The sequence below is a fragment of the Bdellovibrio sp. HCB117 genome (genome assembly GCF_047305915.1).
Lineage (GTDB): Bacteria > Bdellovibrionota > Bdellovibrionia > Bdellovibrionales > Bdellovibrionaceae > Bdellovibrio > Bdellovibrio bacteriovorus_B.
On record NZ_CP178622.1, the window covers coordinates 2,407,806 to 2,462,978 of the forward strand.

Here is a 55,173-nt window from a genome sequence, read left to right on the forward strand (position 1 = left end):
AAGATTCCATGTCGAGCCGCTGCCAAGATGGGTCTTGTCGAACAGACCACCATAATCGCAAAAATAAAGAAAGGTTCTACAAAATTCAAAGAAGTCTGATACTTGATCGCCTCGCCCCACCCTTCAAGAGAAATGTAAACAGCCATGAAGAGACTCGCCCAAATAGCAAAAACGGCTTCGATTTCACCTAAAAGATGCAAAATACTATTCCAAGCAGAATGCTTGGGAAAGTGGTGAGACCACTGAAGTATTTTCCCCACCATGAAAGTGTGAATGACGGCTAAAGCAAAGAATATCGTTCCAAGAAGTTCAATCGTTGTGTACTGCATGAGTACAATGCTAAACAAGAATGTCCCAAGCTCCAAACAGAACCGGTTTTAAACCTATCGATTTTGCATTGAGCTACTTATTTTTTGACGCAGGCCCCGCTCTGACAGACGTGATCGCCAGCACAGTTGATTTCTTTTTCAAGAGGCTGACCGTTTTGACACGAAAACTCTAAGACTTTTTGAGCGTCTAAGCAGCGGTCATGTTCTTTGATCATCTGCGTATAACAAGAATCACCTAAGCAATTTTCATCCCCCAAAGAGTAAACCACTTTTCCCGCCGTCGAAGGTTGAACACCGCCGTCTGAATCCTTACAAACACCCGCTTGCACCGCACCTGCCAAACAAAGAAGAGAAATAAGAATTAGGTATTTCATTACTGCACCTCACAGCGGTAGTTTTTCGTCAACGAGGCTTGTGTCGTCCAATCGCGCTCTTTCTTCGGTGGTCCGCACATCACGATCAATTCTAAATCCACTTGTTTTGATTCTTGGCTCTTCAAACGAATTGTTGAAGAGTACGAGCATGGGGACTGGCAGTATTTTTGTTCCATATATTCTCCCAAGCTGTTATCGCTCATCAAAGTCTCTTGCGCAAAAGTCGTCGCCTCTGCGGTGTTTGCGAAAGCTTTTTTAATGCCCTTCCCACTTGGAGCGACACCAAATTTTTTCCCTTCAGCCGCCGACAGTTGAATCGCGGTATACTGCTGCGGGCAGGACTCGTGGGGAACTACCTCCGTCGGCTTCGTAGAAACCTCCACGACGGGAGCACTAATGCGAGAACACCCCCCGGGGCATCCTCCAGACTGCTTCAAGAACTCTTTTTGCAAACCTTCGAGCTGTGAAAACAAGCCCTTCATTTTAGAACTTGCCGACATGATTCCATAGCTGATCGCAGGTAAAGCCTGCTTTTCTGCTTTCACTTTTACGTCGCAATGAGATTTGTTATTTTTGTTGAGCGCATCGCAAAGCTCTTTTAAGTCTTGCGTTGACGAGGTTTTCGTTGAACACGCCTGTTGGGCTTGAGCCACAGACCCCAATAAAAATACCAAAGATAAGAGAATGTGTTTCATGGATGCTTTATCGGCAGAAGGAGCTGCTTTTTAAAGCGATTTTTCCTTGAAAAGCGCGGGTCTCCTCATTGTTTCCACATTGTCAGATTTGAGGGCGAAAGTCTGGCTCTATTGGCACAGAGTCATATTATTTGCGATAAAGCGGCGCTGAGCAGCCAGATCCGTCTCGGAATAACTTAGCTCCGCAGCCGTGCAATGATGGGTTTGCGCTAACTCCTCCACTGCTTCTTTTTCAGAGACAGAAAGTCCCAGCGACCAAATCAATTTAACTTTCAACCATTGAGCCAGGTATTGGCACTGATAACTGCGATTCGGAGGCATGTACCCTTCCGGAGTTTTATCGCTCTTTGACGAATTTTCCGGCCCATACACAGGCAGCAAATGAAATTCATTCCCCATATAATTCGCATAAAGACAGCGTCGTTGCCAATTCCACTTATAGGCCCCGCTGATATACGCATTCTTCAATGGAACAAAGTGATCAATTTGAATATCCGATGCCCGCGTGTAATCACGATTGCTGTACGGATCTGCCCAATGCCCCTCCGTCACGGTGCAACCATTGGAAGCGAAAGAAACTTCCACGGCAGAGTCGCGAATTAAAACTTTTGCGCGCGTGTTGTAGCAAGTGCCGTCGTTATGGTCGCGCAACCAACTGCCAAAATGTTTCGCGCGGTTGTAGCGCTCGTTGTAGTTGGCATATTTGTCTTTGAAAAAGGAAAATCTAAGAAGAGATAAAACAGAATTCGTGAGTGTATTGGTTTCGGAGTTGTTTTCTAGAAATTCTTCGGCGACATCGAGAGGAGTCATTAAGGCTTTTTTCGGCGGAGACTTTGCGGACTCTTGAACCATATAATACTGAGCCCGGGCATTCCCACCGGCCAGCAACAACATCATCAAAAACAATGTCTTCATGGAGTCTCCAATCCCTAGAGATTCGCTGTCTTTTTTATTAGAAAAGCCCTTGCCACGCTTGGCAACGAGTAATTTGTTAGACTTCCGTTAAGGCTGGGCTTACAAAAGTCATTATGTTACGTGCCGGTCGCTTTCGCCATCGTCTTCTTGACGACACATTTCTAAAAACTCAAGGCCCGGTGGCCTATGAGTGCTTGCAGCCGTTTCTTTCTTTGTGGCGGCAAAAACGCCTGAGCGATGTCGAAATCGCCTCGATTTATATTTTTATTTTTGCGTTCTTGCGCCGACCCAAGGATTTCCTGGGAGGTGTTCACAATGAATTCCCGATTCCGTCGTCGAACGACACCGCTTTGCGGAGCGAAACTTTTTTAGGCATTCTTCGCGAATCACTTCCGGCAGAACTTAAACAGGCGAAGTCCTTGCGACGCTTTGAAAGCCCCCGCCCTTTTGTGGATTTCTTCTGTTCTTTGAGCTGGCGGTCGATCCCGCTCGCCGTACCTAAGTCTATCATTCGCTGGAAAGAGCAGATCTACCCGCTGGACCTTTTAATCACGTTGCCCACCCCGGAAGATGTTTTAAACATGCAGGCGCAAGGGCGACGTTGCATCAGCATGCTGGTTGAAAAAGATCAGATCTTGAATTTTGTCGAGGAAGGTCGAGATGTTTTGGGCTTCATCGTGCACGACCTCATTCATGCTGATCACTTTTTTGCGGACCCCGAAAAGGCGTTAGCCCAGATTGAGTTTTGCAGACGTTTGCGTATTGTTGTGACCTTTCCAGATATCCAACAAATGTTAGAAGAAGACGATTCTTTCCGACGAGAATTTCATTATTTAATGTCGGATATGAACTCGGTGCCTTTGCATTTGTTAAAAACTTTCAAGGCCATTTTGCTAGGCTTTTACAAACGCCAGCTTCATCTTGAGATGACAGCCGAGCTTCCTGCCGCAGCAGAAGCCAAATTTACTCATTTTTTCCAAGGCGTGCTTGCCCCTTGGAAACTCTCTGCGGAGCAACTGATTGCGGCGCAACGACTTAATACGGCTCAGTACAAAGGTCGCGAAGATGGAGAACTGCTGCACCAAGCTTTATCAACAAACTTTCATGACGAAACAGCAAATCTTTGTTAGTATACTTAACTAAGATGTCGCTAAAAAAAGATTGTCCTCCGCAACCCACAACCGAAACCTGCAGAAACTGCGAAAATAAAGCAGATTCTTTGATGTGTGCATCTCCGGATGTACAGCAGATGGTTGAAAAAGCTCGTGTCACCTGCCGCTTCAAAGCGGGGCAAGTGATTTTCTATTCAGGAAACGACTCGTTGGGAATTTTCACCATCCAACATGGCTTAGTGAAGCTGGAGGTCACCTCCCCTACAGGCGCGGCGCACACGCTTCGCTTGGTGGGGCCGGGCGGAACCTTAGGGTATAGATCTTTATTTGCGGGAGAGCCTTATCACGCTTCGGCCGTTGCGGTTGAAGACTGTGAACTCTGCTTTATTCCTAAAGCCGATGTGATGAATATTTTTAAGTCTTATCCCGACTTAGCGATGAAACTTCTTTCGCATATTTCTAAAGATTTGCGTATGGCTGAAGAAAAGTGGATGGGACAAATGGATAAAGATGCTTCCGAGCGTATCGCTGAAGCGCTTTTGTTCCTGCAAGAACACTTCTCACACCAAAATTGGACAAGAAGAGAAATCGCCCAGTGGGCTGGTACGACTCCCGAGACAGTGATTCGTACGTTAGCTTCTTTCGAAAAAGAAGGTTTGATTGATCAATCCGCGGGTCGCGGAATTCGTATTCTTTCCCGCGATAAGTTGCGTGAAAAAGCGGAACTGAACTAGTTCCGCTTCCCTATTTAAATTTTATAAAGCCAGTTGAACGTGTCTTTAACCGTGCCGTTTTGAATGCCTGTCAGTTCTTCGTACAGACTGGCTGCCACAGGTCCCATTTCGCCGTTGTTCACTGTGATCTTCCAATCCTTGGCGGCAAGTTCGCCCACAGGACTGATCACGGCCGCCGTGCCCGTTCCGAAAATTTCTTTTAACTTTCCGTTAGCGGCCCCCTCGCGCACTTCCTGAAGTTTCACGCGACGCTCAACAACGGGTTTGTTTTTAGATTTTAAAAGCGTGATGATGGAATTTCTTGTACCACCACCTAAGATGGTTCCTTCCAAAGAAGGAGTGACGATTTCGTTTTCAAATACAAAGAAGACATTCATCGTGCCTACTTCTTCAATGTACTGACGATTCACATCCAACCACAAAACTTGTGAATAGGAATTTTTCTTTGCCTGCAAAGCGGCCTTTAAACTTCCTGCGTAGTTTGCCGCCGCCTTCGTCGCCCCTAAGCCTCCCGGAGCAGCACGAAGATATTCTTCTTCCACCCAGATCTTTACCGCTTTCGTGCCCTCGCCATAATAAGAAGCCACAGGAGAAAGGATCGTGAAAAACAAATACTCTTCTGCCGGACGAACCCCTAGGAAAGACTCACTGCCGATCAATGTCGGACGAATGTAGAGGGAACAGCCTTTTTCTGAAGGAATCCAATCACGATCGAGCTTAATAAGTTCTTTGATACCTTCGATGAAGATTTCTTTAGGCGGAGCAATCATGCAAAGACGTTCTGCACCTTCGGCCATGCGGGCCCAGTTGAACTCCGGTCGGAACAGAACACAGCTTCCATCTTGATGAGAAAAGGCCTTCATCCCTTCAAACAGTGCCTGACCATAGTGCAAAACGCTCGCACCCGGATCGAGCGGAATGGGCTCATACGGTGTGATTCGTAAATTGTGCCAGCCTTTTTGCGTCGAGTAAGAAGCCAGAAACATGTGATCAGTAAAGTAACGACCAAAGCCCAAAGAATCAGCGGAAGGACGTGTTTTGGGGTTCTTCGTCTTTTGGATAGAGATGGAATTTGCTGTCATGACCCCAATAAATCACGAGCGCGTTTATGGCGCAACCAATTGATGCACTTTTATCCACCTAGCTCCCAAATTGAAACAATTGTCATGATTTAATCACAATTCACCATAGTTCCTCTTCTCTAATTTTTGTCGTTTATGATGGGAATCATGTTTTTATACTGTGATTTTCCGCAAAGTAAGGCCAGAGGAGATGACTGAAATGTCTCTGGCAACACTGATTCAATGCAAATACTGCGCGACACCCACTGAAGTGGGGCCTTATTGCTGTCGAGCGTGCGAGGTCTTAGACACGCAAGTCGGTGCATTTCCATTAGTAAAAAATTCATCCAATCCTTACTCTTATCTTGATCAAAAAGACTTTAAAGACATCTATCGCCATGGTGAGCAGAGCGAATTTGATTATCTGTTTTATGCAGAAGGTTTGCATTGCTCTTCATGTGTTCACTTGCTTGAAAAACTTCCAGAGTTCTATCCCGATGTCGTCAATGCTCGCGTGAACTTTGCTCAATCCACCGTGGCCGTAAAACTGAAAGACCAAGGCTCTTTAGCTCAAGTCGCTTATGTTATTAAGGAGCTTGGCTATTCGCCTTCTCTTCTTTCAGCTCAAGATCATGTGGCCGAAAAATTCAAAGCTGAAAATCGGGCCTTCTTAAAACGCATTGCAGTTGCGGGTTTCTGTGCCGGCAACACAATGCTTTTTGTCATCCCGGTCTATGCGGGACTGGCGGGACGCTGGGCGCAGGTTTTCAACTGGCTGAGTTTTCTATTGTTTCTTCCCATCTTATTTTACAGCGCCATCCCCTTTTATCGCGGTGCCTGGAACACCTTAAAGTACAAAGTTATTAACGTGGACCTTCCCATTGTCATCGCGATGCTATCGGGTTTTATCTTGTCGACTTACAGTCTGATCCGGGGCGAAGGCCACATCTATTACGACAGCACGGCGAGCTTTCTTTTCTTTATTCTATCAGCTCGTTATCTGTTAAAACGCGTTCAACAAAATCATCTTTCGTCTTCGCACTTAAAAACGTTCTTTAAGAACGAACGCTATATCTGTGTGGATAATGAACAGGAACGAAGCGTTCCTTGGGACCATATTCAGAAAGAGCAGATTCTTTTAATTCAAAAAGGACAGAACATTCCTGCGGATTGTGAACTGCTTTCAGACCAAGCAACGGTCGATATGTCTCTTCTTAACGGAGAATCCCTGCCGAAGGTCTTTTCTCGACACATGACTTTGCTTGCGGGAACTCGTCCCTTAGAGCATGAAATTCGTGTCAAAGTTTTGGACTCTTTCGCCAATAGCAAACTGGGTAAACTCTTCGCCCAACTTGAACATGGATCCTCGGTCAAAAGCCCCTTTGTAGCTCTGACAGATCGATTGGCGCAAAAGTTAATCATTTCGGTCTTTGGAATCGCGATTTTATTCTTCGCTCTTTATTACTCGATAAACCCGACAGAAGCTTTTAACCGGGCCTTAGCATTGATCGTGCTTGCATGTCCTTGTGCTTTAGCCTTTGGCTCCCCTCTTGCCTTTGGCTTGGCTTTAAAAAAGGGACAACGTCAGGGGCTTCTTATTAAAGATGCTAAGAGCTTAGAAAAAATTCTGACTGTTAAAAATATCTTCTTCGATAAAACCGGCACATTGACTGAAGGACAATTGCGTCTTTCTTACAGTGAGCCTAGCGTGATTGATTCCGATCTCAAAAAAATCATTCTAAGCCTGGAGGCGGCTTCTTACCATCCAGTCGCGTTCGCCCTTCGAGAAGCTTGGTCCGAGACAAAAATTTTATGCTCTGGCGTGCAGGCCGAAGAAATCTTAGGTCGCGGTGTGCGCGGTTATGTCGATGGTGATTTTTATGAAGTTCGTCACTTGGCTGAAAGTATGCACGAATCTGAAATAGGCATCGAAGTCACTAAAAATGGGAACAGCATTTCGCGCCTTTATTTCAGTGATACTTTAAGAGAGGACGCAAAATCATCCGTCGCTCAATTGAAAAGAGAAGGCAAAGAGTGTTTCTTAGTTTCGGGAGACCGTAAAAACCGCACTCTGAAAGTCGCCGAAATTTGCGGTATCGCGAAAGAGAACGCTTATGGTGAGCTTTTCCCCGAAGATAAAAAACAAATTCTCGATAAGTACTCTCACACTTGCATGATTGGCGATGGCGCCAACGATTCGTTATGCCTTAAAGAAGCCGACGTCGGTATCGCGGTGAAAGGCAGTGTCGATCTAAGCTTGCACAGCGCCGATATTTATTTAACTCGCGGCGGGCTGACTCCGGTTTTAGACCTTTTCAATCTGGCTCAGCAAACTCGTCGAGTTTTGGTGCGCAATTTGAGCATCTCTATCGTCTATAATATCGCCGGTGGGGTTTTAGCTCTTTGTGGTTTTATTAATCCTATGATGGCTGCGATCTTGATGCCGGTCAGTTCGGCAGCACTCATTTTATCTTCGCTCTGGGGGTTCCGATGAACATCATCACGATCATGATTCCCATGGCTCTTTTATTAGGAATTGGTTTCGTCGTCGCTTTTATTTGGGCTACGTCCAAGGGACAGTTTGACGATTTAGAAACTCCGGCACACCGAATTTTGAATGATGACAACGAAAGGAAACAGTTGTGAAAACGAACAGTAGTATTGTCGAAAAAATTTACTACGATGACGACATAGTAAAGAAGTTCGTCCTTGCCACGATGATCTGGGCAGGAGCGGCTTTCTTATTTGGACTTATCGCAGCCTTGCAGTTGGCTTATTGGCCGATGAATGCGAATCTAGAATGGATCACATTCGGACGACTTCGTCCCCTGCACACGAATGCGGCGATCTTTGCCTTTGCGGGTAACGCGATCTTTGCCGGGATTTACCATTCTTCGCAAAGACTTCTGAAAACACGTATGTTCTCGGATGTGCTTTCAAAAATGCATTTCTGGGGCTGGCAGCTGATCATTCTTGCTGCAGCAATCACACTGCCGCTGGGATACACGCAGTCTAAAGAATACGCCGAGCTTGAGTGGCCGATCGACATTGCGATCACAGTGGTCTGGGTTATCTTTGCTGTGAACTTCTTCGGAACAATCCGCCAACGTCGTGAAAAACACATGTATGTGGCGATCTGGTTCTATATCGCAACGATTATCACCGTGGCGGTTTTACACATCGTAAACTCGATTGAAATTCCGGTGGGAATGCTTCAGTCCTACCCGGTGTATGCAGGTATTCAAGATGCCTTGGTGCAATGGTGGTATGGTCATAACGCGGTGGCCTTCTTCCTAACAACACCTTTCCTGGGTTTGATGTATTACTATGTACCGAAAGCCGCAAATCGCCCGGTGTACTCGTACCGCTTGTCGATTGTGCATTTCTGGTCGCTCGTATTTATTTATATCTGGGCCGGTCCTCACCATCTTCTTTACACATCCCTTCCTGAATGGGCGCAAACTCTGGGAATGATTTTCTCTGTGATGCTGTGGGCTCCGTCTTGGGGTGGTATGATCAACGGTCTTTTGACCTTGAAGGGATCTTGGCATCTTCTTCGTACCGAGCCGCTGATTAAATTCTTCGTAGCAGCTTTAACATTCTACGGAATGTCCACTTTTGAAGGTCCCCTTCTTTCTATCAAATCTGTTTCTGCTTTAGGTCACTATACAGATTGGATTGTGGGTCACGTTCATGCGGGGGCTTTGGGTTGGAATGGTTTCTTGTCATTCGGGATGATTTACTATCTGGTTCCTCGCCTTTGGAAGACAGAACTTTACTCTAAAAAACTTTTGGAAAATCACTTCTGGATCAGTTTGACAGGGGTTCTACTTTACTACATCTCGATGGTGGTCGCGGGTATCACTCAAGGTTTGATGTGGCGAGCGGTCACTCCGGAAGGTCAATTGGTGTATCCAGATTTTATCGAGACCGTGGTTCGCATCGTACCTCTTTACTGGGTGCGCGCACTAGGTGGTGCTTTGTTCATCATTGGTTTCTTCATGATGGCTTACAACATCTATAAAACTATTAAAAAAGCTCCGAAAGCTGTTGAGCAAACTTCTTACGAAGTACAAAGAACAGGCTTTGACGAGCAAACTCAAGACACTCACAGAAAATTAGAAGGAATGGGCTTCACTTTCTCCGTTCTTGCTTTCTTGGCTATCATTGTGGGTTCGATTATTGAAATTTATCCGACACTTTCTTTGCACCGCTATGTGAACCCAGCGAATATCGTTGAGCCCCATACGCCGCTGGAGATTGCGGGCCGTGATATCTATATCCGTGAAGGATGTTACGTATGTCACTCTCAACAAATCCGTCCCATTGCATCCGAGGTGCTACGCTACGGAAATGCATCGACTGTTGAAGAGTCCATGTACGACCGTCCCTTCCAATGGGGCTCAAAACGTACAGGTCCAGACTTGGCGCGCTTAGGAAAGAAATATCCAAATCTTTGGCACTATAGCCATATGATCGACCCACGTGCCGTAACTCCAAAGAGCATCATGCCAAGCTATCCTTGGTTGGTTGAAAAGAACACGGACTTCCTGGTTCTTCGCAAAAAACTTTCAGTGATGAGCAAACTGGGAGTCCCTTATGATTCTGAAGTCGTTGCGAACGCGGACATCCACGCGCAAAAACAAGCGCAAGAGATTGCGGCAGATTTAGAATCCAATGGAGCCCCTAAAGGTTTAGCTAAAAAAGAAATCGTGGCTTTGATCGCTTATCTTCAGTCTTTAGGACAGAAAGGGAAAGCTCAATGAAACAAGAAGGATTGAAATTCTTTACAGACACTTATTTGACATCCCTGGGGCTTTTGATTTTCTTCCTGTTCTTTGTCGGCGTGCTTATCTGGGTTTACCGCAAAAACAGCAGCAAAATCTATCACCGCATGGAACAACTACCGTTAACTGACGGAGACTCTTTATGAGCGACAAAGATCAAAAATTTCACGAATATGATGGCATCATTGAACATGACAACCCACTTCCTACTTGGTGGCTGTGGACGTTTTTTTTGACGATCATCTTTGCTTTTATCTACTACATTCATTACGAACTTGCGGGGGGCCCAACCCTGCAAGATGAATTGAAAGTCGCCATGGCCGAGATCGAACAAGGAAAATCTTTAGCGCAAAGCTCAGCTCCGCTCGAGACAGAAGAAAGCCTTGCTGAAGATTTCAAAAAAGACGGACTTATCGATGTGGGTGCCGCGCAATTCACAGCAAAGTGTGCGGCTTGCCACGGCCAACAGTTGGAAGGCATGATTGGTCCGAACCTAACCGATAAGTTCTGGATCCACGGAAAAGGGACTCGTCTGGATATCGTTAAAGTTATTCGCGATGGTATTCCTGAAAAAGGAATGCCACCATGGGGACCTGTGCTTAAAAAAGAAGAACTCTATGCCGTCAGCGCTTACATCCTTTCTAAAAAGGGCTCAAGCCTTAAAGGAAAAGAACCGCAAGGCGAAGCGATAGAGGATTATTTGAAATAGGTAGTTTTATGAACAGACTGGATCCAGGAAAATTAACGAGTGTTGATGAAAATGGCGATCGCCTCTATTTAATCCCCGCAGAAGTGCGTGGATTTTTCAGAAAGCATCGCACCTGGAGCCAGTGTGTTTTATTAGTGATTTTTTTGCTTCTTCCTTGGACCAGTATCAACGGTCATCAGACCATTCTGATTGATATACCAAAAAGAGAGTTTGCGCTTTTTGGAATCCTTTTTCGCTCTCACGACGCTCCCCTTCTTTTCTTTGTCTTAGGAACTTTGACGTTGGGTCTTGCTTTCGTCACTTCCATTTGGGGAAGGGTTTGGTGTGGTTGGGCCTGCCCGCAGACCGTTTTTATTGATGCGGTTTTTCGCCGTATCGAACAGTGGGTCGAAGGATCTTACATTGAAAGACGTCGCCTTCGCGATGCGCCCCTTTCCTGGAATAAGTTTTCTAAAGTTTCTTTAAAGTGGTTTTTATTTTTTGTAGCCTCTTCGCTGATCGCCCATAGTTTTATGGCTTACTTTGTCGGTGCCGTCGATCTTATGCACATGGTGCAAAACAGTCCGTTTCAAAACCCGACATATTTTATCTTAGTCATTTCGTTTACGGCCTTGGTGCTTTTCGACTTTGCGTGGTTCCGCGAACAGTTCTGCGTGATCATGTGTCCTTATGGTCGCATTCAATCCGTTTTATTAGACAGTAAATCCTTAGCCGTGGTCTATGATGAAAAACGCGGCGAACCCCGCAAAGGCAGTGCTACAAAAGATAAAGTTGGTGACTGTGTATCTTGCAATCGCTGCGTGCAGGTCTGCCCTACAGGAATTGATATTCGTAATGGGTTGCAGATGGAGTGCATCGCTTGCACGGCTTGTATCGATGCCTGCGACGAAATCATGGAGAAAGTGAAAAAGCCCAAAGGGCTTATCCGCTACGACACACTGGATGGAAGCAAAATCAATCTCAAAAAACCGCGATCTCTTATTTATATGGCGGCCATCATCGTGCTGGTCGCGGGACTTTCTTATGCCATCGGAACAAGGGAGTCGGCGCATTTTACAATCTTGCGGGGGGCGGGACTTCCGTACTCCTATGTTAAGAACAATGGGCAAGAATTGATTTTGAATCAATTCCGTATTCACATCCAAAATCAAAGCGGAAAAGAAGTGCTTTATAAACTCAGCTTAAGCCAGGATCTTTTGAAAAAAGGAGTTGAATTCAGTGTCGCTGAAAATCCTTTATCCTTAAAACCCGGCGACAGTCGCGAATGGTATTTCTTCGTACGAATTCCTCCCGAACTTTTCAAAGTCAGTGATAAAATTAAGACAACGATTGAAATTCAAGATATCGGACCCGAAAAATCATTGAACAGCACTCGTGAGCTGATACTGGTGGGACCTCGACAATGACTTCAAGCACACTTCTGCTAGCACTGGGAATTCTTTCTGCCAGCTTCTTTGGGAGCTGGCACTGTGCTGCGATGTGTGGACCGATAGCAAGCCTGATGAGCGCGCGACGCTCCCTTCTTATGTACAATCTGGGGCGAGGCTGTGCCTATGTGCTGCTGGGAATCTTGGCCGGTTATTTGGGTCAGCTCTTTTTACAGAATGACTGGCGGATCTTTCGTTACGTAGGAGCAGGTCTTCTTGCAGCCGTATTAATTCTTTATGGACTTTCAATGCTTACACCTGTGGGATTCAAATTTCCCGCGTCGCATTTCATCCTTCCCGTGATTAAAAAAATTCAAGGTCGGTTCTTAAGCCGTTCGGGGTTCGTGATCGGTTTGCTAACGGCTTTCTTACCGTGTGGTTGGCTTTATACTTACGTTTTAGCCGCAGTCTCAACGAAAAGTCCTTGGGCCGGGGCCTTGGTTATGGGGTTATTCTGGTTGGGGGGCCTTCCCACCCTTAGTGCAGTTCCTTCGATGATTCGCACAACCATCGACCACGCAGGATTGCGGCATCAAAAAATTGCCGGAGGAATTCTGGTGATCTCTGGACTGTACTCTATTGCTAGTTTCATGTTTTTACATTGAATCCCGCAGTCCTTTGTTTACACTGAGAGTTCTATGGTAAACAAAATACTTATCCCAACAATGACAGCTTTATTATTAACTACTTCTGCTTTTGCTCAAGAGACAAAGTCAGAAAATCCACCTGCAGCTCCAGCAACGCCCGAGGTTGCCGCTCCAACCACTCCTGCAGCGGAAGAAGTGCCCTCTACGGATCACAGCCAATGGCCACGCAGTCTTTGGGGTGTTTACGGTGGACTTGGACTTCCCCATGGTTTAAATGGCGGTATCGAGTTTTTAGATCAGTCGAAAACTTGGTCCGTAGCTTTAGACATAGGTGGCTTTTCTTTTAAACCTAAAGACGAAGAAAACGACAAAGAAGAGATTTCCTTAGGAAGTTTTGCAATCGAAGGTCGCTATCACCCTTTCACAAGTTCTTTTTACATCGCCGGTGCTTTGGGAACTCAAGGCGTTGAAGCAAAGAAAACGGCTTCTTACAGCGGACAATCCGTCACTCCGAAAGTAAAAATCGGGAACACTTTTGTAACGCCGAAAGTAGGCTGGTTCTGGCAATTTAATTCCGGCCTCAACTTTGGCGTCGAGCTGGGCGCACAAATCCCGCTTTCGAAAAAAGTGGATGTTGAAGACGGCACAACAGATCCGGTGATCATCAATGACCCTGAGTACATTTCTAACAAGCAGGATGTTGTCGACATCGCTGAAAAATTAGGTGAACAGGTTCTGCCTCATGCGGCCGTTCGCATCGGTTACGCGTTCTAAAAACGAATTATTTCCCATATTTTTTCTAATAAAAAAGGAAGGGCTCCCCTTCCTTTTTTATTTCAAAATCCTCATAAACTTCCCTCGACGAAAACAAGAACTGTGCTATCAAACAGCAGGCGTCTAGAACGTATTAGGTTTAGCCTTAAATAAGATAAATCACCCTATCCTGGCGAACACCCTGGTGAACTTGCCAGCCTAAAAGGAGATGCTTATGAGATCGCGTATCAATAAATACCTCGCGGCTATAGTTCTAACACTAGCAGCTGCCGGCTGTGCAACGACGCCTTCCAACGTCACCTCGATTCCGAATAGCGCAAATCCTACGACGGAAATCGAAAAAACAGATCAGCTTTTGAAAGAGGCGCAAGATCGACAGGTCGACGCTCTTTCACCAGAAAACTATGCGGACGCTAAAAAAGCCTTAGACAAGGCCAAAGAGAAAAAAGCGAAAAACAAATCCAATGAAGATATCTTAGAGCAGGTTTCTTATTCCCGAGCGTGGTTAGAACAAGCCAATTCTAAAGCAGAGCTTGCACAAACTTCGATGAAAGATATCACCGATGCGCGCGCCGGAGCTTTACGCGCCGGGGCCCCACAAATGTTTGAAAAGGATTGGAAAAAGGCGGATAAGCAACTTGAAAGCATCACAAAATCCATCGAAAAGGGAAATTTAAAACCGGCGGACAAAAAAGGTGAAGAGCTGACAGCATTCTATCGTGAATTGGAAATCAACTCTGTCAAAAAATCCCATCTGGAAAAAGCCGAAGACAATATCAAGTCAGCTAAAAAAGATGGTGCTGAAAAGCGAGCACCGAAAACTTACAGCCTGGCGCAAATGAAATATGAAAACGCGGAAAAGCTTATTAACTCGGATCCCCGTAATAGCGAGGCCATTCGTCGAGCTTCTGAGGATGCCAATCGCGAATCGGTGCATTTATTGGATGTAACACGCAAAGTGAATGCAGGTAATACCGAAGATCTGGTTTTATTGTCCGAACGACAACAGCGAACTATTTCCAGTTTGAAAAACGAATACTCGTCAACGGAACAAGAACTGCAAAGCTCTCAACAACAACTCAGCCAATCTGAACAAGAGCGAGTGGCCCTGGTTGGAAGACAAGCCGAGCTTGAAAGAACGCAAGAGCTTTCCGAAAAGGCCGACAAACTTCGTAAAGAATTCAAACCCAACGAAGCTGAAGTTTACGTTGAAAACGGTAAATTGATGGTGCGCCTTAAAGGCCTGCAATTTGCTTCTAACAAATCGACATTGAATCCGAAAAGTCAGGCATTACTTAAAAAAGTTGACGCGGCTTTGACGGATATTGACGCCAGCAAAGTGACAGTTGAAGGACACACGGACTCCACAGGTTCTTTCGAAAAAAATAAAGAGCTTTCTGAACAACGTGCCGAAGCTGTGCAAAAATATCTGGTCACTAATGGAGCCGTAGCTGAAGAAAAAGTGGAAGCTGTCGGGGTGGGGCCTGAAAAACCCATCAGTGACAACACCACTCCTCAAGGCCGTGCGCAAAACAGACGTATCGACCTTGTTATTGAGTAAGGAGGTACCGTATGGCAACACACCTTCCAGGATGGACCGATCTAAAAAGAGAGCTCATGGAAAAATGGCATGAGCTTAAAGAACGGGACCTTGAGGAAACTCGAGGCAACGCACAGTCCATCGTCGATCTACTGGAAAAAAAGGTGGGTCTGGCCATGGATGAAGCTAGCGAGAAATTCGCAGAAATAGCCTCTCACTATCACCTTTATGACGAACCCGAAGAACATCCGGAAGACCTCACAAAGGATAAGAAAGAGAGAGTGCTAGAGTTGAAGCCCAAAAAACCGGCGAATCGTGATCGTAAACCGAAAGACGATTTTTTAGCTTAGTGACCGGGTCCTGCTCACCTACGCAGGGGATGCATCCGTGTCCCCTGCACTTTTTCGAATCACAGAAACAAAAGAACAAGGAATAGTCTGAAGGATGAGGGGCTTTCCGTTTTCTTGTTTTTCAATCAACTCTAAAAAGTCGTAGCCTAAATCATTCTCTCGAACGAAGACCATGACGCCTCCGACTTTGAGTTGATCAAATAAGATATTAGGAAATTCAGCGGAGCCCGCAGTGAAAATCACCCGGTCATAAGGCGCTTCGGACGTGTCGCCCTCGAAGCCATCCCCCAGTTTTACCAGCGCATTGAAGATTTTATTCTGCTCTAGATACTTTTGCGCCCGCACGGCCAATTCAGGAATCACTTCCACCGAAACAACTTTTCCGGTTTCGCCCACAAGGTAGGCCAACATCGCGGTATTCCATCCACTGCCCGAACCCAACTCGAAAACACGGTGCCCCTGTTGCAGGTTCATCATATCTAAAATTTTTAAAACAAAGCTTGGTTGAGAAATCGTGGACAAGAACGGCGGCTTATTCCAAAGAAGTAACGGATGATCCGAGTACGCCTCAGCAACCGTGTATTCCGGCACGCAGAGATGACGTGGATAACGGTAAAATGCTTCTACCACTTTCTCTGAAAGAGGAAGCGACTTATCCAAGACACGCTTTTGATACTGCTCGATTCGTGTAGGCATGATTAAGCTTGCAATGTTTTTGGCGAAGGAACAAGCTTGTATCATGACACTGACTCAACTGGAATACATTCTTGCTGTCGCCGATACGGGAAGTTTTAGCCACGCCGCCCGCCAATGCCATGTCACACAACCTACATTGAGCATGCAGATCCAAAAATTAGAAGAAGAACTTGGCGTTGTTCTTTTTGATCGCACCAAGCAACCGATTAAAGCAACGTCTATCGGCGAAGAAATTGTTCAGCAAGCCCGCCTTGTTGTGCGGGATGCGCAGCACTTAAAAGAAATTGTCGATGATGCAAAGGGCACATTGAAAGGCGAATTGCGAATCGGTATTATTCCGACCCTGGCCCCTTATCTTCTGCCACTCTTTCTAAAGAAAATGAAAGATCTTTATAAAAATCTGCATCTGACTTTTGAAGAAATTCAAACAGAGACGATGGTAGAGCGTATTCGCAATCACAGTCTGGATCTGGGAATCGTAGTGACTCCGATCGACGATCTGAATATCGCAAATCATGTTTTATTTTATGAGCCTTTCAGTGCTTACTTCGCCAAAGGCCACCCGCTTTTAGACAAAAAAACTATCGATGAAAAAGATCTTTCCGTTGACGATGTCTTATTGCTGAACGAAGGTCACTGTTTTCGCGAACAAAGTCTGGCACTTTGTCGTAACAAAAAACAGATTGTCTCTGCGGATCGGACTTTCACCTTTGAAAGTGGCAGTTTAGAAACGTTGAAGAAACTTGTAGATCAAGGTGAAAACTTCACTTTGCTTCCCTGGCTCGCGACCTTGGATGTGCAAGATAAGAAGCGCTTAAGAAACTTTTCAGATCCCGTGCCAACTCGTGAAGTCAGTCTCATTCATGGACCGCATTTTCAAAGAAAGGCTCTGCTAAAAGCCCTTATTGAAAATATAAAGAAAAACCTGCCCGAAGGTTTAAGCTCTGTTCGATCTAAAAATCAATTAAAGGTGGATAACCCGCTCGGCAGTCTCAAATAGTTTTCATCTATGCTGACCATTGACATATAGATTTTTCCTATAGGCTCTATAGAAAAGAAGAACTGTTCAATATTCTCACTTTTTTCTATCCTATTGTTATACAGGAGGAATTCTTTTATGAGATCACAATCAGCACATTCAACAAAAGAACAAGCTCGCAACCTACGTCCTGTGCAAGGGGAAGAGGTTGATACCGCCAGCGTGGTAGAAACACTCAAGAAAACTCTTTCTGATGAATATTTTCTTTATCTAAAAACTCAAAGCTGCCACTGGAATGTGGAAGGTCCTTTATTTTTCTCTCTTCATAAACTTTTTGAAGAACAGTACGAAGAACTTGCTGAGTATGTTGATCGCACAGCCGAAGTTGTGCGCGCATTGAAGTCTCGTGCTCCTGGCTCTTTCAAAGAATTTAAAGAGTTCTCTTCCATTCAAGAAGCTTCGGACAAGATGAATGCAAATCAAATGATAGACGTGCTTAGCCAAGATCACACCAACATGGCGATCGCGCTCAAGTCACGTTTAGAGATTGCCGAAGATGCAGAAGAAACCAGTGCTGTGACATTGTATGAAGACTTGATTGGTTTCCATGAAAAAGCGGCTTGGATGATTCGCAGTCACCGTTCTTAATAGTTTTAGAAAATAGCCAGAGGGGCTTTTATGGGCAGTGCATTGATGGGTTTAGCGGCAGGGATTATCACAGGTGGATCAACCATGCTGGGGGCCTTGCCTATTCTTAAAAAAGAAAGCAAAGCCTGGAATCCATGGCGAAGTCTGAACCTGGATTTTGCGATAGGAATGATGTTGGCAGCGGCGGCCTTTAACTTGATCGGTCCTGCCTACAGCTCCACATCAGGAGCCCTCGGGGTTTCACTGGCTTTACTTTTAGGCATCGTCTCGATCTATGGACTGAGTCATTTTATCCATAGTTTTTCTCCGACTCAGTATTCATTGCACCGTCGTGCCTGGCTGTTTGTTACGGCGATGATGCTCCACAATTTGCCTGAAGGCCTAGCCTCGGGTGCAGCACTCAGTGCAGATACACTTTCACAAGCCAACGGATGGACCGTTGTGGGCGCCATTGTATTTCAAAACTTCCCTGAAGGGCTTGCCACCGCAGCGGCGTTTCTTTCGATTGGACTGTCTCGTCGCGCAGCTTTCTTCGGTGCGGCACTGACGGGAGTTATGGAAATCGTAGGTGGTGCAGCAGGGGGAATTTTTGCTTCGATGACGAACGCCTCTCTTCCTTACATTTTGGCTTTCGCGGGCGGCGCGATGATCAGCGTGACCTTAGAGGAAATCTTTGCGAAGTTGAAAGAAACAAACATGCGCTATCTTTATCAGAAAGAATTCGTTTTAGGCGCGATGTCGGTGGTTGTGATGAATTGGATCATCCAATAACGCAACCTTCCAAGACACGGTGCTGTGATTCCGCTTACGCTATGTGAATGGAATTAACAGCACTGCAAACTTTAGCGTTCTCAGCCCTGGTCGTCTATTTTGGTCGCTTCTTAAAAAAGAAGATTCACTTTATTGAAAAATACAATCTGCCTTCACCAGTCATCGGTGGCTTTGTTGTCGCGTCGGTTTTAGCGATTTTAAAAAGTTACGGAATTTTTGAAATCAAATTCACAAAAACATTCGAAGAAACACTGATGATCGCTTTTTTTGCGTCCATCGGTTACTCGGCCTCACTGAAACTTTTGAAAGAAGGCGGAAGAACTGTGGTGTTCTTTCTGGCTTTGACCGTCGGCGGTTTAGTTCTACAGATTATTGCGGGCATTGGTGCCGCGAAACTGATGGGCTTACCGCCACTCATGGGTGTCTTAACCGGGGCCGTCTCTTTAACAGGAGGCCCCGGAACTTCTTTGGCATTTGGCCCTCTATTTGAAACGGCCGGTATCGAAGGAGCTTCCGTCATTGGATTGACAACCGCCATGGGAGGCATTCTGTTAGGAGGCCTGGTTGGTACTCCCCTAGCCACATATCTTATCAATAAACGTCGTTTGAAAGCTATTAGCGGCAGTGAAGTCGAAACGACAGCCGAAGCCCCGATGTTAACGGCGCGCGTGGGCAGTGATCTTCTTTATCACTTTCTAGCCATGGCGTTGATCATGGGTTTGGGCACAACGCTAAGTCCTTGGATCAACTCTTTGGGAGTCACCCTTCCGATCTATATCGGCTCTATGATTATCGCAGCTATAATGAGAAATATCGAAGACGTAAAACCCGTTTTTAAAATCAAGGCGGATTGGATTGAAGAAATTGGTGCGGTTTCACTGACACTTTTTATTGCCACCGCCATTATGTCATTAAAGCTGGATGAACTTCGCAATGCCGCCTTGCCAATTCTGATATTTTTAGCCGTGCAGGTTGTTTTGGTGGCGATCACTGCCTTGGGGCCGGCGTTTTGGGTTGCCGGTAAGGACTATGAAGGCGCGATCATTAGTGCGGGATATGTCGGCTTTATGATGGGGACATCTGCCAATGCGATGGCCAATATGTCCTCGCTGGCTCAGAAGTATGGTCCAGCACCAAAGGCCTTTTTAGTGGTTCCTTTGGTGGGTTCGTGCTTCATTGATTTTATCAATGCCGCTTTGATTACCTTTTGCTTAAATTATTTTGGATAAATCAAACAACAAGTTCAATGATGGCGCGGAACCCGTGATTGCCCGCCATCGCACCGATGATATTACGTAATGACGTGATGTTCTTTCCCTGTGAACCAATCAACTTCCCACGAAACTCTTGCGGCAAAGTGACTTTGTAAATAGTCGTCTTTTCGCCAGCGTTGAAAGTCACCTCTACATTGTCGTAACAAGATGTCATTTCTTGAATCACACTCTGTAAAACTTTAGCCAAACGATCTCTAATTTCATTTTCCTGCATTACCGTATCCACTAGCACAAAATCATTCCTCCGCTCGAACATCTTCATCATGCTGATGTATGAAATCGCGAGCAATCATCACCTATATTTCTGGTCCACATTGTGTTCCACCAATATATCAGGACAACACCCCCAAAGTGTTACCATAAAGATGAACTTACCGACAGCGTTCGGTTAGCCATTTTTTCGTCTCCACTTTTCCCCTCTGAAAATCCGAATAAAACCTATAATTGTTGTTAAAATCCAGTGTCAGCTAAACACTTGCAAATTTGAAATCCCTTGCTTTAACAAAATATTTTGATTGAAATAGGCCATGACTTCGAACTGGCATCGCGTTGGCGCTCTTTCTGATCTGAAAACCAAACCTCTTCAGCAAGTGGAGGTGGGTAAAACAAAAATCGCATTGATATACCGTGACAATAAATTCAGTGCGATTTCTGGAACATGCAATCACGTTGGCGGTCCCTTAGGCGAAGGACGTCTGGAAGGTGATTACGTCGTCTGCCCGTGGCACTACTACAAGTTTCATTATCAGACCGGCGAAGGCGAACCCGGATTTGAATGCGATAAGGTTGCCAGTTATTCCGTGAAAGAGGTCGATGACGAGCTTTGGGTTGATCTTAATCCCTCTTCACCTCGCCATATGGAACCTCACGCACCTCATCCTTTGGCCCGCACACCAGAGCGTGTTGGTGGTCCGTTGCGTGTTATGGGGATTTCAACCACCGTCATGGATTCAAAGAATCCACGAGTGTCGACTTCAGAGCTTCTTTTAGATGCCGCCTTGAAATATGCTCAAAACAAAGGTTACGAAACTCATCTTCACACTTTGCGCGATTTACAGTTCCGTCACTGTGAGGGATTTTATTCCAAGGCCGCCAGGGCTTGCACATGGCCTTGCTCCATCACGCAGATGGATCCTCATGACCAACTCGAAAAAGTGTATGAGGACATTGTTCATTGGGCTGATGTGATCCTTGTGGCGACTCCGATTCGTTGGGGATCTGCAAGCTCGCTTTACTATAAATTGGCGGAGCGACTGAACTGCATTCAAAACCAAATCACCACCCACAACAATCAGCTCATCTGCAATAAGGTGGCGGGATTTATCATCACTGGCGGACAAGACAATGTTCAGGCTGTTGCAGGTCAGATGATGGGCTTTTTCTCAGAATTAGGTTTTCATCTTCCACCATTCCCGTTCATCGCACACTCCTTGGGATGGAGCATGGAAAATATGGAACGCAATGTTCGTTACGTCCAAAAAAGTCAGGCGCTTGTTGAGTCTGCTGAGGAACTTCTAGATCGCGCTGCGGGTCTTGCGAGCTCATTGATCGCCTCTCATGATGCGCACCATTTGCACCATCGCGCCGGCAGAAAAGGCGAAAAGATTCTAGCCGACTAAGCACGCTGAGGCCTATTTGGTCCCCTGTCAAAGATTCGAACACTTCATAGCCTCTAATCCGTTTATTAAGCGGAATAGGACTTGCTTTGACTTTCTTCCAGGAGGCCTTATGCGTCGCTGGAGTTTGATTCTTTTTGCTTTTTTCACCGCGTTTCAAGCTTATAGCTCCAGCGCTTTGGCTTGCCATTGTATCGCAGACCCTTATTCAAAGAAGTACATCTATTACAAAAAAACCTGGTATGGCACCAAACGCAAATGGACGTGTGAATACAAGTGCCAGGATATGCGCCAGCAACAGACTGTTGTCATCGGCACACATGAGAATTGGTATGTATCGGACAAAGGATTAGAAGGCATTTGCGATGGCCTTCATTACGTCAACCGTTACAATAACTACGTCAGAGACTTCGTCTGGACCTTTGATGAAGCCCGCCATTTTGACGCTTCGGATTCGACATCGGCTGAACTGAAAGCATGGAATGCAGAAAAGTGCCGCTAGGCCCAACGGAGGTCTGGCTTTTCCTGCCTTTTTTCCCCGGCAAAGAAAGATTTGTTAAAATTTTTGGAAGGAGTTTCTTCGTAAACCGAGTCCTTCTTCCAAGCATTGGCCCCATTTGACGAACTCGCCAGCCGAAAACAAGAATGAAAAGATTCATTTTAATTGCGTGTGCCGTCAGCGTCTCTGCCTGTGCCCGTATGGATATTGCCGTGAACTGGGCAGACACCTTTATTGCCGGCCGTGTGGATGACTATTTCGATATTTCTTCTGAGCAAAGCAAAAATCTTAAAAAATCACTTCAAGGTGACTTCAAAAAAATCAAAAGCGACGTTCTTCCACAATGGATTAACAGTGCTAAGCAGTTAGAAAAAGACGTCGCGAATAACGTACTGGATGAGCATAAGGTCAATACGGCATTTGATCTTGTGATGAAAAATGTAGAGCACTTCACGTCTCATTTTTCTAAGACGGCCGTTGACTTTATCGCCTCTACAGATGGAGAACAGCTGAGCTACTTTCAAAAGTCTTTTAAAGAAAAGAATGAAGATGATTTAAAGGACATTCAATCCAGGAAATACGAAAAAAATCAGAAGAAGCGTTATTTCAAATATTTTGAAATGTTCATTGGAGATCTTTCCGATGAACAAACCGCTTTGATCGAAAAACACTTGAAAGAGTCCCCTTATCCAGCCGAACTCAAGATTAAAAACCGCGAGCATGTTTTTCACGTGTTCATGCAAAAGCGAACTCAACCCGAAGAGCTTAAAAACTTTGTTGCCAGGTTTTCACAGCAGCCCGACGCCTATAATCTTCCGGAATACAATGAGGCCGTGAAAAACTATCAAGCTCGGTTGAAATCTCTGCTAACTCGGGTACTGACAACATTAAGTCCCAAGCAGAAAAAAGAGCTCTGTGACAATCTGCTTAAAAAAGTGGCTCAGTTAGAGAAAATTCGCGGCCGCTCTTAGGTCCAGTTCCCTTCGAATCTGCTGAAAATTCCAGGGCATTCCGCCGATAAGAAGAGCTATGAAAGTCATCTTGGCTCTTCTTGTTTTTTTCCAGTTCTCGCTCGCGTTCGCCCAGGACGATCTGCATTCTTTTGTAAAAGGCTTAGATACGACTTTAAAGCATGTCAATCGCTCAGAATCTCGCCCATGTGCTTCCTCCGCTTTAACTCCTTCTTCGGCTCAGGCGACGAAGTATCAGGGAAAAGATGTGACGGCCCTTTCGGAGGTCGAAGCACAAAATTTGTTTAAAGAAATGCAGTCACACACTGAAATTCCCTTTGATTTTGCCATTGCAGGCTGCGAAGAGCGTGCTCATGAGATGTCACGATTGATGCTTTTAAAAGGAATTCGGCCTTTAAAGATGTTTGCATCCGTGGACGAGAATAAGTCTCCGCGCCTTGAAATACCGCATCCTAACGGCAAGGACAAACGACGCTGGAAATTTCACGTCGCCCCGCTCGTGATGGTTCGAATAAATGGCAAAGATGTGCCTTACATCATTGACCCATCTATGGAGAAAAAGGCCGTGCCACTGCAAGATTGGAAAAGACGTATGACTTTCCATGATCCAAAGATGCCGGTGATGATGGATGCGACAATCGCAGAACAGTACGATATTTCTGGCCGCTACGTGCGCCCTTTCAGCGACGAAAACTGGAACCGCGCTAATCAGGAAAAGCTCAAAGAATTTAAAGAGTATTCCAAAGATCCGGATGGAGAAAATAACTATCTTTTCCAAATGCAGCGCGATCTCGAACGCATGGATATGATGGACTAGTTGCCATTCGGCAAATCAAATTCTTGTTTGAATGACTATTTATTAATACTTCATTTTTTCCTACTTGGGCCCTCTGATCCGTCAGATATTTAAAGCCAGGACAGGCTTCGAGGTCCCCATGAAAATAAAGTTCACCGAAAAAACAAAACGTGTCGGATTCTATCTGGTCGGTCCCTTGTGTATCGCATTTCTTGCTACGTTTATCTATTTCACGCGCTACACCCCCTGGGAAATTCCCAACCCCGCTCCCTTTCTTGTCTTAATCGTTATTCTTTCTTGTTTCTATGGCGGTTTTAAACCCGGGATTATCACAAGTTTATTGGCATGGCTTTACTTGGGCTACTACTACAGCACGCTCCACTCAGTGATTGATTTGCAAGAGGACATGCAGAAACGACTTTTAAGCTGGGGATTCACCTTTCCTGCCGTCAGCATCGCAGTGGGCCTTTTAAAAGGCCGCTCGGAAGCGCATCTTCAACGAGAAATTGATCAACGAAGACTTCGTGAAGAAGAACTAAAAGCTTCTGAAGAGCGTACGCGCGCCATCTTAAATTCCGCTAATGATGCATTTATCGCGATCGACACAAACAGTTTGATTCGGGAATGGAATATCCAAGCAGAAAAAACTTTTGGTTGGGCCCGCGAAGAAGTAATTGGAAAGCGTCTGACAGACATCGTCATTCCAGATGAATATCATAAAGCCCACTTGCAGGGTTTAGATCGCTTCCGTTTAACAGGAGAAGGGCCCATTATTAATAAACGCATCGAAGTGCCCGCAAAACACAAATCAGGTATTAGCATCATGGTTGAATTGACCGTTTATCCGATTCGTCGCAAAGATGATTTGATCTTTGGCGCCTTTCTTCGCGATATCACGGAAAAGAAACATGAGGATCAACTCAGCCTTTTGCAATATCAAATCACTCGAATTTTGACCGAAGAAGTTAATTTAAAGGCCGCTGTGCCCCGCCTTCTTGAGACTTTAGGAATAGGATTGAAATGGCCTCTTGTGGAACTGTGGCTGACGGATAAGAGACGTCAAAATTTTTACTACACTGATAACTGGAGCGAGGACGCTGAACTTCGTGACAAGTTTCGCAATATCAGTCATCAACTTTTCTTACCCAAAGACAAAGGGCTTTTCCCGCAGACGGAAGGTGCTAGTCAACCTGTTCACATTACTTCTGCTCTTAAGAACTCGGACTACCCCCGCTCTAAGATGGTCGAAGCCGCAGGGTTTCAATCCCTGGTTTATTGCCCCTTAGTGGATAGCGACACTATCGGTACGCTCTGCTTTTTTCACACAGAAAAAATATCTCCCGATAAACGGTTGATGGAAACACTGGATGATATATCCAAACATATCAGTCTTTTTATCTTACGTACTTGGGCGGAAGAAGATCTCACCCGACTTTCGAAAGAACTTGAAGTCAAAGTTCAACAGCGCACCGAAGAACTTGCCATCGTCAATATGCAGCTCAAGAAAGAAGCCTCCGAAAAACAAATTCTGTACGAACAAGCCCAAACAGCCAACCGGCTGAAGGACGAATTTTTAGCGACGATCTCTCATGAACTCCGCACACCGATGAACGTGATACTGGGACATAGCGAGCTGCTTTACGGCGATGAACTGGACGAAAATGAAAAACAAAAGTCGATCGAAGCCATTTATCGAAATACCAAGGCTCAAGTTCACATTGTCAGTGATATTCTCGATGTCTCAAGATTCATCACGGGTCGCGTTCAATTGCATCTTGAAGTCGTCGACTTGGCAGAAATCGTCGCCATGGCCGTCGAGTCCATACTGCCGGCGGCGAGCGCGAAAAACATTGACGTGAATGAAGTGAACTGCGGTGAGTGTTACGTTTCAGGAGACCCCACGCGACTTCAACAGATTCTATGGAACTTACTTTCTAACGCCGTCAAGTTCACTCCCCGCCATGGGAAAATCTTGGTGAAGCTGGAAAAAAATGGTTCCAACATCATTCTCACAGTTCGCGATTCCGGTAAAGGTATAGATCCGGCCTTCTTACCTTACGTCTTTGAGCGCTTCCGTCAGGAAGATTCGACGACGACAAGAAAGTTTGGCGGCTTGGGACTTGGACTCGCTATCACGAAAAATTTGGTTGAAGCCCACGGAGGAACCATTCAAGTTCACAGTGAAGGTAAAGGGACCGGCGCCACTTTCACGGCGATGTTCCCGATCACGGCTTTACGACTTCCTTTTATTCCACCGGTTAAAGATGCCGAAGGACATGTGTCTTCGCGCCTTCCACTGAAAGGATTAAAAATCCTGGTCGTTGATGATCAACCCGATGCACAGGCGTTGATTCGCACGATTTTGAAAAAAGCCGGGGCTGAAGCCACCGTCACTTCTACAGCCACGGAAGCCTTTAAGCTGCTAATCAAAATTAAACCGGATGTGCTGATAAGCGACGTCGGTATGCCAGAAAAAGACGGCTACGAACTTATTAGTATGATTCGTCGTCTGCCCGCAGAAATGGGTGGTAACGTGAAAGCTATTTGCCTCACTGCCTACGCCAATGACGAAGATCATAAAAAGGCCTTAGACACAGGCTTCAATGAGCACTTGGCAAAACCTGTTGAGGCAAAACAGTTGATTCGCTCCATCAGCAAGTTGGCGGGACGCTACGTCCCTTATCACTGATTACGGTTCTTCCTGATTGCGCATATGATCCGCAAGTCTTAAAAGCGAATGAAGAAGTTCCGAACGCAGAGGCTCTTGAACATTTTCATCTTCGAATGCTTGCACCATGCAAAGCATCCACTGGTCGCGTTCCGATTTGCCGATTTTAAAAGGCATGTGTCGTGCACGCATGCGCGGATGACCATACTTTTCGATAAAAAGACTGGGCCCTCCCAACCAACCACTTAAAAACATAAAGAGCTTATCTTCGCTCCCTTGAAGATTTCCAGGGTGCATTTCTCGCACACCTTTGACTTCGGGCATTGTATCCATGATTTGATAAAAGCGCTTCACGATGCGGCGAAGAACTTCTTCACCGCCTAAAAGTTCATAAGGAGTTTTGTTAGTGTCCATTTACTTCTTCAATGTATTTAAAATAGGCCTTGCAGTAGGCGCTTTCTGTTTTAGCACGATTATAACGAATTGCCTTGTCCATTTTGCGCGCGCTACAGCGATTCAATCCAGGGCCTATAAGCCCGGTAGGACGACTTTTAATTAGATCTGACATCTCGATCTGACAATCTCCTCGCGCTTTTTGCCATAAAGACTGACAAAGACCGTGATCCAGACTGTAACACACACCTTGAGGCGTCGCGGAACCACAGGGTTCCTTCGCCAGATCTTCTTCGATCATCGCGGGCGACACATAGGTCGCAATAACCACGATAAAAAGGATAATCAATACGACGGTCCCAATACCGTAATCAATATAGCGAGAACTCAAAGTGTACTTTGAGATCGGTTTAAAAAACATCAAGAGCAAACAGGCAATAAGTATGAGGCTGTAAATGATGGTTTGTAGCATCCTTTTATTATAGGACCCTAAGATTCTGAGAGCCAAATTACTTTTGACGAAACCCCTTTGAGCTTCAATAATTATAGAGATGAGACACTTCACTGTTATTTTGGCAGTTTTCGTATTTCTTTTGTGCAGTTGCAAAGGCGATGGCACGGTGCCTGAGTTTGTTTCAGAACCGACAGAGCAATCAAAAGTTTCTGCAGCTCAAACCACCGCAACAACCAATGCCAATTGCACGGCAATCTTTCCCTTTTATTGGGAGATCGGTAACGGCACATCCGTCTTGGCTTCCGGCTCTACGGGAAATGCCTCGGTCACACGAAGCACGACGATGCCTATCGCCTCTGCGACCAAATGGATTTTTGGCGCTTATGTCGTTCAAAAGCTCAATGGCACTTTCGATGCGGCAACAGAGAAGTCTTTAAGAATGCTGGCAGGATACACTAATTTCGGAAATCTTTCCTGCATTGGAACAAATACGGTTCAACAATGCGCGAATGTCGGAACGAACTCTCAGTACACGGCGGCTAACGATAATAAATATTTTTATAACGGTGGCCATTTTCAGAAGTGGGCTGTGGACAACGGGATGGGCGCTTTGACTCGTGCGCAGCTTCGTACGGAATTTCAAAGTCTGCTAGGTTCTGATCTCGACATCACCTTTTCTTCTCCCCAAATGGCTGGTGGCATAAATACCAATGCGGCAAACTACGCACTCTTTCTGCAGAAGATCTTAAACAATCAACTTCTGATGAGAACCTACTTGGGAGCCAACTCCACCTGCACTCTTCCCTCTGTGTGCCCGACAGCGGTCTCAAGTCCGATTCCAGTGGCTTGGCACTATTCCTATGGGCATTGGGTGGAAGATGACGACGCCGGTGACGGCAGCTTTAGCAGTGCCGGACTTTTCGGATTTTATCCTTGGGTCAATGCTTCCAAAACTTTGTACGGAATCATTTCTCGAAACGAAGTTCCTTCCGGTGGAAATGAAATCGGTTCCGGATGGGCCTCTTACCTCTGCGGTCGCGAGATTCGTAAAGCCTACGAATCTGGGGTCGCGCGCTGATTATTTTTGCAGTTTAAAATAAATCGCCGTTTGTGCTGTTTCGTTGATCACACGTTGCGAGATGGCTGGCACATTTGTGAAATATCCAAAGGCGCGAAGCTGATTTGTTTTAATTGTGGTCTTTGTCGGATTCGTCAGATTCCAAGCACTTTGGAATTTCGATTCTTTAAAATCAGAGTTCCAATTAAATTGCGCAAAGTTCACCTCACCCCATTGATGAACCATGTTCGCTAGGTGGCAACTCGCACAATCAATAGTGCCTGGGTTATGGCGTTCTGGATTTTCATACTCCAAAGCACGCCCTAAGACCTCACGGATTTGTGCTTCCGTGAATTTCTTTTTTGCGGTCCATGAATCAGCGGTCAACTTTGAAAACTCAGGGTCGTGTTCTTCAGGAGCAGGCATCATTCCGCCTGAAAAACTTTGGAACTGCGACGAGCTTTGAATCACGCCTTGTGTTTGACCACGGATGCGCGGAATCGCCATGTGTTTAGCTTGACCATTGATAACATCAAAGCCAGAAAAAATCCAAAGCTGCTCTCCAGCCATCACATTCATTGCCGTCATACGGATTAAATTATTCTCGCCGCAGAAATTTAGAATCAAAGAACGAAGATATATCCAGTAAGCACCGTGAAGACCTTCTTTTTTCAAACGCGGATGGATTTGCAAAGCATCTTGGCTTGAGCCCGAAGAAAGTTTCTGCCAAGCCTGCCATACTTTCTTAAAGGATTCGTCGTCAAATTCGTAAAAGCTGTGAATTGCGGCATCGCGAGTGTCAACAACACCCTCTTCATGAAACACCGGCTGCCACACCAAGCGAATTTGACGTCGACAGGGAAGAGGTCCCTCCCCTTCTGTAAAACAAGGATCAATGCGCACACCGACGACCTGCAAGGCTTGTTTCCAGATAATGTGATTGGGAACCTCAGGAACCAGTTGCACGATTTCTTGATACGTTTTTTTTGAAAGGAGAGCCCCTTGAGCACCTTTGTCTTCAGGCTTTAGCACCAAGGACATTTCGCTTTCTTGAGGTAAAGGCAGAAGAATTGTCAGATCATTCAAACTCATGGCGATAGCTGATGACGAGGTGAAAATAAGACCTAAAGAAAGAAACAGCGCAATGATTTTCATGGGGCTCTTTTTTCAGAACATTGCTAGGATTTCAACCTTTAAGCGGCAAATGAAAATCTAATGAGTCTTTGTTCCGGGAGCCTCTTTCGCCGCAGGCAGACAAAGGGGCCCTAAGCCCCTTAAATCGTTACATGGTATAGAAGAATTCTTCCTTTACGATTTTGCCGTTAGAGACAGTGTACAGGGCGACCTCTTCCATTTGCCAGCGCTTGCCTGACTTTCTCTCTGATACATCCAACTTATAGTGAACCGCAAAGCGATCGCCGTGAGGATAGGGTCCCGAGACATCCATAGAGTGAACCTCCATTTGCTCGTCCCATTCCATATTTTTTTTGCGAATTGCTTCGATCCCGCGCATCTGCGCTGGCATGCCGGGCATGGACGCCGCTTCTTTACTTTCGATGTTTTCAGAATAAAGCCAGTCGATAGCTTTCATGTTGTCGCCGCGCTTACAAAGCTCGACAAGTTTTTTTCCCACTTCCATGGTTTCTTTTGAAGGCTGTTGAGAGGGTTGCGATTGTTGAGATGAAGTCTCCATCCAGATCTCCTTTTTTTCTTAGCACGATCATGCTTGGAAAAAAGGAGTCTGAGGATATGTAACTCTACAGAGAAATTTCAGGATCCTTTTCCGCGGACTTATCCAAATCATCGAAGAAGGAAAGATTTCTTTCTTCGATGATCTTTCTGGCCTCGCGCGACTGAGAGCCCTTTGTAGACACCAGTTTGTTTTTGAAAGGATCGATCTTGCTGATATTGAAATCACGAACGCGCTCTTCTGCCACCTTACAGTATTCTTGCGCGATGTCGATTCCGATGTACTGTCGTCCCAGTTTTTTCGCAGCCACTGCTGTCGTCCCCGAGCCGATAAAAGGATCAAGAATGGTTTTGGCTTCCGTGGAAGAAATAATTCTTTCCGCGAGAGCTAATGGAAATGGCGACGGATGATCGTTGTTCATTTCTTGGGAGAAACTCCAGACATCGCCGCAGGCATTGGCTTGAGGTGAAAGCTTAAATTCGGGTTTAGCGATCAAATAAATCACTTCGTAGGTGGGAAGAAAATAACCGGGATTAAAATTAATACCACCCGCTCTTTGCCAAATGATAATTTGCCTTACTGGAAACCCACTAACGATATCCTGTCTGTCCTGTAGCAACCCATTTTGCACACGCCACTTATGAATGTAGAAAAGGGCCCCGTCAGATTTCAACGTGCGCAAGGTCTCAGCGATCACGGCTCTTTGCCATCTGACGTAGTCCGTGTGAGGCATATTGTCGTCATGATTGGGATAACCCTTTAACAACGCCGCCTTGGACCACTTTCCCCCACGACCGTCTTTAAGACCGTTCCCAGAAGAGTTTTTTAAATTGTAAGGAGGAGACGTCACGGCAAGATCAATCGAACAATCCGGGATTTTCTGAAGTGTTTCTAAAGCATCCCCACAAATAATCTGATCTAAAAATGAAGCCAAGTGATTAGCATCCATCGCATCCCCTCCTGCAACGTCTTAAGGGCTTTTTAAAATTATGCCGATAGAAATTACGCAAGAGGACTATTTTGAGTTTCACCTCGACCATTTCATTCTGAAACTTTACGGACCTGTCGGCAAACCGTCACTTACCGAGGCCTCGGCACTTGAGGCTGTCGAAATTCCAACACCTTCACCGTCAAAACCACTTAAATCTCTCAAGAGACTTTCACCTTTTGGCAACGTCATTGCTATCTAATTTTACAAAACTCATGGACCCAAAGAAAAAGGAGGCCTTATGAAAAAACAAATTCTTTCCTACGCTTTGCTCGCTGCAGTGGCTTTGATGGCAAGTCCCGTTTTAGCGGACACGGATGATTGCACAGATCCAGAAATCGCCGCAGGAACTTGTGTAAAGCATTTAAGTGCGTATGGAGATGCCGATAACAATGTATATCCCCCACAAAATCAGTATGCGGTGTTTAAAGTCGTCGACGGAAACTGCCAAGGACAGATTGAGATATTAACGCCCCAAAATGACAGCGTGTTAATGTTCGATGCTGTGGGTTTGACAGAGAATGGAGTTTACTCAATCATAAATCATGGCGAATCGGCTTGCTCTCTACAGATTCGCTATCAAAACCAACCCTAAGGAGCCTGCTATGGTCGCCCCAAAGTTTGAAACTTGGATCATTATCCAAAAGCCCGTCGCTGAAGTTTTTGATGCTGTTTACAATCCGACGAAACTCAGCGGCTATTTCATCACTGCGGGAGCGACAGGGCCTTTGGAAGAAGGAAGTACGGTGCAGTGGGAGTTCGCAGATTTTCCTGGCGCATTCCCCGTGCGCACTAAAAATGTTTTGAAAGATAAGCTGATTGTTTTTGAATGGGGTTCTGCCGAAGGTGGAAAAGACAACCGCGTTGAATTTGTCTTTGAGCCTTTAAATGCCAAAGAAACTAAAGTCACCGTCACTGAACTCGGATGGAGTGAATCCCCCGAAGGCATGAAAGCGGCATTTGGAAATTGCATGGGCTGGTCGCAGATGATTTGTGCGATGAAAGCCTATCTTGAATACGGCATCAACCTTCGCAAAGGCGCTTACAAAGCGATTTCATCTTAGGTTTCAAAAAAATGCAGGGGTTTTAGAAAGGATTCAGTATGAAGTTGTTAATAACTTTCGCACTTACGTTTCTTATCTCTGCGTCTTCTTACGCCACTATTTGGAAGTGTCAAATTCGGCTTCCCAATGGGCAAGCCTCCACTGATGAATTGCGTATTTCATTTAATAACAAGCTTGAAGAAATCGGCGTATATCGTCCCGACCCGTTTGGATTTGGACGCTATAAAGTCGAAACCCTTTTTGCGGATTTTTCGAGAAACCGCGCAGGCTTTCAAGTCAGCCAATGCGAACACGACATTGCCAGTGTGTATCCGGAAAGCCAGCAGATTTTTGTACAGTCTGCTTGCAGGTCGCAAGAGGGATACAGCGTTTTCGTCGATGCTGACTTTGGAATGAAAGAGTCAGGCTCAGTCATCACGCAAGTGCAAACGCCAACGGCCACCACGGCTCGAGTCTTCCGCGTCGACGCTTGCTCCGTGGATTATTAGAAATCAATCCTCACGAACTTGAGGTCTCAGGTCTTCAACGCGCACATTGTTTTTGCGAGGCGCACGTTTTATTTTTTTAGGTTCTTCAGATTCGTAGAAATCTCCGCGAAGGTTTCGCATTGGCATTTGATCTAATTCTTTAATCATCTCATAGATCTTGAAAACACGGTCTTTAAGGGCCGCAAGACTTCGCATCATTCTTTTCTCCACGGAATAAGGATTGATGCCCAGTTTACGAAAAGAAGCCTGTAATGTTGCAACTTTGAAGAAGAGCTGAACTTTTCCTAGACCAAGGGGAATCCTAATGACCTCAGTTCAGAGGTCCCCTCAGGTAATTACTCTAAAACCGGGTGCTGGCCGTGCACTTTCTCTTTCGGTAGCGCATTGAAATGCCACCACTCGTGTTCTAAAACTTTAAAGCCTTGAGTCTCTAGAAGCTCACGCAAAAGCCGTCGGTTCTTCAGTTGTTCTTGGCTCAGCTCTCCTGAAGCCAGAAATTTTTCTTCCAGCTTGGGTTGCGCGAGGTCCCTGAAATCATCAAAGCCCGTTCCCATATCCAGTTGCTGGCCATCCTTGGTTTGCAACGTCAGATCCATTGCCATCCCAAAATTATGTAAGGACCCGGGGTAAGGAGCCGCCACATAGTTTTGAAAAGGCGTCCCTTCAAGATGACTGTAAAAGAGCGCTTGAATGCTGCGTGGACGAAGCGTGTCCCAAATAAGAAACTGCAGGCTCGGATGATTCTTGCGAAGCACATCACAGGCCTTCATGAACATTTCGTAGGCCAACGGTGAAACAAAGCAACGAGCGAAATTTTCATAAACATTTTTGTTCATGAAATTATCGTCCGTCGCGTACTTCATATCCAACGCGACTTCGGCAGAAGGTTTGATTTCGCGAAAGTTTTGTTCGATCCATTGAATTTGGCGGGTGAAAGATGTCATCGCTTAAGGCTAAAAAGCTTTCGCCTCACAGTCAAATGGACGCTCGTGACACAGGGTCTCGCAGTGCTTGTAAAGACGTCTATGACTTTAAACGCACCGCTTTTGCTAAAAGAAATACAACGGCGCAAGAGACAAAGGCCGCGGCCCCCAACCCTCCGCCAACATCTTTGACCATCGGAACTAGAAATGAATAAATCAGTGCAAAGATCACGCTGGAAATCAAAACTCTTTTTTTACCCATTCTGGATTTATCTGTCATACCCACAAAGGTCGCCCCGAAGAAGGCGGCCTGTAGTGTCGTGACAAAGGTCAGCGGCAATAGACTGACTATCAAGGCAAAAAGCAAAGTGGGACCGCTCGATGCTCGCACTGTAGAGATCCGCTTTTCATGAATAAGATAAAAGGTTGTTTGCGCACCCAAAATAGAAACCAAGATCACAGTTAAAAGAATCACAACCAATACCTCAGTGCGATTCCCAACAAAGAAGACACAAAAGCTATGAAGCCCAGACGACCGCCCAAACCTTTAAACCGAGCCCCCAAGCAAAAGTAAATTGTACTGCCGACAACCGACACCAATAAAATCTGCCACAACCCTGCATCGACAACTCGAGAACCCATGGCAACAAAGGCTCCCGTATAGACCAGGGCGTGAATGTGGGCACCCTCTATGCGTTTAGTATCAGGGATAAAAGTACCCAAAAGACCCGTTAAAGAAGCCGCAACGACAGGCGTCGATTTAAAATGCGATTGCAGATAAAAACAAAAAAAACAGCCGCCAAAGAAAGTGAGAAATTTCAGAAGCCAAAGTTCGAAGTTTCGCAAGGTCGCAGTCATGAAGGTCCTTAAGAATCATCATCTTTGGACAAGGCGGACAAAACAGCAAGTTTTTTTTGATTCTTATCCTTTTAGAAACAGGGAAGATTTTCTAAGCCTCCATTGCAAGCTGGCTTCAGATTCTAAAAGTCGCTATACCAATGCCAACAAATAAAGGAGCCGTCATGAAATGGATCATCGCTAGCACCCTGCTACTTTCTCCCCTTTCTTCGTTCGCGCAAAACAAATGCGAAGCTGAAGCCGTTGGTTATGCCCGTGAATATATGGATGAAAACTACGGTAACAATTCCTCACCATCTAATATCTATGGTTCAGGAGTTGTAGATGCTAAAGGCGTTATTTCCTACGGCATCGAGTTCGTCTTGGCTGGCGGAGAAAGTATTGTCGTGGTTCCAATGATGTTCTCGGATTGCGATTTGTTAGATATTCAAGGTTACTAAAAAAAAAGCCCGGAGGACCCGGGCTTTTTTTATTCTCCGCCAAGGACGTCGATTTTATTATTACTGCATAAAATCGCACGCACTCTTAATGTAGTGAACTCGCCGACTTCAAACATTCCGTTTCTTGGGTTGAAATAGGAATTGTATTTAGAGGAGTCTGCGTAACCCGAATAGTTACCATTCTTATAGCCCAACTTCTGACAAAGAGCCGCGATATTCTCTGTTTTTCCAGTGAGGCTCGCCTTCACTCCGTACTCCATATAGGAAGACCCGGTAAGAACATAGGGATTTCCCACGATAAGGTCGTCAGAGGTGTGCTTATAGACCTCACCACGCAGTTGACCTTTTTGAGGTGTTTCGCGCGTCCCATAAGCGACATACGCCACTTCTGCAATAACGGCTTCTCCACGACCAAACAGACCTGCCTCACTCACTGAAGAAACTAGAACAAGAGCACCCAGCACTAGGCTTTTCATAAAATCTCCTAAGGTTATGGCCTTAGACAAAGCAAAGCCGAGGCCTTGTTTCGCAGCTTCAGCAGAAGGGGATATCCCTGAAAACACATGTCGAAATGTTGATCACACTAACTAAGAAAGCCACTCCACGACTTGCAGTACAACTTGAATCGCGACCGCAGGACTCATTGTTATTGTGTCATCCATTTTCGACCTCAGAATTTTGACAGCTCGACTTTGCCTTTCTAGTCATCGTCTTTTTTTTCCTGTTTAAATCTTCAGACCACCAAAACTTTACCGAAAAAAAAATACGGAGGAAAAATGCGTTTAACCTTGTTCACGGCTTTACTTTTATTGTTGTCATTTTCAACTCATGCGGTTCAAGATCCCGGCTCTGTCATCCGCGATAAACACGAAGATCCTAAACCACCCGCATGGTCGGACTGGACATCCATTGGAGGAATGGCCACATCTGATCCCGCAGCGTGCTCACTTTCAGGATATAAAACTTTTGTCTTTGTTCGTGGCGGAGATAACGCGTTATGGATGCGCTACTGGAATGGCAACTACTGGGCGGCATGGGTTTCACTAGGAGGAGTTTTAACATCCTCTCCGTCAGCGACTTGTCATGGATCACGTATTGATGTTTTTGCGCGCGGCCTTGACGGAGCTCTTTGGCAACGCACTTTTAGATCTAATAGTTGGAGACCGTGGATTTCTTTAGGTGGAACTCTTGCGGCGAATTCAGGCCCGGCATCAGCCGCTTGGTCAGGCAATCGCTTGCACGTCTTTGTTCGCGGAACCGACAATGCTTTATGGCGCAAATCCTATATCGCGAACAACTGGAGCGCTTGGCAATCCTTAGGTGGAATTTTAACTTCGGACCCAGCAGCTGCCGCATGGGCTAACGGCCGCTTGGATGTTTTCGTGCGCGGAACTGACAATGCTCTTTGGCACATCTGGTACACAAGCAGTGGCTGGTCTGTGTGGGAGTCCTTAGGAGGATATCTAACGTCGTCACCTGATGTTGCTTCTTGGGGCAACGGCCGCTTAGATGTCTTTGTTCGGGGCGGTGACAGCGCTCTTTATCACAAATGGTTTCAATCTGGCTGGTCTAATTGGGAAAGCTTGGGCGGCATTTTAACTTCGGGTCCGGGCGCAAGTTCTTCAGCTCCGGGACACGTGATGGTTTTTGTCAGAGGTACGGACAACACCATTTTCTATCGCAGTTATCGTTAAAATAAAAAAGGCGCTCCTTCTTCAAGGGGCGCCTTTCTATTTTTCTATAGTAAACACTATTTCATTTTCACAGTGACGATTTCACAGATGCTACCTTGTAGCAACGAGGCTCCACGGTAAATTGTCGCATCTAAAACCGAGCTATCACGAAGAGCTTCATCACGAGCGGCTTCGCATTCGTCAAAATAATGCGCGCAAACGCCACCTTGATCTCTGTTTTCACAAACCCAGTAGAATTTTTTAACGATCTTTGAGTCAAACTTCACGTCAGCAAGTTCAGAGTGCAACTCAACAGAACAAACGATTTTAGCACGGCCATCTTCTTGAACATCATTCGTCCAACGATACGTGAAGTTCTTGTACTTCAGTTCAATTCTTTGGCTTTTAGCGATTTCGTTTTTACGTGCATCGATATTGGCGATGAATTTTTCACAGCGCTCACCAAGCTCTTGAACCGTTCCTTTTTTGCTCCAGTTCAAAACGCGACCTGATGGTTTTCCGAAGGTGCAGCGAGTGCCTTCTTCATTACAACCAACGCCTGTATAATAAGGAGCCGCCTGTGCGATATTCCCAGCAATCAACAAGAAAAGAACAGCTAAAGTCTTCTTCATAGCAAAACCTTTCATTTTAGATATATCTGAACATTCGCCTTCTTAGCGAAATGCGCGCCATTCTTAGGAGGCCTATAGAAGCGTTTTAAGCTTAGTCAGCTGACGAAATTTTAGACAATGAAACCCGAAAGCGGCTGGTAACTCGTGGAATATTCGGGATCTCCACAGTGAGAAACAGCCCGACACAAAGTTGAATTCTGTTTACTCCATTATTCAACTGAGTTTAAGATTTTGATATGTCAGCTGGTGATTGGAAAGAAATGTACTCTGCAGCTTCTTCGGGGAATATGGACCTTGTGCGGTACCATATCGAAAATGGAGTAAATCCCAATTATCAACATCCCGAGATTTTAGCGACACCTCTCGTCGCTGCGATCTCTGCAGGTCACACTGATATCGCTCTTTTTCTTTTAGATAATAAAGCCGATCCCAACCTAAAATCCTTCTTTGACGATATGACCGCCGTCGAAGCGGCTCGTCGATACAAAAACGAGACAGTGCTTGGAGAACTCAAGAAGCGTGGGATTCAAATAAAACCATCTTTCTTTGGTAAGCTTTTAGATCGTTTGCTGCCGAAGTAAAATTCGTCTCCAATACAGTCGTTCACGGAATAGAAAGCCGCTCATATTCGCCAATTGTGACCAACACTTCATGATGTCTCCTTGTCTTGATTCCGATAAGTAAGGCATGGGACTCAGGTACGTCGTTGGTATAGCTACCTCTTTATTCTTATTGTTGTTTACTTCAAGTGCGTTTGCAGCACCGTCCGCTCTGACTTTTCAAGGGCGAATTCTGAAGACGGACGGCACACCTTTAGAACATTCTAACGTCAGCTTTATCTTTCAAATCACAGACCCTTCCGGTCACTGCGTGATTTATCAAGAGCAGGTCACTGGTGTGAACATGGCTAACTCCAAAGGGATCTTTGATGTTCCTATTGGTAAAGGCGGAGTGAACTATCCACTCGGCGGCGGTTTTACGGTTCTGGATGCATTTAACAATTCATCACCATTCACCTGCGGTGCTTGCAGTGGCTACACGTGCTCAGACAGCACAAGTACTTACAATGCGGTTCAGACGGACGGACGTCTTTTGCGCGTGCAATTTCACGACGGGACGGCTTGGCGTTTGATTTCACCAGACAACGTGATTCGCTCTGTTCCCTACTCGGCATTTTCTCACTCCGCAAATAAACTAGGGACAAACGTTGCTTCGGATTTCCTTTTAAAAGCCGGTCTTCCAACGTGTAACTCGAGTGAGTTCTTAACCTGGAATGGAACTTCATTGTCTTGTGCCGCTGTCACTGGTGCTAGTGGTGGCACCGTCACAAACGTGACTTCGACAAATTCTTATCTCAGCGTCGCTAACGGCGTTTCGACTCCGGCTTTGACTTTAAATGTTGGCACAACAGCGGGCACTGTCGCAGCCGGTGATGATTCAAGATTCACGAACTCACGTCCTCCGAATGGAGCTGCTGGAGGCGATCTGAGCGGTAGTTATCCAAATCCGACGGTTCAAAAAATTCAAAATACCGCTGTTGCTAGTGCCGCTCCATCAAACGGTCAATATTTCAAATTTGACGGGACCTCATGGGCAGGTGCGGCCATCACGATCAGCGATGTCAATAATCTGACGACCACATTAGGAACATACTTAACGACAGCGGCATTTAATACCGCGGTGGGTTCTGGCAACTGCGCGAGCCATCAAACTCCGTATTGGAATTCTGTCAGCAGCTCGTTCCAATGTCAGTCGATCAATGTTTCCGTTGCCGGCGATGTCAGCGGCAGTATTGGTGCAGTGACTGTCAATAAGATCAAAGGTGTGGACATCGACACGACGGGGTTAACTTCTGGTCAGGTATTGAAATACGATGGCACAAAGTGGGCACCCGCAAGTGATAGTAATGCCGGAGGAACTGTCACCAGTGTGATCGCCGGAACAGGTTTGTCAGGCGGAACAATTACTACAACAGGAACTATTTCATTAGCAAACACGTCAGTATCGGCAGGAAGTTATGGTAGTGCGACACAGGTTGCGACATTCACCGTCGATGCACAAGGCCGCCTGACTTCGGCAGCCAATGCCGCTATCCCGACCGCTAATGGCACAACCACGGGACTTTTATCTTCGACGGATTGGACCACTTTCAATAGCAAACTAGGAACGTCTTCAAGTTTTAGTGGCGACATCTCTGGCACTTACAATTCAACAAGCGTTGATAAAATCAAAGGTCGCAGTGTTTCTGCAACAGTTCCCACTTCTGCGCAATTCTTAGTTTATGATGGTTCAACACAATATGCGCCGGTGTCACTCAGTGGTGATGCGACGATGGCAGCAAATGGTGCCGTTACATTAAAAAATACCGGGACAGCCGGCACTTACGCAAAAGTCACTACAGATGCGCAAGGAAGAGTGACGTCAGGAAGCACTCTTACCGCCTCTGATATTCCCAACTTAGACTGGTCAAAAATTACTTCTGGAAAACCGACGACTTTAAGTGGTTACGGCGTGACCGACGCTGTTCAAAACGCGGGTGCGACTCCCAGTGTTCAAACCGGAACCGTGGCAGCTCGTCCTGCGGCAGGAACAGCGGGCCGACTTTACATCGGCTCTGACGACAACACTCTTTATCGTGACACAGGTTCCGCGTGGGTGAAAATCGGTGATGGCACAGGAACAGCGGGAGCATTGACAGCAGTGACTGCCAGTGCGCCTCTGGCTTCAAGTGGCGGAACGACTCCAAACATCACTATTTCACAAGCAAATACAAGCACAAATGGTTATTTGAGTTCTACTGACTGGAATACGTTTAATAATAAATTAGGAACGTCTTCCACTTTCTCGGGAGATGTCAGCGGGACTTCAAGCACAACGAGTGTCGATCGCATCAAAGGAAAATCCGTTTCACCAGCGGCTTATGCTGCAGGACAGACGTTGCGCTATGATGGGACAAACTGGGTAAATACCACTTTAGGGTTTGCAGATCTTTCAGGAAGTGTGACGACGGCCCAACTTCCGGTGGTTCCTGTTTCTAAAGGCGGTACTGGCGTCAGCACTTTGACGGCGGATCGCTTCCTTGTTAGCAACGGCACCGGTTCTGCGGTGAGTGAATTTAACTGCGCGACGGGACAGCTTATTACATTCGATGCTTCAGGAGTTATGGGTTGTACAACCTATGCTTCCTCTGCTCTTTATGCAAATGGTGGGAACTCATTTGGTGGCAACGCTACCATAGGAACAAACGATGCTTACAATCTTTCCTTTGAAACTGGCGGCACCACTCGCATGACAATTCAGAACTCAAATGGTTCTGTCGGTGTCGGAACAGCTACTCCAACACGGGTAATTGAAGCCAGTTTCAACTCAACCACCTCGAACGGTATAATGGCCACTAATACCAATGCTGAAGGAGCGGCCTCTTTGACTTCGGCTGTAGGCACGAATTCAGTTTACTTGGGCACATGGGGTACGTCCGCTCCAGCGGGCTCGGTGACTTATCTTGAAGCGAAGTCAGCAAATCCTTTTAGCATTAGCACCTTTAACGCTCAACCGATGGTCTTTTACACAAACAAAAGTTCCGGCGCGACGGCATCTGAAAGAATGCGAATCACTTCGACGGGTCTTATTGGTGTTGGTACCAACAACCCGACAGGGACCTTCCACATAGCTGGCAACCTGCTTACAGGTAATGCCACTACTCATAAAGTCATCGGTACGAATACGACATCTACTGCAACTACCAATATCAATAGCGCTGGATTTTTCCAATACATCGATTCTAGCACGGCGAATTCTAACTCGAACCAGGTTCTTCGTGTCGAGTACGTTAGAAACCCCGCAGCTACGGGCGTGCCGACTTCGTTTGACGCTTTGATCACGGCTGCAAACGCTAATATCAATGCGAACGCACCTTACAATCTACGCGGCGTGAATGTCGAGGGCCCCGTCGTTGGCACCGGTGTGACCTTAAACACGTGGCGAGGTATTTCTATCGGCGCGCCATCAGGTGCCGGAACTGTCACCAATAGATACGCTTTAGTTACAGATCCTGCAGCGGGCTTTGTAGGTTTAGGTACGGTCAATCCCCTTGCTCATCTTCATATTACCAGTGCAAATAGTTATGCCGCGATTATGTTAGGTAACGATGGCGGCTCTAATAACATTCACATGACCCATGAAGTGGATGGTACCTTTGCATTATTCAATGGCACAGTAGGAGCAGGCACCACTCTTCTCTCGATCACTTCCGCAGGAAACGGATGGCTCAAAGGAACTTTAACTCAAGCTTCCGATGTCAGATTGAAAAAAGACATCCAAACAATGCCCGAAGAATTGAATAAAATTCTTCAGATCCGGCCGGTGACCTATCACTGGAAGGAAGAAAGTCGCAGCAAAGACAAACAAATTGGTTTTATCGCTCAGGAAGTTGAAAAGATTTACCCCGAGCTTGTCCAAAACAACCGCGATGGCAATAAATCTGTCGCTTACTCAAATTTTGTCGCACCTATTATCAAGGCCCTGCAAGAGTTCTATGCTCAGTGGTCTAACCACAGCCAAAAAGTGGATCGCGAAATTGCTTCGATCAAAGAAGAAAATTTCCATCTAAGAACACAAGCCCAGCAAACACAGCATGAGCTTGAGCAAATGAAAAAAGAAAATGTGCAAAAAGAAAAAGAATTGCAGGAAATGAAAGCCCGCTTAGAAAGAATCGAAAAAAGTCTCTCTAAGTAGGCCTTTGGAAAAATTAAATCTTGTAAACACGTGTTTCGTACGGGCGAAGATCGATCTGCTCAACGTGGGAATGTTCTGTCACTTCGTAATTGGCAAGCAGCATATCTTTCGAATTCACGGCGATCCCCGGCTCTTTAAACTTCGCCGGTTTATCTGAAATATTACTGATCACAAGCATCTTTGCGCCCTCCAAAGTTCGTACGTAAGCGTACACTTGCGGATCTTTCTCCATAACCAGCTTATAGCTTCCATAGATAAAGACCTGGTGTTCGCGGCGAAGCTGGATCAATTTTTTATAGAAGCTAAAGATAGAATTGGAATCTTTGCGTTGATTTTCTACGTTGATTTCTTTGTAGTTTGGATTGACCTTCAACCAAGGCTTGCCCGTGGTAAAGCCCGCATTGGCTTCAGCACTCCACTGCATGGGCGTGCGTGCATTGTCGCGTGAAGCATTCGCGAGTTCACGAGTGATTTCGGCATCCGAAGCCCCTTGTTTTCTGCGAATAGTGAAGTGATTTTTTGCAGAGACGTCGTTAAAATCCTCAGGTCCATTAAAAATCGTATTCGTCATACCGATTTCTTGCCCTTGATAGATAAGCGGGGTTCCTTGCATCAAAAAGTACATGGAAGCAATCGACGTCGCACTTTCGCGCCAGTAGTTCTTAGCATCCCCCCACTTTGAAATAATGCGAGGCACGTCGTGGTTTTCTACAAAAAGTGCATTCCAACCTTTATTATCAAGCTCGCGCTGCCATCGCCCAAAAACTTCTTTTACTTTTAGAAGATCAATGCGCTTTTCTGGATTCGGATCCCACAAACCGACATGTTCAAACTGAATAACCATGTTGAACTTCTTTTGAGATTCCCCGACCCACTCATCTGCATTTTCAGCAGAAACACCGTTTGCCTCAGCAATCGTCATAATGTCGTAGTGAGAGAACGTATTCTTACAAAGATCCGTCAGATATTCTTGGATGCCCTTCACATTCATGTGCTTATCGTAAGAAGGCACATACTCTAGACCTTGAGGATTTGGCATATCTGCCAAGCCCTCTTCTTTTTTGGCATGGCTGATGGCATCCACGCGAAAACCGTCAATGCCTTTATCAAGCCACCAACGAATCATCTTGAAGACTTCTTGCCGCATCCTTAGATTTTCCCAATTTAAATCCGGTTGTTTCGCAGAGAAAATATGCATGAAGTATTGATTCGTTAGTTCGTCATACTTCCATGCAGATCCACCAAAGATACTTTCCCAATTGTTGGGTTCTTTGCCGTTTTTACCGTCTCTCCAGATGTACCAGTCTCTTTTAGGATTGTCTTTAGAAGAACGAGATTCGATGAACCAGGGATGTTCATCGCTGGTGTGATTGATAACAAGATCAATCAGTAGCTTCATTCCACGATTATGAACTTCTTTAAGAAGTGTGTCGAAGTCCTGCATCGTGCCGAATTCAAAATGAATGTCTTGATAGTCGCTGATGTCATAACCGTTATCGTCTTGCGGGGACTTATACATCGGGCTCATCCAGATAACGTCGATACCAAGTTCTTTAAGATAATCTAGTTTAGAAATGACACCCTTGAGGTCTCCCATACCGTCGCCATTTGAATCCATGAAACTGCGCGGATAAACTTGATAGACGACAGATTCTTTCCACCACTTTTTAGAAGGAGCCATGTTCCCACCTTTATGAAGACTGATGGGGTGATCAAAACAAAAAAGCAGCAAGGTGTCACTTGCTGCCATGTCTTGTCAGAGCTTTTGTTGGCTATCTTAAGAAGAACTTAAAGGTGCAGGACCCTTTTCCACTATAGCAGACCTCGGTGGCTTTATAGGCAGGGACAATCCCTTCGTTGCCAGAAAAGAAGGCAATATTAAAGGCATCCGACGAGTTGTAATTGTCATTGGCATTTTGCCCCGCGCACCCTGCTGTTCGACTGGTGTGACGTAGGTTTCCGGCACATTTTGTACTGTTGTAATTCCAGTTTCCACCAGCCAGGTCAATGATCGCGGCTCCACTGTTATATTGAGGCGAAATAAACATGGCATCCGTTGTATTCACTAGTGTCGAAAACTGTTCCGGATTCAAGGAGGCTTGAGTATTTGCAGCCGCGGGTTTTGCCACGCTGGCAAGGCTGTAAGTGTTGACCATAAAATCATTCGGAGTGGAAGCTGTCACGGTCCCATTAGAATGAGCCACCAACGTCCATCCTCCACCACTTGTCGTCATATCACAGTAAGCTTCGTAAGGCGCACCGGCACCTGCACCGTCTGGATCGATAGTATAAATTCCGTCACCTTTTGAGGCTCCGGCATTTAAGATTGCTTTGCATGATGCATACACTGGATGGGTGTCAGTTTCTTTCATCCAAAGATTCACTTCCGCAACCCCATGCGAGGCACCCAAATCATCAGACGCCGGAATGCCCGGGGGAGTTGTTCCCCACACGGCGAAAGCCCCGATAGCGTAGTACCAGTTCCCGTGATTGATCGAACCGTCTATATAAGATGAGGTGCTAGCCACGCCATGGGTTCCTCCAGAAAGCTCAAGACCGCCCCAGTAGTTGGAGTAGGCCTGAACAAACTCGGTCGTGTATCCTGCGACGTCCACATCGGCACGTGGACTTGTAGTCTGCCACCATAAGTTTTTAAAACTTTCTCCCGGCCAAGTCAGACGGAAGTGATAGCGATTTGTCGGAGTTCTGAAATAATCAATCTGATTTAAAATAGAATACATTCCGTTGTTGGGGTCGGATGTATTCTTAGAATCTGCGTCGGCATTGCTGGCAAAAAATCCGGAGGCGTGTTGATGCTTAAAGATGCGCGTCCATCCACCACCATCCGTCGTCATGTCACAGTAAACTGGATACGGAGAGCTTCCCGAAGGATCGATGTGATAAATTCCATCGCCAGTCGAACCACCGTAACTTAGGATGTCCCAACAGGATTTACAGCTTTGAATAGTGACACTGGGAATAGTTGCTGATCGAAAGGAGGTCCACTCTGCCGCCGTTTTTGTAGCTACGAAATAATCGCTTGTGGCATGCGCATTCACGACCTTTTTGCAGACGCCATGAGCGTAAATGGCTTTTGTAGTTCCATGCACGACTTTGAAACCACTATCGACCGTGTCAATCCCCATCAGGGAAAGACCTAGAACCAAAAATAAAGATGATTTAAAAAAAAGACTGCTTTTACTTGCCATTGAGAAGTGCCTTTTCAAGTCTTTCAAGGCGCGCCTTCAATTCCTGATTCTCTTTTTCAAGCTGTTCGAATCTTTCTTCGGACTGCGCACTCACCGATGCAATACCTCTTTGACATTGAGCTTGGGCTTGAACACGTTGCTTGTGCTCTTCTTTCAATGCTTCTACCAACACGGCGACAATATTTCCGTACTGTACGGCTTTATATCCAGAATTTTTATCCGTTTTCACGAGCTCGGGATAAACCGCTTCAACCTCTTGAGCAATGAAACCCACTGTTTTTTCATTCGTATTTTTCCAAACGAAATTCACACCGCGAAGCTTTAACACTTTTTCTAAAGCTTCAGGCAAGGTGACCACATCTTTTTTCAAGCGCGCATCAGATGTATATAGATAAGCCGTGGCTTTGACGTTGCCATTCACTTCTAAGGCTTCGCTGGGCGCTGTGGTATTCACACCCACATTACCTGTATTGAGAATTGTGATCTTCGCTGTATTACTTGCTCCGATTTGAAGAGAGCTTGCAACCGAGTTGGTAATACCGGAACCAATAGTCACCGAGTTCGAAGCGCTCACCGTGTTGTTTCGTCCGGCAATATAAGCATTGCCGGCATTGGACACCGTATTGCTTCTTCCAAACAAATCTAATCCATAAGAGAAATTGGACAGTGTGGTAGATATCGCATTGCTAGAACCTACGATATTCATACTGCTGGCATTTCCTCCGCCCGAATTTGTAATCGAGTTTGAGGCACCAAATATCCAGTTTGAAGCGTTCGTAAAAGTGGAGTTGTTATTCCCTATGATAGCCGCTCCATTCACATGAAAATTCGCGACAGGAGTGATCCCGATGCCGACTTCACCTGAAGATAAGATTGCAATGCGAGAGACGTTGTTGGTCTCAATATCCAAATTCGTCAATGTCGTAGTTCCCAAGGACGCCGCTACGCCAAAGTTATTTCCACCATTAACAAAAACGCCATCAGCACCTGTTTTCGGCAAATCTGCCGACGCTAACGTTCGGAAAGACGGAGCACCCGCTCCTGAAGTGGGTCCCGCAAATACCGTGTTCTGAGCTTGGTTGGCAAAGTTAGAAGCTCCCACGGAAATAGCCTGACAGATAAACGTGTCGGTCGCGGATTGATATGTGAGAGTCTGCGAAGATGTACACGCTGAGTTTGCAAAGACTCCACCAAAAGGAGTGATCGTGGCTTTAATATCATTCAAATTGACAGTACTTAAACGCGTCACCCAAGAAAGATTTCCAGAAGCATCCGTCCCTAAAACTTGATTGGCTGTTCCCACGGCTGTTGGCCACTTTAATACATAGGATGCAGTGACTGCCGTCGGCGCTTGAACCGTGACGGTGTTACTTCCAGAATCACGATACACGGAAGCGCCCACACTGACACTGCCGGCACTGAAATTTCCGGAGCCGTCGCGTTTAACTATTGTCGATGCTGTATTTAAGTTCGTCGCCGCATTTGCAGCGACTGTCGCCGTATTGATATTGGCCGCTGTAGATCCCCCGACTGAATTGACTGTCACGGCGACAGATCCAGAACCGCTGGCACTGACATCTCCAGTCAGAGCGGTGATAGTTCCACCCGCGTTATTATCAGAGGAAGGAACCCACTTAGCGCCATCATACTTTAAGAATTGACCATTCGTAGGGGCCACTGAAAAGTCAACAGGCAAGCCTTTGATTTTATCAACGCTCGTAGCACCTTGAGTTCCTGATACGTCTCCAGCTAAACTTCCCGTGAAGTTCGTCGCCGTTGTGGCTGTCGTTGCACTCGTTGCGGTTGTTGCCGTGGCGGCATTTCCGACCGTGAGACTTGAAGCATTCGTACATTGCCAACCCGTCGTCACATTCCAAGTTAACAACTGACCGGAAGCACAAGATAAAGGAGCCAACGTGTCGCCTGTCGAAGAGTCCGTCATCACAAGACGACTTACTCCCGGATTAGCGAATAATTTTGCCGTACTGATCGCCGCATCAGCGATATGGGCCGCCTGCACAGCTCCGTTAGCAATACCCGGATTAGGATAAGTTCCAGAAAGCGCGCCACCCGCGGCTCCATTGGGAGGACGAGAGTTAGTGAAACGTGCATCATTCCCGGCAGCCACCGTTCCGGCCACGGTTCCCACATTCAGCGTAATTTCAGGATTTACCGTATCTGCTGATACCGACAAATAAGGTGAGCTTCCGGCGGACGCTGTGACGGTTTGAACCGTGCCTCCGCTAGCACCAGAAACTCCAGCACAACCGAATTTTTTAGTTGTTGCATCCCAAGTTAGGAAGTTCCCTGCAGAACAGTTAAGATTGTCGTTCACTTCTGTTTTTAAAACGAAATCAGTCGACACATGTGAACCCAGTGTTGCTGCCGAAGCAGCAAAACCAGAAAACGGAACGGAACGGATTTCATTGTCTGGCGAAATCGTCTGCCATTGAGCGCCGTCATGAAATTTCACTCTTAAAAAGCGACCGTCTGTCAAACCGGGATTGTACGGCGAGCCGCCATCACAAGTTAACGCAGCCCCATTGCTGAAAGCATCCAGGATTGTGAATGTCGGAGCCAAAGGATAGCTGTGAGAGGCGCCGATTTTCACATCGAACACACCGTTTGAGTTTGTCATATCAACGTGATTCAGTTGTTCTCGATAAAGGACACAAACTTTATTCGGAGCAAGAATCTCAAATTGAAACGCCACCGCGTTGTATTCTAAGGGAACTCCAGAACTCTTTACGATGCGTCCTTGATATGTGAGGGCCGCTGGAGCCGCGAATACGGATCCACCGTAAAAGAACAGAGCTAATACCAATAACGTTCCTGCCTGTTTCATACTTATCTTGTCGGAATCTTGATAAGGAAACCTTAGTTACAATATGGGAATACTTGCGTTCTTCGCTTTATAAATTGAATGTGAGATGGAAACTGCTGGAACCGGACTTCCCCTCTAAAAATTACCGTTTTCAGAGGGGAAATCATACTAATGAATGGATTCACTTTGCGAGGACGACCACTTTAAAAAAACAATATTGGCTAGCAGAACAGCTCCCAAAGAAGCATAGACGAGAAACTTGAAATCCTCCGAGCTAGGAAGCAAACTTCCTGCACCAAAAAGTATCAGGGTTGCCATCGTCGTTGTAAGATGACTGAAGGAGTTCAACTCTCCCCGTTTTCCCTCGGGAATCATTCTTTGTCGAAGTTCAAATTCTCCATTGGAAAAACCGTAAAGGCCAATACGCGAAAGAAGGATACAGGCCAAGAAGATGTAAATGCTCCACGAGGTCCCCATGGAAAATGCAAAGATCCCTAAGATCAAAGTCAAACCTTGAAAACCAAGATGAAGCTTTGAACTTTCAATAAGCCCCGTCTTTTTCACCAAGTAAGGAAAAGTGAGCGTCGAAATCAGTCCAAAAACGGCGCCAAGTCCGCGGAATAAACCAATCTCTGCTTCCGGCAATGACATCCGGTCTTTGAGATATCCAGCGAGTAAAACGCCGTGCGGGCTTAGAACTGATAGCCAAAGAAGAGCATAACTAAAGATCAGCCAGAAAATAGGGTTCGCTATTGAATCCTTGATGTTGAACTGAAAAAGTTCCTTCCAAGATTTTACTGAACTAACTTCTTTTATTTTTAGCCCCGACTTCTGAATAACTCCTATAAGAAGAATATATTCTGGAACGAAAGAAAAAAGATTCCACAAAGCGATTAACAATAGTCCGTAATGATGACTGTAAATGGAACTCAACGTAAAAATAGCCCCCGCTAGAATAGGCGCCCCGACTTCCGTTCCCAAATCAATTCGACGAAGCCAGCTATTGAAATCCGTCAGTTTTTCAGGAGGAACAATCGAAGGTGCCAAGTCATTACCGACAGAAATATCCGTAATGACAGAACCGAGTGAAGCCATAATTCCAAAAGCTGAAAGCAGCACGAAAAGAGGAATGGCTAAGGGAGTATTTGTTTGAAGTGAAACCGCGCGGTGTACGACCTCGTCTAATACGAAAAAGCTAGTCACGCCTCCTAAGACCGCGAAGAACTGAATCCACACACCGGTCTTGATAATACGCAGTCTTTGATTGGCGTCGATCCATCTTCCGATCCAAGGAGTCAAAAGAAAGCTTCCGATTTTAATGATTAAATAATAAAGAGCGGCAATTTGAATCTTGCCTGGAAATACATGAAGCAAAGCAAAAGGAATTACAAAATCCCAGGCTTGATCTCCTGATCTCGTCAATAATCGTCCTAACAAAAGCTGTTTTTCAGTACTTAAGATTTTTTTCATCAGTCTTGACATCCTATCCCCGGGGATGGGATATTTAGCATATGTCACACAAAAAGCAACACGCAAGTCATGAAGATGTCTCTAAAAGACTGAAACGAGCTAAGGGGCATCTTGAGACGGTCATTAATATGATTGAAGACGAAAGAGAATGTGTCGATGTAGCTCGTCAACTTCACGCGGTGGCAAAAGCCATCTCCGCGGCAAAGAGTGTTTACATCCACGATCACATCGAACACTGCTTAGATGGCAGCCACAAAGACATCGATCTTGATGAGATCAAAGAAATCACGAAGTACATCTAGACGTAAAATTTTAAAAACGGCGGATAAGATTATCGAAGATTTTGCCGATTCTTATCCTTCTGATTCGGATTAGGCTTATCAGAGATCTTACTGGTTGAACGTGGGCCGGGACCACTGTTCACATGGACTTCGGGGTGTTTTGCGGCTTCTTCTTGCTTGACGTCATCGGCGTTACGAGATCTTTCCTTTATGCTCATAAATTCCTCCATGCGGCCTTCCATTCTCGCATGACGAATGACGATAGAAACCTTTTTATTAGAGAACTTGTTGGAGCGCAGTGAATGATGGTCTATTGACCTAAAATATCCGTATCACTAAGAGGAAACCAACTGGAGTCCTTCACGACCTTCTGTTAGTTACTCAAATTTCACGACTATATTTCTTTGCTGTCTGCTATCTGCGCCTTTAACACCTGGAAGAAGAACCACCGCGCCTTCGGACCACGAATGCACTCGGACTGTCTCCGCAACATAGTACTCTGTAGAAAGCGTGTTGATAGCCCCCGTGCCTTTGATAGCTCCTGCTTCCGTGATCTGCGCATATCCTACCTGCAGATCAGTCACTGCAACAGTTAAGTCCGGATTCATAAGATAAGTAAAAAAGCGGATATTGTTATTTTCATCAAAACTGATATCAGAATAAGTCGGAGATTTCCCGGGGAAGAGTGTTGTAGGAAGTTCAAGACCGCCGACGGAATTAAAGCTTGTATCTAGAACACCATTGTCGTCAATTCTCGTAATATAAGTTCCTAGCGATGTCGGTGACGTCAAGATCAGGATCGGCATAACAACTCGGTCCTTACTATCCATCTGAAAAGAAGTGGTCCCCATCAACGCCATAAAGTTCGGATCTAAAATTGAACTATTCCACTCGCCGTTCGTTCCGTATGTGGAATCTAAAACTCCAGCGGTTGTCAGTCGGAGCAACGTTATCGGAGGCAAAGCTGACGTGAATGGTCTCAGTGGAAAAATACCGGCAACGACAGCTCTTCCTTTAGAATCGATAAAGAGATTGAATGGCAAGTACGACTGATTGACCATGCCATCTAGTTGAACTGAAATAAATTTTCCATCCGTTCCATAAGTCGTATCAAGAACTCCGGAGGAGTTTAAACGAGCAACGGCGACACGCGGATACTCGACATTAGAGATAATCTCTGCAATATAAAGTCCCACATAGATGCTGCCGCTACCATCTACTTTGACGTCAATACCTTTAGTAATTTCAGCTGATTTCGTGGCTAGATACATGCGAGGTTGGTAAGTGTCAAAATCGACGTTGTTTGATCCGGTAAAAGAAGCGTCGACAGATCCACTAGATAAATAACGGCGAACGATCAGTCGAGAAATGGCTCCCGTATCATAAACAGCTCCAACAACGACTATTCTTCCCTGTGAATCGATGTCAAAAGAACCATACACGACGTCTTGAATAGCCAGATGACCTTGATCCGCAAAACTCGTATCTAATGAACCCGTTGTTTTAAAGCGGCTGATATAAGCAATGTTACCGTCCTCTAAGGCAGAGACCGTCTGCATCACGTAGATGCGGCCTTCTTTATCAATAGAGGTTTTTTGTATTAAACCAGGCAAAGGAGTTAACACGCGGAAATCAAAAACCTTGGTCCCCGCGGTGTTGAACGATGCATCCCACGATCCGTTAAGATTGAGCTTCTTCATCCAGGCTTCTGATCTGGGCAGCGTGGTTGTCGCGTCGTCGTAACTAAGCTCCGCATAGTCGATCACATAAATCGCACTAGCGTCTGCCACCGTGCTTGAACTGTATAAGTAATTAAGATTGAAGACGCCATCCCAAGAGAAAATCCCGGCTGTCCCAAAAGTCGCATCAAATGCGCCGCCTGAAGTAAGACGCCATAGAAGGCCTTTTTTAACTGACGTTCCATAATTGCGACCGATTCCAGAGACATAAATATTATTGCTGGCATCGATCCACATTGTATCTGGAGTTTCATAAAAGTTTGCACCAAGTGACGCCGCTGTTCTCGAGCCCGAAGCTCCGAAAGTGGTATCCGCCGCTCCTGCGGAGGTTCGTTTCCAAACGATAAAGTCGCCACTGCTAGAGGTGCCTGTATGTCCCGCGACTAGAATAGTTCCATCAGCAAGAACCAAAACATTGCGTGCGTGCGATTCGGATCCTGAAAGAATGCTGATTCCATTTGTTCCAAAGGTGGCATCCAGGTTTCCGTTCAGTTCAATTTTCCAAAGCTGGGCTTGATCGTTGGCACTCATCCCCGCAGCCGTTCCCCGGTAGCCCGCGATGAGCGCTCGCGTTCCACTATCACTGAAGGCAAGATCATAGCCCCCAGAAAATCCGGAGGTGACTCCACCACTCACTGTTCCTCCAAGAACCAGCTCTCCACTTCCTGCCAAAGAGGTATCTAGATCACCATCATCATTAAAACGCCACACCATCGCGCGAGTACTGCTTGTGCTTGTATCGACAATGCGCGAGCCGACGACCCAAATACGCTCTGACGAGTCCACGTATATTTTTCGCGGCAGAACTTGGCCATCGTATTCGATAGAAGCCTTCCCTTGATCTGCGAAAGACGTATCAAGAGCTCCGGTACTTAGAAAGCGATAGAGGTTTAAGTTTGTAACGTCGAGGGGACCCAGTCCCGAACTGTTCGAAGCAAACAGAATACGCCCCATTGAATCAAGAGCAAAAATATAACGAGCTCCCGGATAGAGGCTGTTACGCAGTCTTTCAATAGCAGGCACAACAACTCCACCGCCACCAAAGCTCGTAACCAAAGACCCGTCTTTATTAAATTTAGAAAAACTAAGAGAATCCCCAGAACGCGACACAACTAGAATTTTGCCATTACCGTCTTCGAAAGCAGCCAAGGGCTCTTCTTGTGCATTGAGGTTGTAAGCAATCTGTCCCGAAAGTTTTTCGTCGGGAGAATAACTACTATCCAAAACACCTTTGAACTCGTAAGGAGCTAGCGAAGTAGTCGGAGAAAGTTGCACATCAAGACTGCAACCCAAAAGAATTGTCGAAAAAACCAATCCGAATACTCGCAAAAAAACGTGCCATAGGTACTTCATATAAAGTACTTATCGGCTTAAACCGTAAGATTCTCGATAATTAGACCTTGGTTTGTGCTCCAGAATGTTCGGTAAATCTCAATATGAGACACTCTTAAGAGAAATAACCTCGAGAGCTCCTAAATGCATCCCCAAGAATGACTGTGTTTATGGGCTACTATTTATTTTTAAATCCCAGAATATCAACGTAAGTAACACCCTTTGCAACAGAAGAAGAAGGTGTAGCACGTTGTCCTTTGATAAGAATCTTTCCGTCTTTGAAAAGTTCTTTGTATTGAGTGCGCGTGATTTCGCGAAGATTCAAATCTTCACTTTGCGCTTTGATGGCAGCAAGAAGAACAGCATCCAAACGCTTTTCAGATCTATTAAGCTCCAAAACAATGCGGAAGGATTTCGGTGGCTTTGGAGGAATAAAATCTTGCATGACAGTTCTTCTTTCTTTTAACGGTCCGAAGGTTGTAACGATTCCAGGGTAAAAAGGCAACCCCTGGGGGACCTAGACCTCCCCTTTTGAAGATTTTGCGAAGCCCGATCTTATGAGACGCTATCAGAGTCACCTGGGAGCAAGCTCATGAACGTAGAAGCCTATTTAGAACAACGAAAACGCCACACCGAAGCCCTGCCAAACTATCGTGAGCTTTGCACATCTTGCATCCAACCCAAATTTTCCTGCTACTGCCGTCACATTGAACGCTTCCATCCCAACATCGACTTCGTGATCCTAATCCACCCGATCGAAGTCCGCCGCCGCATCGCCACCGGTCGCATGTCCCATTTATGTTTAGAAGGCTCATTCTTAATTCGAGGCCAAGACTACACGAACGTGGATGAGGTGAACCAGATTCTGAAGGATGAAAGCCGTCAGTGTATGATCCTCTATCCAGGCAAAACATCGACGAATCTTACGCCCTTAAGCGGGGATCAAAGAAAAAATCTGTTCGATCCATCAAAGAAGTTAACCTTGTTCGTCATCGATGGCACATGGTTAACCGCAAAAAAGATGATGCGACAAAGTCAAAATTTACTGAACCTACCCCGCATCTGTTTTTCACCAGAAAAACCATCCAACTTCCGCGTGCGCAAACAACCACATAGCGCGTGTTATTCAACCCTTGAAGCGATTCATCACACGATTGAGTTACTTGGCGACAGTCAGGGCTTTGATGTTTCTTCGCGAGTCCACGATAGACTACTGCATGTTTTCGATTCGATGGTGGAATTGCAGTTGAGTTTTATCAAGAAGGCGGATGACAACCCCACACAATACCGTAAACCAAGAAACAAAGTTAACCCTTTGGCCAACTAAAAATCTAGCGGACACGAAACCTCAACATTTCCTTTGTCATGAAAATGAACTATTGTCTTTTGGGAAAATTCAAATCTAGGCTTTATAGAAATTATGCCAAAGAACCGCTTCAAGCGACCCCAGAATTCTATCTCATAAGAAATTGTATCGTAGCAGATTTGTGATGATACTCCCTTGAGTTCTTTAACTTTAGCTCGTTTAATTTCTTCACACTCTGCTTTATTAATCTTCATATAATGCGGCTTCGCCTCATTATAAAAAGACTCCTTCCATAGTGGATACTCTCTCTTAAGAGGTTCCGCCGATCGAATCGCTAACAAGTCATATTCAAAAAGACAACCATCTTCATACGGTTCCAAATCTGACTTCACATCAATCTTCACACAATAGCTCGGCCTGTAGTCTTCAAAGCCTATGCACTTCCCCCATGCCGATGTTGTGACAAAAATAAAACTAAGCAATAATGCAAGTGTCTTCATCATTTTTTATATTTCCCCATTGCTCTAATAAATCCGGGAATATTAACCATATCAGTATTCTCGATAACGTCTCCGCCTGTCCGAAAGCGTTTCAAGTTCTGACTTGCATGATACAACTCATGCAACACGGTGTCTTCATAATCTGATAAGTTATTACAATAATTCGACGCAGAACCATCGTGTGCTTTAATATCAAAAATTACATTTTGATAGATCCCGAAAGACGCGGAGTACGTTCGTCCATACGAGCCACCATCCAGACTTCCACTTGTGATAAATATAGGCCTAATATTACCATCTAATTTTTTGTAGAATTCAGTGGCCTTAATCCAATTGGGGATCAATCCCTGAGGGTCGTAAATCTTTAAGCCGTTCGGATCCGTGAAGCTAATCGGATTGTTTAGGGTATATCCATACAAATTTGAGTCTCCTCCCCCAAACATTATTGGATCCTTACTTGTCCATCTTCCAGTTTCCGGATCGAAGTCCCTTGCACCGAATCTTACTAGTTTAGTATCGGCATCATAAAGACCGCCAGCAAACCCAAATGGAACTAACCCAGGGTTCGTATCCAGGCGTACATTGCCGAATTCGTCGTGATCCATTTTCTGAAGGAATGTCCCATCAACTGCATTCACAACGGCGCGTAGGGATCCTTGTCTGTTCGTTACGATTTTATATTTAGTTGTTCCCATAATCATGTATTCGGGAACATTCGTTTTTAAACCATACACGAAACGCTTTACTAAATTTCCAGAGGCATCAAGCTCAGCTGCGATTCTAAACTGATCCTGATAGATCCATCG

General features: G+C 45.7%; 59 protein-coding genes (2 of these 59 running past the window's edge). 31 read left to right on the forward strand and 28 right to left on the reverse strand.

What is annotated here, in order from left to right; genetic code table 11:
- From ACLWBD_RS11405 to ACLWBD_RS11420, 4 genes are all read right to left on the reverse strand, one after another.
- Positions 1-329 carry the start of a putative Na+/H+ antiporter gene (locus tag ACLWBD_RS11405; RefSeq protein ID WP_413568247.1) on the reverse strand. 961 nt of this gene lie to the left of the window's left edge, so the window shows 329 of its 1,290 coding nt (coding positions 1-329); its start codon is at positions 327-329; its stop codon lies off the left edge, out of view.
- A 77-nt stretch (positions 330-406) separates the two neighbouring features.
- Positions 407-703: a hypothetical protein gene (locus ACLWBD_RS11410; RefSeq protein WP_413568248.1), complete on the reverse strand. Its 297-nt coding sequence runs from the start codon at positions 701-703 to the stop codon at positions 407-409.
- On the reverse strand, positions 703-1,398 hold the full coding sequence (locus ACLWBD_RS11415) for a hypothetical protein (RefSeq protein WP_413568249.1): 696 nt from the start codon (positions 1,396-1,398) through the stop codon (positions 703-705). The genes ACLWBD_RS11410 and ACLWBD_RS11415 overlap by 1 nt, the downstream gene beginning before the upstream one ends.
- A 108-nt stretch (positions 1,399-1,506) precedes the next feature.
- A complete protein-coding gene (locus ACLWBD_RS11420) occupies positions 1,507-2,313 on the reverse strand; it encodes an HNH endonuclease family protein (RefSeq protein ID WP_413568250.1) in 807 nt (268 codons plus the stop codon).
- 113 nt (positions 2,314-2,426) lie between these two features.
- On the opposite strand from ACLWBD_RS11420, the gene ACLWBD_RS11425 reads away from it, so the two are divergent.
- Entirely contained in the window at positions 2,427-3,443 is a 1,017-nt protein-coding gene (locus ACLWBD_RS11425) for a hypothetical protein (protein ID WP_413568251.1), read from the forward strand.
- A gap of 14 nt (positions 3,444-3,457) precedes the next feature.
- Positions 3,458-4,159, forward strand: coding sequence for a Crp/Fnr family transcriptional regulator (locus tag ACLWBD_RS11430; RefSeq protein WP_063204524.1), 702 nt, complete (start codon positions 3,458-3,460; stop codon positions 4,157-4,159).
- A gap of 14 nt (positions 4,160-4,173) precedes the next feature.
- Here the strand turns inward: ACLWBD_RS11430 and ACLWBD_RS11435 are convergent, their stop codons facing one another.
- Positions 4,174-5,241, reverse strand: a complete 1,068-nt coding sequence (locus ACLWBD_RS11435; RefSeq protein WP_413568252.1) for a branched-chain amino acid aminotransferase — start codon at positions 5,239-5,241, stop codon at positions 4,174-4,176.
- A gap of 199 nt (positions 5,242-5,440) precedes the next feature.
- Between ACLWBD_RS11435 and ACLWBD_RS11440 the strand changes: the two genes are divergently transcribed.
- From ACLWBD_RS11440 to ACLWBD_RS11485, 10 genes are all read left to right on the forward strand, one after another.
- Positions 5,441-7,714 carry a heavy metal translocating P-type ATPase gene (locus tag ACLWBD_RS11440; RefSeq protein ID WP_413568253.1) on the forward strand — a complete coding sequence of 758 codons (2,274 nt, stop codon included), beginning with the start codon at positions 5,441-5,443 and terminating at the stop codon, positions 7,712-7,714.
- Entirely contained in the window at positions 7,711-7,866 is a 156-nt protein-coding gene (gene ccoS / locus ACLWBD_RS11445) for a cbb3-type cytochrome oxidase assembly protein CcoS (protein ID WP_063204526.1), read from the forward strand. Before ACLWBD_RS11440 ends, ccoS begins: the two co-directional genes overlap by 4 nt.
- A gap of 71 nt (positions 7,867-7,937) precedes the next feature.
- Complete coding sequence (gene ccoN / locus ACLWBD_RS11450; protein WP_413570735.1) at positions 7,938-9,986, forward strand: cytochrome-c oxidase, cbb3-type subunit I; 2,049 nt, start codon at positions 7,938-7,940, stop codon at positions 9,984-9,986.
- A complete protein-coding gene (locus tag ACLWBD_RS11455) occupies positions 9,983-10,153 on the forward strand; it encodes a CcoQ/FixQ family Cbb3-type cytochrome c oxidase assembly chaperone (protein WP_081112085.1) in 171 nt (56 codons plus the stop codon). The genes ccoN and ACLWBD_RS11455 overlap by 4 nt, the downstream gene beginning before the upstream one ends.
- Positions 10,150-10,716 carry a cbb3-type cytochrome c oxidase N-terminal domain-containing protein gene (locus ACLWBD_RS11460; protein ID WP_063204528.1) on the forward strand — a complete coding sequence of 189 codons (567 nt, stop codon included), beginning with the start codon at positions 10,150-10,152 and terminating at the stop codon, positions 10,714-10,716. The genes ACLWBD_RS11455 and ACLWBD_RS11460 overlap by 4 nt, the downstream gene beginning before the upstream one ends.
- An 8-nt stretch (positions 10,717-10,724) precedes the next feature.
- Positions 10,725-12,122, forward strand: coding sequence for a cytochrome c oxidase accessory protein CcoG (gene ccoG / locus ACLWBD_RS11465; RefSeq protein WP_413568254.1), 1,398 nt, complete (start codon positions 10,725-10,727; stop codon positions 12,120-12,122).
- Positions 12,119-12,748, forward strand: a complete 630-nt coding sequence (locus ACLWBD_RS11470; RefSeq protein WP_063204530.1) for a sulfite exporter TauE/SafE family protein — start codon at positions 12,119-12,121, stop codon at positions 12,746-12,748. Before ccoG ends, ACLWBD_RS11470 begins: the two co-directional genes overlap by 4 nt.
- Before the next feature lie 33 nt (positions 12,749-12,781).
- The gene (locus tag ACLWBD_RS11475; protein ID WP_413568255.1) at positions 12,782-13,504 is read left to right on the forward strand and encodes a hypothetical protein; all 723 of its coding nucleotides are present in this window, start codon (positions 12,782-12,784) and stop codon (positions 13,502-13,504) included.
- A 214-nt stretch (positions 13,505-13,718) separates the two neighbouring features.
- Positions 13,719-15,065, forward strand: a complete 1,347-nt coding sequence (locus ACLWBD_RS11480; RefSeq protein ID WP_413568256.1) for an OmpA family protein — start codon at positions 13,719-13,721, stop codon at positions 15,063-15,065.
- An 11-nt stretch (positions 15,066-15,076) separates the two neighbouring features.
- On the forward strand, positions 15,077-15,394 hold the full coding sequence (locus ACLWBD_RS11485; RefSeq protein WP_413568257.1) for a transcriptional regulator: 318 nt from the start codon (positions 15,077-15,079) through the stop codon (positions 15,392-15,394).
- 18 nt (positions 15,395-15,412) lie between these two features.
- Here ACLWBD_RS11485 and ACLWBD_RS11490 read toward each other — a convergent pair whose 3' ends face one another.
- Entirely contained in the window at positions 15,413-16,090 is a 678-nt protein-coding gene (locus ACLWBD_RS11490; protein WP_413568258.1) for a protein-L-isoaspartate O-methyltransferase family protein, read from the reverse strand.
- On the opposite strand from ACLWBD_RS11490, the gene ACLWBD_RS11495 reads away from it, so the two are divergent.
- From ACLWBD_RS11495 to gltS, 4 genes are all read left to right on the forward strand, one after another.
- On the forward strand, positions 16,089-17,090 hold the full coding sequence (locus ACLWBD_RS11495) for a hydrogen peroxide-inducible genes activator (RefSeq protein WP_413568259.1): 1,002 nt from the start codon (positions 16,089-16,091) through the stop codon (positions 17,088-17,090). The two genes, ACLWBD_RS11490 and ACLWBD_RS11495, sit on opposite strands and share 2 nt — an antisense overlap.
- A 117-nt stretch (positions 17,091-17,207) precedes the next feature.
- Positions 17,208-17,717, forward strand: a complete 510-nt coding sequence (locus ACLWBD_RS11500) for a Dps family protein (RefSeq protein ID WP_063204535.1) — start codon at positions 17,208-17,210, stop codon at positions 17,715-17,717.
- A gap of 30 nt (positions 17,718-17,747) precedes the next feature.
- Positions 17,748-18,488 (forward strand): ZIP family metal transporter, encoded by a 741-nt coding sequence (locus tag ACLWBD_RS11505; protein WP_413568260.1) that lies wholly within the window; start codon positions 17,748-17,750, stop codon positions 18,486-18,488.
- A gap of 47 nt (positions 18,489-18,535) precedes the next feature.
- The gene (gene gltS, locus ACLWBD_RS11510) at positions 18,536-19,717 is read left to right on the forward strand and encodes a sodium/glutamate symporter (RefSeq protein WP_413568261.1); all 1,182 of its coding nucleotides are present in this window, start codon (positions 18,536-18,538) and stop codon (positions 19,715-19,717) included.
- Between the two features lies 1 nt (position 19,718).
- Here the strand turns inward: gltS and ACLWBD_RS11515 are convergent, their stop codons facing one another.
- Positions 19,719-20,027, reverse strand: coding sequence for a KH domain-containing protein (locus ACLWBD_RS11515; protein WP_413568262.1), 309 nt, complete (start codon positions 20,025-20,027; stop codon positions 19,719-19,721).
- Positions 20,028-20,289: 262 nt separating this feature from the next.
- Here ACLWBD_RS11515 and ACLWBD_RS11520 point away from each other — a divergent pair, with 262 nt between their 5' ends.
- The 5 genes from ACLWBD_RS11520 to ACLWBD_RS11540 all read left to right on the forward strand — a co-directional run bounded on the left by ACLWBD_RS11520 (position 20,290) and on the right by ACLWBD_RS11540 (position 26,333).
- Positions 20,290-21,381, forward strand: coding sequence for a Rieske 2Fe-2S domain-containing protein (locus ACLWBD_RS11520; protein WP_413568264.1), 1,092 nt, complete (start codon positions 20,290-20,292; stop codon positions 21,379-21,381).
- A 109-nt stretch (positions 21,382-21,490) separates the two neighbouring features.
- Positions 21,491-21,880 carry a hypothetical protein gene (locus ACLWBD_RS11525; protein WP_253696289.1) on the forward strand — a complete coding sequence of 130 codons (390 nt, stop codon included), beginning with the start codon at positions 21,491-21,493 and terminating at the stop codon, positions 21,878-21,880.
- Positions 21,881-22,023: 143 nt separating this feature from the next.
- Entirely contained in the window at positions 22,024-22,848 is an 825-nt protein-coding gene (locus ACLWBD_RS11530) for a DUF6279 family lipoprotein (RefSeq protein ID WP_413568265.1), read from the forward strand.
- Between the two features lie 58 nt (positions 22,849-22,906).
- Positions 22,907-23,665: a protein-glutamine glutaminase family protein gene (locus tag ACLWBD_RS11535; RefSeq protein ID WP_413568266.1), complete on the forward strand. Its 759-nt coding sequence runs from the start codon at positions 22,907-22,909 to the stop codon at positions 23,663-23,665.
- 118 nt (positions 23,666-23,783) lie between these two features.
- A complete protein-coding gene (locus ACLWBD_RS11540) occupies positions 23,784-26,333 on the forward strand; it encodes an ATP-binding protein (protein WP_413568267.1) in 2,550 nt (849 codons plus the stop codon).
- Here ACLWBD_RS11540 and ACLWBD_RS11545 read toward each other — a convergent pair whose 3' ends face one another.
- The gene (locus tag ACLWBD_RS11545) at positions 26,334-26,726 is read right to left on the reverse strand and encodes a group II truncated hemoglobin (RefSeq protein WP_413568268.1); all 393 of its coding nucleotides are present in this window, start codon (positions 26,724-26,726) and stop codon (positions 26,334-26,336) included.
- Positions 26,716-27,177 (reverse strand): hypothetical protein, encoded by a 462-nt coding sequence (locus tag ACLWBD_RS11550; protein WP_413568269.1) that lies wholly within the window; start codon positions 27,175-27,177, stop codon positions 26,716-26,718. Before ACLWBD_RS11550 ends, ACLWBD_RS11545 begins: the two co-directional genes overlap by 11 nt.
- A 79-nt stretch (positions 27,178-27,256) precedes the next feature.
- Here ACLWBD_RS11550 and ACLWBD_RS11555 point away from each other — a divergent pair, with 79 nt between their 5' ends.
- The gene (locus tag ACLWBD_RS11555) at positions 27,257-28,237 is read left to right on the forward strand and encodes a hypothetical protein (RefSeq protein WP_413568270.1); all 981 of its coding nucleotides are present in this window, start codon (positions 27,257-27,259) and stop codon (positions 28,235-28,237) included.
- Here the strand turns inward: ACLWBD_RS11555 and ACLWBD_RS11560 are convergent, their stop codons facing one another.
- The 4 genes from ACLWBD_RS11560 to ACLWBD_RS11575 form a co-directional block, all read right to left on the reverse strand.
- Positions 28,238-29,371, reverse strand: a complete 1,134-nt coding sequence (locus ACLWBD_RS11560) for a hypothetical protein (protein ID WP_413568271.1) — start codon at positions 29,369-29,371, stop codon at positions 28,238-28,240.
- 127 nt (positions 29,372-29,498) lie between these two features.
- Positions 29,499-29,909: a nuclear transport factor 2 family protein gene (locus tag ACLWBD_RS11565; protein ID WP_253696291.1), complete on the reverse strand. Its 411-nt coding sequence runs from the start codon at positions 29,907-29,909 to the stop codon at positions 29,499-29,501.
- A gap of 64 nt (positions 29,910-29,973) precedes the next feature.
- Positions 29,974-30,855 carry a DNA-methyltransferase gene (locus ACLWBD_RS11570; protein WP_413568272.1) on the reverse strand — a complete coding sequence of 294 codons (882 nt, stop codon included), beginning with the start codon at positions 30,853-30,855 and terminating at the stop codon, positions 29,974-29,976.
- A gap of 105 nt (positions 30,856-30,960) precedes the next feature.
- Complete coding sequence (locus ACLWBD_RS11575; RefSeq protein ID WP_413568273.1) at positions 30,961-31,086, reverse strand: hypothetical protein; 126 nt, start codon at positions 31,084-31,086, stop codon at positions 30,961-30,963.
- Between the two features lie 49 nt (positions 31,087-31,135).
- Between ACLWBD_RS11575 and ACLWBD_RS11580 the strand changes: the two genes are divergently transcribed.
- Genes ACLWBD_RS11580 through ACLWBD_RS11590 form a run of 3 tightly spaced genes read left to right on the forward strand, consistent with a single transcriptional unit; the run spans position 31,136 to position 32,446 of the window.
- On the forward strand, positions 31,136-31,489 hold the full coding sequence (locus tag ACLWBD_RS11580; protein WP_413568274.1) for a hypothetical protein: 354 nt from the start codon (positions 31,136-31,138) through the stop codon (positions 31,487-31,489).
- 10 nt (positions 31,490-31,499) lie between these two features.
- Positions 31,500-31,958, forward strand: a complete 459-nt coding sequence (locus ACLWBD_RS11585) for an SRPBCC domain-containing protein (RefSeq protein ID WP_413568275.1) — start codon at positions 31,500-31,502, stop codon at positions 31,956-31,958.
- A gap of 38 nt (positions 31,959-31,996) precedes the next feature.
- Positions 31,997-32,446, forward strand: a complete 450-nt coding sequence (locus ACLWBD_RS11590) for a hypothetical protein (protein WP_413568276.1) — start codon at positions 31,997-31,999, stop codon at positions 32,444-32,446.
- A gap of 3 nt (positions 32,447-32,449) precedes the next feature.
- Here the strand turns inward: ACLWBD_RS11590 and ACLWBD_RS11595 are convergent, their stop codons facing one another.
- The 4 genes from ACLWBD_RS11595 to ACLWBD_RS11610 all read right to left on the reverse strand — a co-directional run bounded on the left by ACLWBD_RS11595 (position 32,450) and on the right by ACLWBD_RS11610 (position 34,227).
- The gene (locus ACLWBD_RS11595) at positions 32,450-32,644 is read right to left on the reverse strand and encodes a hypothetical protein (protein WP_413568277.1); all 195 of its coding nucleotides are present in this window, start codon (positions 32,642-32,644) and stop codon (positions 32,450-32,452) included.
- Between the two features lie 137 nt (positions 32,645-32,781).
- Positions 32,782-33,390 carry a M15 family metallopeptidase gene (locus ACLWBD_RS11600; RefSeq protein WP_413568278.1) on the reverse strand — a complete coding sequence of 203 codons (609 nt, stop codon included), beginning with the start codon at positions 33,388-33,390 and terminating at the stop codon, positions 32,782-32,784.
- Positions 33,391-33,469: 79 nt separating this feature from the next.
- The gene (locus ACLWBD_RS11605) at positions 33,470-33,844 is read right to left on the reverse strand and encodes a hypothetical protein (protein ID WP_413568279.1); all 375 of its coding nucleotides are present in this window, start codon (positions 33,842-33,844) and stop codon (positions 33,470-33,472) included.
- Positions 33,841-34,227 carry a hypothetical protein gene (locus ACLWBD_RS11610; protein WP_413568280.1) on the reverse strand — a complete coding sequence of 129 codons (387 nt, stop codon included), beginning with the start codon at positions 34,225-34,227 and terminating at the stop codon, positions 33,841-33,843. The genes ACLWBD_RS11605 and ACLWBD_RS11610 overlap by 4 nt, the downstream gene beginning before the upstream one ends.
- Before the next feature lie 164 nt (positions 34,228-34,391).
- Between ACLWBD_RS11610 and ACLWBD_RS11615 the strand changes: the two genes are divergently transcribed.
- Positions 34,392-34,667: a hypothetical protein gene (locus tag ACLWBD_RS11615; protein ID WP_413568281.1), complete on the forward strand. Its 276-nt coding sequence runs from the start codon at positions 34,392-34,394 to the stop codon at positions 34,665-34,667.
- 29 nt (positions 34,668-34,696) lie between these two features.
- Here the strand turns inward: ACLWBD_RS11615 and ACLWBD_RS11620 are convergent, their stop codons facing one another.
- Positions 34,697-35,143, reverse strand: coding sequence for a hypothetical protein (locus ACLWBD_RS11620; protein ID WP_413568282.1), 447 nt, complete (start codon positions 35,141-35,143; stop codon positions 34,697-34,699).
- 300 nt (positions 35,144-35,443) lie between these two features.
- Between ACLWBD_RS11620 and ACLWBD_RS11625 the strand changes: the two genes are divergently transcribed.
- Entirely contained in the window at positions 35,444-36,361 is a 918-nt protein-coding gene (locus ACLWBD_RS11625) for a hypothetical protein (RefSeq protein ID WP_413568283.1), read from the forward strand.
- A 56-nt stretch (positions 36,362-36,417) separates the two neighbouring features.
- On the opposite strand, the gene ACLWBD_RS11630 is transcribed toward ACLWBD_RS11625, so the two are convergent.
- Positions 36,418-36,972, reverse strand: a complete 555-nt coding sequence (locus ACLWBD_RS11630) for a hypothetical protein (RefSeq protein ID WP_413568284.1) — start codon at positions 36,970-36,972, stop codon at positions 36,418-36,420.
- Positions 36,973-37,208: 236 nt separating this feature from the next.
- Here ACLWBD_RS11630 and ACLWBD_RS11635 point away from each other — a divergent pair, with 236 nt between their 5' ends.
- Both ACLWBD_RS11635 and ACLWBD_RS11640 read left to right on the forward strand, forming a co-directional pair.
- Positions 37,209-37,553: an ankyrin repeat domain-containing protein gene (locus ACLWBD_RS11635; protein ID WP_413568285.1), complete on the forward strand. Its 345-nt coding sequence runs from the start codon at positions 37,209-37,211 to the stop codon at positions 37,551-37,553.
- A 106-nt stretch (positions 37,554-37,659) separates the two neighbouring features.
- Entirely contained in the window at positions 37,660-41,706 is a 4,047-nt protein-coding gene (locus ACLWBD_RS11640) for a tail fiber domain-containing protein (RefSeq protein WP_413568286.1), read from the forward strand.
- Between the two features lie 13 nt (positions 41,707-41,719).
- Here ACLWBD_RS11640 and ACLWBD_RS11645 read toward each other — a convergent pair whose 3' ends face one another.
- The 4 genes from ACLWBD_RS11645 to ACLWBD_RS11660 form a co-directional block, all read right to left on the reverse strand.
- A complete protein-coding gene (locus tag ACLWBD_RS11645) occupies positions 41,720-43,387 on the reverse strand; it encodes a glycoside hydrolase family 13 protein (protein WP_413568287.1) in 1,668 nt (555 codons plus the stop codon).
- A 91-nt stretch (positions 43,388-43,478) separates the two neighbouring features.
- Positions 43,479-44,915 (reverse strand): fibrinogen-like YCDxxxxGGGW domain-containing protein, encoded by a 1,437-nt coding sequence (locus ACLWBD_RS11650; RefSeq protein ID WP_413568288.1) that lies wholly within the window; start codon positions 44,913-44,915, stop codon positions 43,479-43,481.
- A complete protein-coding gene (locus ACLWBD_RS11655; protein WP_413568289.1) occupies positions 44,905-47,760 on the reverse strand; it encodes a tail fiber domain-containing protein in 2,856 nt (951 codons plus the stop codon). Before ACLWBD_RS11655 ends, ACLWBD_RS11650 begins: the two co-directional genes overlap by 11 nt.
- 147 nt (positions 47,761-47,907) lie before the next feature.
- Entirely contained in the window at positions 47,908-49,221 is a 1,314-nt protein-coding gene (locus tag ACLWBD_RS11660; protein ID WP_413568290.1) for an ABC transporter substrate-binding protein, read from the reverse strand.
- A 29-nt stretch (positions 49,222-49,250) separates the two neighbouring features.
- On the opposite strand from ACLWBD_RS11660, the gene ACLWBD_RS11665 reads away from it, so the two are divergent.
- Positions 49,251-49,511 carry a metal-sensing transcriptional repressor gene (locus tag ACLWBD_RS11665; protein ID WP_413568291.1) on the forward strand — a complete coding sequence of 87 codons (261 nt, stop codon included), beginning with the start codon at positions 49,251-49,253 and terminating at the stop codon, positions 49,509-49,511.
- Positions 49,512-49,540: 29 nt separating this feature from the next.
- On the opposite strand, the gene ACLWBD_RS11670 is transcribed toward ACLWBD_RS11665, so the two are convergent.
- The 3 genes from ACLWBD_RS11670 to ACLWBD_RS11680 form a co-directional block, all read right to left on the reverse strand.
- Positions 49,541-49,708 carry a hypothetical protein gene (locus ACLWBD_RS11670; protein WP_413568292.1) on the reverse strand — a complete coding sequence of 56 codons (168 nt, stop codon included), beginning with the start codon at positions 49,706-49,708 and terminating at the stop codon, positions 49,541-49,543.
- A gap of 159 nt (positions 49,709-49,867) precedes the next feature.
- Entirely contained in the window at positions 49,868-52,582 is a 2,715-nt protein-coding gene (locus tag ACLWBD_RS11675; protein ID WP_413568293.1) for a delta-60 repeat domain-containing protein, read from the reverse strand.
- A 157-nt stretch (positions 52,583-52,739) separates the two neighbouring features.
- Positions 52,740-53,006, reverse strand: a complete 267-nt coding sequence (locus tag ACLWBD_RS11680) for a hypothetical protein (RefSeq protein WP_063204566.1) — start codon at positions 53,004-53,006, stop codon at positions 52,740-52,742.
- 147 nt (positions 53,007-53,153) lie between these two features.
- Between ACLWBD_RS11680 and ACLWBD_RS11685 the strand changes: the two genes are divergently transcribed.
- Entirely contained in the window at positions 53,154-53,888 is a 735-nt protein-coding gene (locus ACLWBD_RS11685; protein WP_413568294.1) for a tRNA-uridine aminocarboxypropyltransferase, read from the forward strand.
- On the opposite strand, the gene ACLWBD_RS11690 is transcribed toward ACLWBD_RS11685, so the two are convergent.
- Together ACLWBD_RS11690 and ACLWBD_RS11695 are read right to left on the reverse strand one after the other, a co-directional pair.
- Complete coding sequence (locus ACLWBD_RS11690) at positions 53,885-54,370, reverse strand: hypothetical protein (protein WP_413568295.1); 486 nt, start codon at positions 54,368-54,370, stop codon at positions 53,885-53,887. The two genes, ACLWBD_RS11685 and ACLWBD_RS11690, sit on opposite strands and share 4 nt — an antisense overlap.
- On the reverse strand, positions 54,367-55,173 hold the end of the coding sequence (locus ACLWBD_RS11695; RefSeq protein ID WP_413568296.1) for an RHS repeat-associated core domain-containing protein. It continues 1,617 nt past the right edge of the window; 807 of the gene's 2,424 nt are visible here — the last part of the coding sequence; the start codon falls outside the window, past its right edge — the gene reads right to left on this strand; it ends in the stop codon at positions 54,367-54,369. The genes ACLWBD_RS11690 and ACLWBD_RS11695 overlap by 4 nt, the downstream gene beginning before the upstream one ends.

What these genes read in the sequence shown, in the direction of transcription:
- ACLWBD_RS11410 (WP_413568248.1), bottom strand. Translation starts at nt 703, where the DNA reads ATGAAATACCTAATTCTTATTTCTCTTCTTTGTTTGGCAGGTGCGGTG.
- ACLWBD_RS11415 (WP_413568249.1), bottom strand. Translation starts at nt 1,398, where the DNA reads ATGAAACACATTCTCTTATCTTTGGTATTTTTATTGGGGTCTGTGGCT.
- ACLWBD_RS11420 (WP_413568250.1), bottom strand. Translation starts at nt 2,313, where the DNA reads ATGAAGACATTGTTTTTGATGATGTTGTTGCTGGCCGGTGGGAATGCC.
- ACLWBD_RS11425 (WP_413568251.1), top strand. Translation starts at nt 2,427, where the DNA reads ATGTTACGTGCCGGTCGCTTTCGCCATCGTCTTCTTGACGACACATTT.
- ACLWBD_RS11430 (WP_063204524.1), top strand. Translation starts at nt 3,458, where the DNA reads ATGTCGCTAAAAAAAGATTGTCCTCCGCAACCCACAACCGAAACCTGC.
- ACLWBD_RS11435 (WP_413568252.1), bottom strand. Translation starts at nt 5,241, where the DNA reads ATGACAGCAAATTCCATCTCTATCCAAAAGACGAAGAACCCCAAAACA.
- ACLWBD_RS11440 (WP_413568253.1), top strand. Translation starts at nt 5,441, where the DNA reads ATGTCTCTGGCAACACTGATTCAATGCAAATACTGCGCGACACCCACT.
- ccoS (WP_063204526.1), top strand. Translation starts at nt 7,711, where the DNA reads ATGAACATCATCACGATCATGATTCCCATGGCTCTTTTATTAGGAATT.
- ccoN (WP_413570735.1), top strand. Translation starts at nt 7,938, where the DNA reads ATGATCTGGGCAGGAGCGGCTTTCTTATTTGGACTTATCGCAGCCTTG.
- ACLWBD_RS11455 (WP_081112085.1), top strand. Translation starts at nt 9,983, where the DNA reads ATGAAACAAGAAGGATTGAAATTCTTTACAGACACTTATTTGACATCC.
- ACLWBD_RS11460 (WP_063204528.1), top strand. Translation starts at nt 10,150, where the DNA reads ATGAGCGACAAAGATCAAAAATTTCACGAATATGATGGCATCATTGAA.
- ccoG (WP_413568254.1), top strand. Translation starts at nt 10,725, where the DNA reads ATGAACAGACTGGATCCAGGAAAATTAACGAGTGTTGATGAAAATGGC.
- ACLWBD_RS11470 (WP_063204530.1), top strand. Translation starts at nt 12,119, where the DNA reads ATGACTTCAAGCACACTTCTGCTAGCACTGGGAATTCTTTCTGCCAGC.
- ACLWBD_RS11475 (WP_413568255.1), top strand. Translation starts at nt 12,782, where the DNA reads ATGGTAAACAAAATACTTATCCCAACAATGACAGCTTTATTATTAACT.
- ACLWBD_RS11480 (WP_413568256.1), top strand. Translation starts at nt 13,719, where the DNA reads ATGAGATCGCGTATCAATAAATACCTCGCGGCTATAGTTCTAACACTA.
- ACLWBD_RS11485 (WP_413568257.1), top strand. Translation starts at nt 15,077, where the DNA reads ATGGCAACACACCTTCCAGGATGGACCGATCTAAAAAGAGAGCTCATG.
- ACLWBD_RS11495 (WP_413568259.1), top strand. Translation starts at nt 16,089, where the DNA reads ATGATTAAGCTTGCAATGTTTTTGGCGAAGGAACAAGCTTGTATCATG.
- ACLWBD_RS11490 (WP_413568258.1), bottom strand. Translation starts at nt 16,090, where the DNA reads ATGCCTACACGAATCGAGCAGTATCAAAAGCGTGTCTTGGATAAGTCG.
- ACLWBD_RS11500 (WP_063204535.1), top strand. Translation starts at nt 17,208, where the DNA reads ATGAGATCACAATCAGCACATTCAACAAAAGAACAAGCTCGCAACCTA.
- ACLWBD_RS11505 (WP_413568260.1), top strand. Translation starts at nt 17,748, where the DNA reads ATGGGCAGTGCATTGATGGGTTTAGCGGCAGGGATTATCACAGGTGGA.
- gltS (WP_413568261.1), top strand. Translation starts at nt 18,536, where the DNA reads ATGGAATTAACAGCACTGCAAACTTTAGCGTTCTCAGCCCTGGTCGTC.
- ACLWBD_RS11515 (WP_413568262.1), bottom strand. Translation starts at nt 20,027, where the DNA reads ATGATGAAGATGTTCGAGCGGAGGAATGATTTTGTGCTAGTGGATACG.
- ACLWBD_RS11520 (WP_413568264.1), top strand. Translation starts at nt 20,290, where the DNA reads ATGACTTCGAACTGGCATCGCGTTGGCGCTCTTTCTGATCTGAAAACC.
- ACLWBD_RS11525 (WP_253696289.1), top strand. Translation starts at nt 21,491, where the DNA reads ATGCGTCGCTGGAGTTTGATTCTTTTTGCTTTTTTCACCGCGTTTCAA.
- ACLWBD_RS11530 (WP_413568265.1), top strand. Translation starts at nt 22,024, where the DNA reads ATGAAAAGATTCATTTTAATTGCGTGTGCCGTCAGCGTCTCTGCCTGT.
- ACLWBD_RS11535 (WP_413568266.1), top strand. Translation starts at nt 22,907, where the DNA reads ATGAAAGTCATCTTGGCTCTTCTTGTTTTTTTCCAGTTCTCGCTCGCG.
- ACLWBD_RS11540 (WP_413568267.1), top strand. Translation starts at nt 23,784, where the DNA reads ATGAAAATAAAGTTCACCGAAAAAACAAAACGTGTCGGATTCTATCTG.
- ACLWBD_RS11545 (WP_413568268.1), bottom strand. Translation starts at nt 26,726, where the DNA reads ATGGACACTAACAAAACTCCTTATGAACTTTTAGGCGGTGAAGAAGTT.
- ACLWBD_RS11550 (WP_413568269.1), bottom strand. Translation starts at nt 27,177, where the DNA reads ATGCTACAAACCATCATTTACAGCCTCATACTTATTGCCTGTTTGCTC.
- ACLWBD_RS11555 (WP_413568270.1), top strand. Translation starts at nt 27,257, where the DNA reads ATGAGACACTTCACTGTTATTTTGGCAGTTTTCGTATTTCTTTTGTGC.
- ACLWBD_RS11560 (WP_413568271.1), bottom strand. Translation starts at nt 29,371, where the DNA reads ATGAAAATCATTGCGCTGTTTCTTTCTTTAGGTCTTATTTTCACCTCG.
- ACLWBD_RS11565 (WP_253696291.1), bottom strand. Translation starts at nt 29,909, where the DNA reads ATGGAGACTTCATCTCAACAATCGCAACCCTCTCAACAGCCTTCAAAA.
- ACLWBD_RS11570 (WP_413568272.1), bottom strand. Translation starts at nt 30,855, where the DNA reads ATGGATGCTAATCACTTGGCTTCATTTTTAGATCAGATTATTTGTGGG.
- ACLWBD_RS11575 (WP_413568273.1), bottom strand. Translation starts at nt 31,086, where the DNA reads ATGACGTTGCCAAAAGGTGAAAGTCTCTTGAGAGATTTAAGTGGTTTT.
- ACLWBD_RS11580 (WP_413568274.1), top strand. Translation starts at nt 31,136, where the DNA reads ATGAAAAAACAAATTCTTTCCTACGCTTTGCTCGCTGCAGTGGCTTTG.
- ACLWBD_RS11585 (WP_413568275.1), top strand. Translation starts at nt 31,500, where the DNA reads ATGGTCGCCCCAAAGTTTGAAACTTGGATCATTATCCAAAAGCCCGTC.
- ACLWBD_RS11590 (WP_413568276.1), top strand. Translation starts at nt 31,997, where the DNA reads ATGAAGTTGTTAATAACTTTCGCACTTACGTTTCTTATCTCTGCGTCT.
- ACLWBD_RS11595 (WP_413568277.1), bottom strand. Translation starts at nt 32,644, where the DNA reads ATGATGCGAAGTCTTGCGGCCCTTAAAGACCGTGTTTTCAAGATCTAT.
- ACLWBD_RS11600 (WP_413568278.1), bottom strand. Translation starts at nt 33,390, where the DNA reads ATGACATCTTTCACCCGCCAAATTCAATGGATCGAACAAAACTTTCGC.
- ACLWBD_RS11610 (WP_413568280.1), bottom strand. Translation starts at nt 34,227, where the DNA reads ATGACTGCGACCTTGCGAAACTTCGAACTTTGGCTTCTGAAATTTCTC.
- ACLWBD_RS11615 (WP_413568281.1), top strand. Translation starts at nt 34,392, where the DNA reads ATGAAATGGATCATCGCTAGCACCCTGCTACTTTCTCCCCTTTCTTCG.
- ACLWBD_RS11620 (WP_413568282.1), bottom strand. Translation starts at nt 35,143, where the DNA reads ATGAAAAGCCTAGTGCTGGGTGCTCTTGTTCTAGTTTCTTCAGTGAGT.
- ACLWBD_RS11625 (WP_413568283.1), top strand. Translation starts at nt 35,444, where the DNA reads ATGCGTTTAACCTTGTTCACGGCTTTACTTTTATTGTTGTCATTTTCA.
- ACLWBD_RS11630 (WP_413568284.1), bottom strand. Translation starts at nt 36,972, where the DNA reads ATGAAGAAGACTTTAGCTGTTCTTTTCTTGTTGATTGCTGGGAATATC.
- ACLWBD_RS11635 (WP_413568285.1), top strand. Translation starts at nt 37,209, where the DNA reads ATGTCAGCTGGTGATTGGAAAGAAATGTACTCTGCAGCTTCTTCGGGG.
- ACLWBD_RS11640 (WP_413568286.1), top strand. Translation starts at nt 37,660, where the DNA reads ATGGGACTCAGGTACGTCGTTGGTATAGCTACCTCTTTATTCTTATTG.
- ACLWBD_RS11645 (WP_413568287.1), bottom strand. Translation starts at nt 43,387, where the DNA reads ATGGCTCCTTCTAAAAAGTGGTGGAAAGAATCTGTCGTCTATCAAGTT.
- ACLWBD_RS11650 (WP_413568288.1), bottom strand. Translation starts at nt 44,915, where the DNA reads ATGGCAAGTAAAAGCAGTCTTTTTTTTAAATCATCTTTATTTTTGGTT.
- ACLWBD_RS11655 (WP_413568289.1), bottom strand. Translation starts at nt 47,760, where the DNA reads ATGAAACAGGCAGGAACGTTATTGGTATTAGCTCTGTTCTTTTACGGT.
- ACLWBD_RS11660 (WP_413568290.1), bottom strand. Translation starts at nt 49,221, where the DNA reads ATGTCAAGACTGATGAAAAAAATCTTAAGTACTGAAAAACAGCTTTTG.
- ACLWBD_RS11665 (WP_413568291.1), top strand. Translation starts at nt 49,251, where the DNA reads ATGTCACACAAAAAGCAACACGCAAGTCATGAAGATGTCTCTAAAAGA.
- ACLWBD_RS11670 (WP_413568292.1), bottom strand. Translation starts at nt 49,708, where the DNA reads ATGAGCATAAAGGAAAGATCTCGTAACGCCGATGACGTCAAGCAAGAA.
- ACLWBD_RS11675 (WP_413568293.1), bottom strand. Translation starts at nt 52,582, where the DNA reads ATGAAGTACCTATGGCACGTTTTTTTGCGAGTATTCGGATTGGTTTTT.
- ACLWBD_RS11680 (WP_063204566.1), bottom strand. Translation starts at nt 53,006, where the DNA reads ATGCAAGATTTTATTCCTCCAAAGCCACCGAAATCCTTCCGCATTGTT.
- ACLWBD_RS11685 (WP_413568294.1), top strand. Translation starts at nt 53,154, where the DNA reads ATGAACGTAGAAGCCTATTTAGAACAACGAAAACGCCACACCGAAGCC.
- ACLWBD_RS11690 (WP_413568295.1), bottom strand. Translation starts at nt 54,370, where the DNA reads ATGATGAAGACACTTGCATTATTGCTTAGTTTTATTTTTGTCACAACA.